Origin of the sequence: Sphingomonas sp. IBVSS2 (genome assembly GCF_002127225.1) — a bacterium.
Lineage (GTDB): Bacteria > Pseudomonadota > Alphaproteobacteria > Sphingomonadales > Sphingomonadaceae > Sphingomonas.
Genome location: NZ_NFUR01000009.1, coordinates 57,672 through 112,822, shown reverse-complemented (window position 1 = coordinate 112,822; position 55,151 = coordinate 57,672). Strand labels below are relative to the sequence as shown.

Here is a 55,151-nt window from a genome sequence, read left to right as displayed (position 1 = left end):
GCCAAAAACCGGAAGACCTTGGAACGGCTTGTCTTTCTCTGAGTATCCAACGCCTAGAAGCCGTCAGAACCCAGGGCCGCCGCCCACATGTCCCTTCATCTAAATCACTATGTCAAAGAGCACGTTCCTGCCCGAAGCGTCGCCACGAGCACCCCTTGGAGGGGAAACAGTCAGCGCCGCCGAAGCCGCGCAACCGATTGAAGAACGTCCCAACCGGAGGCCGGTCAGAGCAGAGAAGCGAGCGCCTCGCTGCCGGGAGGGCGCCATCTATGTGCCGGACCGATTCCCGTCAACCCGAAAAATGCACTTTTTTCCGATCCTCGCATTTTTTCCGTTCGACCGGCGGTCTCCGCCCCGGATCGCCGTCGCGGACGGAGCGAGGGCGCCGCGCAGGGAGGGAAAGCCCCTCGCCCTTCCCCTTTCCCTTTCCCTTTCCCTTTCCCTTCCCCTTCCCCTTCCTCAAATGGAACACAGTCCCAGGCACAAGCCGGGAGCGGCGGCCGCGGCGACCCCAATTGCGCGGGCCATTCTGGAAACAAATCGGACATATCCGTTCGCCGCTCCCTGGTGAAACCGGCTGATCACGGCCGACTTCCCATGCTCCGACTGCACGGATACGGGACAGATGCCGCTACGGAAACCATGTGCGAACAAAGGTAATTACTTGTTCAGCATGATATGATCCAAGTTCGACTCAGGTATTTCGGGGGAATTACGATGGTTCGGCGAACGGATGCTGTGCGGCTCGCGCGGCTCGCGGCGCTGGTGGATGCGACGGGCGATGCGGTCGATGCCGATCGGTTGAGCCGCATCCAGCGATCGGATTTCATTTCGGAGATCGGCGCCGTCCTCTCGCTGCTCGCCGATCGGTCGGCGGCGTTGTCGCATGCGCTCGAGCGGCTGCGCGATCGCATCGCCGGTGCCGGCGTCCCCCGCCGCCCGCGCCAGGCCGACCGCAAGCTGTTCGGCACGCTCGCCCGCCACCTGAAGCGCATCGGCCTGCTGCTCGCCATGGGCACCGCCGCCTGGGCGACCACCGCCGCGGCCAATACCAGCGTATCGCGCATGGCGCTCGCCAAGGCGATGATGGCACCGATGCCCACGCCGCCGGCGATACCGCCGGTCCATGTCGGCGACATGGTTCTGAATCCGGTCACCAATGCCAATGAGCGCGTGGTCGAAGTGATCAACGACGCGCTGGTCCGCACCGACCAGAACAACACGATCCTGCTCGCCAACACCATCGGCCAGACCTTCACCGATACCAATACCAACATCACCTACACGGTGAGCGCGGTCCAGCTGACCTCGGGCAGGGTCACCGGCGTCACGCTCGACAAGACCGGCGGCGGCACGGTCACCACGCCGATCGTCACCGATGTGAGCGCGGGCATCGGCTCGGCCCCGCCGCCGCAGGGCAACGGATCGACCGGATCGACGAGTTCGGGCTTCACCTTCCCGGCCGCGGCGGGCGACCTGCATCAATATTCGAACGTCCAGCGCGGTGCGAACGGCGGCAATGGCAGCTTCGGCGCCGGCGTCGAGATCTGCATCTTCGGCGGCTGCTTCACGATCGGCGCCAATGCCTCGGCCGGCGGCGGCGGCGCCAACGGGCCGAACATCGCCGCGACGGTGACTCCCGCCAACAACGGCAACATCACCACCATCTCGGACAATCTCCCGGGCATCGCGGCGATCAGCGCGGGCGGCAATGGCGGCAAGGGCGGCGACGGCGCCGGCAATGTCCGCGGCGGCGCGGGCGGCGGCGCGGGTCGCGGCGGCAATGTCGACCTGAGCTCGAGCGTGACCATCGCCACCTCGGGCGTGCGCAGCTATGGCATCCTGGCGCAGAGCGTCGCCGGGCGCGGGGGCGCGGGCGGCACCGGGTATCTCTTCTCGGGCGGCGGCGCCTCGGGCCCGGCCGCGCAGGGCGGCACGGTCAATGTCAGCAATTCGGGCCAGATCAAGACCACCAACACCGGTGCGATCGGCATCCTGGCGCAGAGCCTTGGCGGCAATGCCGGCACCAGCGGCGGGAGCTACGGCATCGTCGGCAACCCGGGCGCCGGCAGCGTGGGCGGCGACGGCGGCAACGTCACCGTCGAGCACAGCGGAATCGTTCGCACCGAGGGCGTGGACGCCGTGGGCATCCAGGCCCAGTCGATCGGCGGTTCGGGCGGCAATGTCGGCGGGACCGGCGGGATCGTCGCGTTCGGCGGAACCGCCGGCAATGGCGGCAATGGCGGCAGCGCGACGATCAACGTGCGCGCCGGGGCCGAAGTCACCACCACCAACAGCGGCGCCTATGGTGTCTTCGCCCAGTCGATCGGCGGCGGCGGCGGCTCGGCGGGCGGATCGGGCGGCCTGGTCGCCTTCGGATCGGACGGCAGCACCGCCGGCAATGGCGGCAGCGCCTCGGCGCTGGTCGAGGCCGGCGCGACCATCACCACCGGCGGCGCCAACGCGCATGGCGTGTTCGTCGAATCGGTGGGCGGCGGCGGCGGCGCGGGCGGCGCCTCGGGCGGCGCGGTCGCGGTCGGCGGCAAGGGCGGGTCCGGCGGCACCGGCGGCGCGGCGAGCGCCACCATCGGCGGCGCGGTCCGCACCGGCGGCGTCGACGCGCGCGGCGTGTTCGTCCAGTCCGTCGGCGGCGGCGGCGGCTCGGCCGAGGGCACGGGCGGCCTCGTCTCGATCGGCGGCAGCGGCACCGGCGGCGGCCTAGCGGGCAGCGCCTCGGCCAGCATCACCGCGACCGGCAGCGTCGTCACCACCGGCAAGGGCGCCGACGCGGTGTTCGTGCAATCGGTGGGCGGCGGCGGCGGCGCGGGCTCGGGCTCGGGCGGCGTGGTCGCGCTCGGGGGAACCGGCGGCACCGGCGGCAATGGCGGCACGGTCACGGTCGGCAATGCCGGCACCGTCCGCACCGAAGGCGACGGCGCCCGCGGCATCTTCGCCCAGTCGGTGGGCGGCGGCGGCGGCAAGGGCGGCGACAGCGGCGGCCTGGTCACCATCGGCGGCAACGGCTCGGCGGCAAGCACCGGCGGCACGGTGACCATCACCAACACCGGCAGCGTCACCACGTTGCGCAACAACGCCACGGCGATCTTCGCCCAGTCGGTCGGCGGCGGTGGCGGCGACGGCGGCACCACCGGCGGCGTGCTCCTCACCATCGGCGGCAAGGGCGCGAGCGGCGGCAATGCCGGCATCGTGACCGTCAACCACAGCGGCAATATCGGCACCGGCGGCAATGATTCGAACGGCATCTTCGCCCAGTCGATCGGCGGCGGCGGCGGCAATGGCGGCGCGAGCGCGTCGCTGAGCGCGTTCGTCGGCGTCGCGATCGGCGGAGCCGGGTCGGCCGGCGGCAATGGCGGCACCGTCGACGTCAACCTCACGCCCCGCTCGGTGATGGTCGGCGGCGTGCCGACCCAGCTCGATCCGTTCATCGCGACCAGCGGCGACCGCTCGCGCGGCATCCAGCTCCAGTCGATCGGCGGCGGCGGCGGCAATGGCGGCTTCGCGGTCCAGGCGACCGGCGGCTTCTTCGGTGGCGCGAGCGTGGCGATCGGCGGCAGCGGCGGGACCGGCGGCACGGGCGGGCACGTCACGCTCGACGGCGATGCGGTGATCCTCACCACCGGCGACAATGCGCAGGGCATCCTCGCCCAGTCGGTGGGCGGCGGCGGCGGCGCGGGCGGCTTCACCGTCTCGGTCGCGGCGGCGGCGGGCCCGGCGCTGGGCGCAGCGGTCTCGCTCGGCATCGGCGGATCGGGCGGCACCGGCGGCAATGGCGGCCTGGTCGAGATCAGGTCGGGCGGCGCGATCCAGACCGATGGCGACTTCTCGACCGGACTGCTCACCCAGTCGGTCGGCGGCGGCGGCGGCAATGGCGGGTTCAACGTCTCGGCGGCCGTCGCGGCGGGCGGCGGCGGCGCGGTCTCCTTCGCCGTCGGCATTGGCGGCAAGGGCGCCAATGCCGGCAATGGCGGCGTGGTCGACACCGATTTCGACGGCACGATCTCGACCGGCGGCGACGATGCCGGCGGTGCCGTAATCCAGTCGGTCGGCGGCGCCGGCGGCTCGGGCGGCTTCAACGTCTCGGGCGCGGTGAGCTTCGCGGGCACCACCAGCGTGGGCGTCGCGGTGGGCATCGGCGGCGCGGGCGGCGGCGGTGGCGACGGCGGCAAGGTGACCGGCCGCGTCGGCGGCAACGTCCAGACCACGGGCGACCGCGCGACCGGCGTGCTCATCCAGTCGGCCGGCGGCGGCGGCGGCAATGGCGGGTTCAACATCGCGGGCTCGATCTCGGGCAGCGGCTCCTATGCTGGCGGCATCTCCGTCGGCCTGGGCGGCGCGGGCGCGGGCGGCGGCGGCGGCGGCGACGTCACCGGCACCGCGGCGGGCACGATCTACACTTCGGGCGACCAGTCCGACGGCCTGCTCGTCCAGAGCCTGGGCGGCGGCGGCGGATCGGGCGGGTTCAACATCTCCGGCTCGATCGCGGGCAGCGCGACCTTTGGCGGCGGCCTGTCCGTCGGCCTGGGCGGCGCGGGCGGCACCGGCGGCAATGCATTGCATGCGACGGGCAGCGCGCTCGCCGCGGTCCACACGCTCGGCGACCAGTCGCGCGGCGTGGTGGTCCAGTCGAACGGCGGCGGCGGTGGCGCGGGCGCATTCAACGTCTCCGGCAGCATCGGCGGCTCGGGCAGCTATGGCGCGTCCGTCAATATCGGCCTGGGCGGCTCCGGCGGCGGGGCCGGCAATGGCGGCGAAGTCGATGCGAGCGCGGTCTCGATCCTGACCGAGGGCAACCAGTCGGGCGGTTTCCTCGCGCAGAGCGCAGGCGGCGGCGGCGGCGCAGGCGGGTTCAACGTCGCGGGCGGCGTGAGCTTCGGCGGCACCGCTGCGGGCGCGCTCTCGGTCGGCCTGGGCGGCTCGGGCGGCGGCGGCGGCGACGCCATGCGCGTCGGCGCGACGGTGACCGGCAATGTCGTCACGCTCGGCGACCAGTCGACCGCGATCACCGCGCAGAGCCTGGGCGGCGGCGGCGGCACCGGCGGGTTCAACGTCTCCGGCGGCATCGGCATTTCGGGCACCATTGCCGGCGCGATCAATGTCGGCATCGGCGGATCGGGCGGTTCCGGCGGCGACGCCGGCAAGGTCACGCTCACCGTCACCGGCACCACCGCGACCGCGGGCGACAAGAGCGACGGCATCCTGGCGCAGAGCGTGGGCGGCGGCGGCGGCGCGGGCGCGTTCAACGTCTCGGGCGGGATCGCAGTGGCCAAGGACGGCGCCGGCACGCTCGGCATCGGCCTGGGCGGCGCGGGCGGCAGCGGCGGCGACGGCAAGGCGGTCACGCTCAACGTCAACCAGGGCGTTGCCGACACCGCCGATACCCTGGTCGCGGTCTCGACCGAAGGCGACGACGCGCGCGGCATCGTCGCGCAGAGCCTGGGCGGCGGCGGCGGCAACGGCGCGTTCAACGTCACCGGCGGCATCGCCGGCTCGAAGAGCGGCGCCGGCAATATCGGCGTGGGCATCGGCGGCGCCGGCGCCACCGCGGGCTATGCCGAAGCCGTGATCGCCAACATCAACGGCGACGTCGCCACGCGCGGCGCGCGCTCGGGCGGCGCGCTGATCCAGTCAGTCGGCGGCGGCGGCGGCAATGGCGGGTTCAACATCTCGGGCGGCATCGCGGTCTCGAAGGAACTCACCGGCAACGTGCTGGTCGGCGTCGGCGGGTTCGGCGGCGCGGGCGGCGATGCGGGCACGGTCAACGCGACCCTGACCAGCGACATCGGCACCAGGGGCGACGATTCGCTTGGCCTGACCGTGCAGAGCCTGGGCGGCAGCGGCGGCAACGGCGCGTTCAACGTCACCGGCGGCCTCAGCCTCAGCGCCGGCGATGGCAGCTCCGGCACGCTGGGCGTGGGCGTCGGCGGCTTTGGCGACAGCGGGGGCAATGCCAAGGCAGTGACGGCGGCGCTCACCGGCGACGTCGCTACGCTCGGCGCGCGCAGCGGCGCGATCCTGATCCAGTCGGCCGGCGGCGGCGGCGGCAATGGCGGATTCAACGTCACCGGCAGCATCGCCCTTTCCAGCGGCGGCACCGGCACGCTCGGCGTTGGTATCGGCGGCTTTGGCGGCGATGGCGGCGACGCGGCCACGGTCGACGCCACGCTTTCGGGCAATGTCGCCACCAGCGGCGCGGAATCGGCCGGCGCGCTGATCCAGAGCCTGGGCGGCGGCGGCGGCAATGGCGGGTTCAACGTCACCGGCTCGCTCTCGATCTCGGCGGGCAACAACACCTCCATCGGTGCCGCGATCGGCATTGGCGGCTTTGGCGGCGACGGCGGCATCAGCCAGAAGGTCACCGCCAGCGTCGCCGGCGACTATCGGACCCGGGGCAGCGATTCGGCCGGCGTGGTGGCGCAGAGCATCGCGGGCGGCGGCGGCGCGGGCGGTATCAACATCTCCGGCGCGATCGCCCTCTCCACCGGCACCGCGGGCACTGCCTCGATCGGCATCGGCGGCTTTGGCGGCGATGGCGGCAAGGCCGGCGACGTCGAGCTGACCCGCACCGGAAACACCGTGACCAGCGGCGCCGATTCCGACGGCGTCGTCGCGCAGAGCATCGGCGGCGGCGGCGGCCGCGGCGGGATGAACGTGGCAGGCGGCATCTCGGGCAGCACCGGCGGCAGCACCGGCTCGTTCGGCTTCGGCCTTGGCGGCTTCGGCGGCGGCGGCGGCGAGGCAGGCAACGTCACCGCGCGCGTGACCGGCAATGTGCTCGCCACCGGCAATGGCGGCGTGGTCGCGCATGCGGCGCAGACGATCAACTTCCTCGGCTTCGACTTCACCTTCCCCGCCTATCGCACCATCGCGCACGGCTCGAACGGCGTGATCGCCCAGAGCGTGGGCGGCGGCGGCGGCCAGGGCGGGCTCAACGTCACCGGCCAGATCGCCCTCACCTCACCCGGCTCGAGCAGCGCGAGCCGCGTCGCCTCGCTGGGCATCGGCGGCTTCGGCGGCGATGGCGGCAATGCCGGCACGGTCGAGCTGAGCGTGAAGGCGCCGGGCACCGATCGCGTGCAGGTCGTCGCTTCGGGCGACGAGCGCTCGGCGGTTATCGCCCAGTCGCTCGGCGGCAGCGGCGGCATCGGCGGGATCAACGTATCGGGCGGCATCTCGCTCGACGGCCAGCTCACCGTCGGGATCGGCGGCTTCGGCGGCGATGGCGGCCTGGGCCGCAAGGTGACCGCCAATGTCGATGCCGACCTGTTTGCGCAGGGCACCAAGGCGCGCGGCCTGCTCGTCCAGTCGGTGGGCGGCGGCGGCGGCACCGGCGGCATCAACATCTCGGGCGGGATCACCGCCGACACCACCGCGACCGAGCCGACGCTCGTCTTCGGCATCGGCGGCTTCGGCGGCGCGGGCAATGCCAGCGGCGACGTGATCGCCACCCAGAACGGCCAGGTGATGGTCGACGGCTATGAGGCCACCGGCATCATCGTCCAGTCGGTCGCGGGCGGCGGCGGCGATGGCGGGCTCAACGTCTCGGCGGCGCTGAACAATGCCGGCGCCGGCAAGTCGAAGCTCACCGGCGTCGCGCTCGCCGCGGGCCTGGGCGGCACCGGCGGCACCGGCGCGGATGCGGGCGACGTCACCTTCACCAGCAACGGCAACGTGCTGGTCAACACCAAGGTGACCACCGGCGCGGGCGGCGCGGTCACGCTTTCGGCGACCGACTATGTCGGCAAGGCGACGGGCATCCTCGTCCAGTCGGTGGGCGGCGGCGGCGGCCAGGGCGGCATCGACGTGGCCGGCGCGGTCTCGCGCCAGGGCGCGCCGATCGCACTCGGCATCGGCGGCACCGGCGGCGCGGGCGGCAATGCCGGCGACGTGACGGTGACGCGCGGCTACACCATGGTCGGCGGCGTCGAGACCGAAACGCCCGGCCTGATCCGCACCTTCGGCGACGAATCGAACGGCATGACCGTGCAGTCGATCGGCGGCGGCGGCGGCAATGCCGGCTTCAACCTGGTGCTCGACGTCACGCTGGCGCCGGCCGGCAACAGCCCGTTCGCGGCGGTGGTCAATGTCGGCGGCGCGGGCGGCGACGCGGGCGCGGGCGGCGACGTCACGCTGCGGCACCGCGGCGACATCGGCACCAGCGGCGCGCTGAGCGACGGCATCCTCGCCCAGTCGATCAGCAAGGGCGGCGGCAACGGCACCTTCAACCTGGCCGGCGGCTATACCCGCGACGCCAACCAGCTCAACCTCAGCATCGGCGGGCGCGGCGGCATCGGCGGCGAGGCCGGCGATGTCGAGGTCGACCATGACGGCGCCATCGTCACCACCGGCGAGCGTTCGATCGGCATCCATGCCCAGTCGATCGGCGGCGGCGGCGGCAACGCCTCGTTCGATTTCGGCCTGGTGCCGGGCGCCAAGAACCAGTTCGCGCTGAGCCTCGGCCAGTCGGGCGGCACCGGCGGCACCGGCGGCGAAGTGACGGTGAACGCCGCGGGCGCGATCGACACCAGCGGCGGCTATTCCTCGGCGATCTTCGCCCAGTCCGTCGGCGGCGGCGGCGGCAACAGCGGCTCGTTCAAGATCGGCGGCACGGTGGGCACCGGCAGCGGCAGTTCGGCGCAGAGCTTCGCCGGCAGCGTCGGCGTCGGCCTGGACGGCGGCGTGGGGGCGACCGGCGGCGCGGTCTCGGTCGTCAACGCGGCGAACCTCACCACGCGCGGCGTCGAATCGCGCGGCATCTGGGCGCAGAGCATCGGCGGATCGGGCGGCGCGGGCGGCAGCGGCACCGGCGTGATGGTCAACACCACGGCGGCGCTCACGGTCGCGGTGGGCGGCACCGGCGGCGTCGGCTCGAAGAGCTCGACGGTCGATGTCGGCAACAGCGCGCGGATCGTCACCGGCGGCGACGATGCGGACGGCATCCTCGCCCAGTCGATCGGCGGCGGCGGCGGCACCGGCGGCTTCGCGGCGAGCGTCGCGCTCCAGTACAAGGGCAGCGGCAACACCTCGAACACCATGGGCATCGCCGTGGGCGGCTCGGGCGGCACCGCGGGCATCGGCGACACGGTGACGGTGACCAACACCGGCGTGATCGCCACCAGCGGCGCGCGCGCCTTCGGCATCCGCGCCCAGTCGATCGGCGGCGGCGGCGGCATCGGCGGCGCAGTCATCGACTTCCGCGCCCAGGGCAAGAGCGCCAACAACTCGATCAACGTCAATGTCGGCGGCGCCGGCGGCACGGGGGAGAAGGCGGGCGACGTCTCGGTCACCAACGAGGGCCTGATCTGGACCAAGGGCGAGGATGCCGCGGGCATCAGCGCCAATTCGATCGGCGGCGGCGGCGGCGATGCGGGGCTTGTGCTCCAGCTCGCGGTGGGCGCCACGGGCGCGGACAAGCAGACGCACAGCGCACGCGTCACCATCGGCGGCAATGGCGGCAGCGGCGGCGCGGGCGGCAAGGTCACCGTGGTCAACCGCGACACCGGCGGCACCAATTCGGGCGACATCCTCACCGAGGGCAAGGGCGCCTACGGCATCTTCGCCCAGTCGCTGGGCGGCGGCGGCGGCAACAGCTCGACCATTCTCGCGCTGACCGGCGTCGCCTCCGGCAAGGACAGCGCCACCTTCGGGTTCAATTTCGGCGCGGTCGGCGGCAGCGGCAATGTCGGCGGCGTGGTCGACGTGACCAATGCCGGCACGATCGAGACCAAGGGCGAAGGCGCGCACGGCATCCTCGCCCAGTCAATCGGCGGCGGCGGCGGCAATGGCGGGATGGCGCTCACCGGCAGCCTCCTGATCGGCGCGCCGACCTCGGCGCCGCTGATCGCGATCGGCGGCGTGGGCGGCAATGGCGGCAATGGCGGCGCGGTCACCGTGACCAACAGCGGCTCGATCCTCACCCGCGGCGCCAAGGCGAACGGCATCGTGGCGCAGAGCATCGGCGGCGGCGGCGGCAATGCCGGGCTGGGCGCGGCGCTCACGCCCGAGCCGGCCAGCCTCACCCTGTCCAACGAGATCGCGCTGATCGTCGGCCTCACCGGCGGCGGCACGGGCGGCACCGGCGGCGCGGTCACCGTCAACCAGACCGGCGACATCACCGTGCTCGGTGCCGGCTCGCAGGCGATCGTCGCCGATAGCATCAATGGCGGCGGCGGCACGCTGGGCTTCGACTTCAGCGGCATCACCGGCCTGCCGGGCCTGCCCGTGGTCGGCCCCGGCGGCAATACTCAGCGGCCCAATCCGCTGCTCGTCGCCCGCGCGGGCGCCGACGGCGCTTCCGGCATGAACGCCGGCAAGGTGACGGTGAATTCGAACGGCACGATCGGCGCGGGCGGGCGCAACGGCGTCGGCATCAGCAACCAGGCGATCGGCGGCGGCGGCGGCACGATCGACATCGACCTCGACATCGTCGCGCTCCACGACCCCACGGTCACCGACCCGCAGGCGCCCATCGGCGTCCGGCTGGCGCTGGGCGGCCTGGGCGGCGCCGACAATGACGGCGGCGACATCACCGGCAGCCATGCGGGCAGCGTCACCACCAATGGCGACGGCGCCGCGGGCGCGCTCACCCAGTCGATCGGCGGCGGCGGCGGCCGCGGCATCATCGACGTGACCGCGCAGCTCGCCTCCTTCTTCGCCGGCGCCTCGGTCACGCTCGGCGCCGACGGCACCACCGGCGCCTCGGGCGGCGCGATCCAGCGCGGCATGACCGGTGCGATCAGCACCACCGGCAAGTTCGCCCCCGGCGCGATCGTCCAGTCGATCGGCGGTGGCGGCGGCTCGGCGATCGTCGAGATCGCCCTGGGCACCGGCGCCACGGCGGCCGCGCCCAGCGTGCTCAACGTCGACGCCACCGCGCCCGGCACCGGCCCCAGCGCGGGCCTCGCCCCCGAAAGCCAGCGCGCGCTGGCCTATTGGCTGGCGGGCGCCGGCGCGGATCCGCTGGCGGTTGCGCCGCCCGCGGTTCCGCCGACCGTGATCGCGCTCGGCGCCAATGGCGGCGCCGGGCTCGACGGCGGCACGGTCACCCTCGCCTATGCCGGCGGCTTCACCACGCTGGGCGACTATTCGCCGGCGCTGGTCGTCCAGTCGATCGGCGCGGGCGGCGGCGAGGTTCGCCTCACCGGCGGCAGCGCCAGCGTCACCCTGGGCGGCAGCGGCGGCGCGAGCGGCAATGGCGGCAGCGTCACCGTGTCGAACAACGGCGCCATCCAGACCGCCGGCAACCATGCGCATGGCGTGTTCCTCCAGTCGATCGGCGGCGGCGGCGGCGCGGTGCTGGGCGCAATCGATTCCGCCAGCATCGCCTTCAACGCGGCCAACACCGGCAATGGCGGCGCGATCCGCTTCGACCAGACCGGCAACATCGCGGTGCTCGGCGCCAATTCGATCGGCGTGGTCGCGCAGTCGCTCGGCGGCGGCGGCGGCTGGGTCGAGGGGATCTTCGCCGGCAACGGCACCGGCTCCGGTGCCGGCGGCGCGATCGACTTGCGCCTTTCGGGCTCGGTCTTCGCGGCCGGCCTGAATTCGACCGGCATCTTCGCCCAGAGCCAGGGCAGCACCGGCGCGGGCAATATCCGCGTCACCGCCAACAACCTGGTGCGCGGCGGCGGCGGCACCGGCGCGGGCATCCGCCTGGCCGGCGGCGCGGCCAACCTGATCCAGCTCACCTCCGGCTCGATCAGCGCGGTCTCCGGCCTCGCGATCGACACGGGCGCGGGCAACGACCGGGTGGAGAATAGCGGCACGATCATCGGCAATGTCGACCTGGGCAGCGGGGCCAACGCGCTGGTCAACAACGCGAACGGCATCTTCATCGCCTTCAGCCGGATCGACCTGCGCGACGGCGCGGGCTCGAGCGGCAGCTTCGCCAATGCGGGCGACTTCCAGATGGGCCTCGCCGCCAGCCGCACCCCGATCGACCTGCTGAACGGCGCCACCTTCGCCAATCTGGACGGCGTCGGAACGCCCGCGACCAACCTGCTGTACGGCGCTCGCGTCATCAACACGGTCGACCTCGACGGCGACTTCACCCAGAGCGCGACCGGCCACATGGCCTTCGACGTCGCCTTCGGCCCCTATGCGTCGGACCGCGTCAATGTGAGCGGCAACACCAGCGTGGCCGGCACCGGCGACGTGATCCTCACCTGGATGCAGGACAAGAACCCGGTCACCCTGTTCGCCACGGCGGGCACGGCGACCAACAACGGGCTCACCATCCGCGACACGCTGGCGGTCGACTATCGCGTGCTGGCGAACAGCGCCGGCATCCAGCTCGCCTTCGACACCAATTTCGGCCAGCCCTTCCTCAATCGCAACGAGCGCGCGCTCGGCGCCTATATGGACCGCGCGGTGACGGCGGGCAGCTCGGCCGGGATCGGCCGCCTGCTCGCCCTGCTCGGCAACATCCAGGCCGGCAGCGAGGCCCAGTATCGCGCGATCTTCGACCAGCTGAACCCCGAGCCCTATCTGATCGCCTCGCTCACCCAGTTCGGCGCGGCGCGCGACTTCTCGTCCAACCTGTTCGGCTGCGGCACGCTCGCCGGTCCGGCGGGTGCCGGTTGCGTGTGGAGCCAGGCCGGCGGCCATGTCTTCCGGCGCAGCGGCGATAGCGAGCATGCCAGCGTCCGCGGCGACACCGACGGCCGCTTCCGCGCCGGCTTCGAGAAGCCGCTGGGCGGCGACTGGATGGTCGGCGGCGCGATCGGCTATGACAGCCTCGGCAATGCCAGGATCGACGGGCTGCGCGCCAATTCGGACGGCGACGGCGTCCATGCCGGCATCGGCGCGCGCTATGCGGGGGCGAGCGGCGCCCAGTTCGCCGCCTCAGTGAGCGGCGGCTGGCAATGGACCGAGTTGCGCCGCGGCGTGAACATCTTCGATCCGCGCCAGGGCGTGGGCAACCAGGGCACCGGCTATCTCCAGGGCAGTGCAGAGGCGGCCTGGGTGCTCGGCCAGGGCACGGTGTTCGCGCGGCCGGCGGTGCGCGGCTTCGTCACCGCGCTGCGCCAGGGCGGCTTCACGGAGCGCGGACTCGCGGGCCTGGGCGTCGAGAGCCTCTCCCATACGCAGTGGATCGGCACCGTCGCGCCCGAACTGAGCCTGGGCGTGCGGCTTGCCGGCAACGGCCCGACCAGCGCGACCTTCGCGATCACCGGCGGTGGCGTGTTCAACACCACCGACCGGATCGCGGCGCCGTTCCGCCTGCTCGGCGGCAACGCTTCGGCCGCGCCGGCGACGATCACGACGCTGATGGATCGCCAGGCCGCGCATGTCGGTGCGGAGCTGCGGGTGGTGGGCAACGAGAACCTGTCGTTGCGGCTCGGCTATGACGGCGAGTTCGGCAAGCGCACCACGGACCACCGCGCCAGCCTGAGCGCCCGCATCCGCTTCTGATCGCATGGGGGCTGCCCAGGGCTTGGGATCGGTCCTGGGCAGCTCCGTCGATATCGGGTCGAGACCCTATCGGCAAACACCGTCGCCCCGCCCCTTCCCGTCATCCCCGCGAAGGCGGGGATGACGAAGGAAGTCCGGCGCGCATCCCCCACCCCCGCCCCATGCCTCATCGCATGGTGCGGATCTCGTCGTCCCGGCCCGTCATTTCCCAGCGAATCAGCGAGATCGGGATCGAGCCTGCCGCGCGGAAGCGGTCATGGAACGTCTTGATGTCGAACCCGTCGCCTTCGCGCATCGCCACATCGGCGAGCAGCTTCTCCAGCTCCACCTTGCCCATGTAATAGCCGATGCCATAGCCCGGCTGGCGCAGGTACAGTTCGATGTCGAACTGCGCGACGGCGTCGCCCGGCTGCATCCATTTCGGCGTGCGCGAGATCAGCGAGGCATTGGCCTGTTTCCAGGTCCATTCGTTCGCCTGCATCTTCAGCTCGGGCAGGATGCGCGCGGCGCGCTTGGCGCCCAGGATATAGTCGATCTCGCGCGCCTTGGGCCGGCCCTCCAGCATGCCCGACTGGATCAGGAACTCCTCGAGGTAAAAGGCCCAGCCTTCGTTGCGCAGGCCGTTGACGAAGAACAGCCGCTGCTGACCGCGCACCGGGCGCGTGTCGCGCGCCGCCTGGAGCTCGTCAAAGGCATGGCCGGGCAGATTGTGCGCGCGCAGCGGCCGGCCGTCGCGGAATTCGGCCTGGAAGAAGAAATGGAGATGCTGCGGCGCATCGAACAGGCCCGGCCTGGACGGGTCCTTCTCGAAGGGGAACTGGTACGGCCCCTCCTCCGGATCATGCTTCACGTAGTCCGGGATCGTCACCCATTGGCCGTCGCGCAGGAACCTGAGCAGGTCTTCGTCCTCCGCCTTGCGCTTGGCGTCGAACGCGGCGCGGGTCTTGACCGGCTCGGGCATCGGGATGGCGCGGTTGCGATGCTCCTCGATCTTCAGGAAGGCGAGCTGGCGCTGATATTCGCGCTCGCCGATCACCCGGATCTCCTCGGGCGTATAGGGCAGCAGCAGCACGTGCCTGAGATACCAGGCGTAATTCTCCGCCCCCACGCCGCCATGGGCAGGGAGCCCGGCCTCGATGCCCTCGAGCCACGCCTTGAACGCGGCCGCGGCGGCCTGGGCCCGCTTCGCCGGGGCGACGAGCGAGGGCTGGCGCTTCGCCGCCTCGGCGGCCAGCGCGCCATAGACGTTCACTTCCACCTGCTTCTGCACGATCGCCAGCCGGGCGAGGTCGCCCCGCGCGTCGGTGAGGTTCGCTCGCGCCCGGCGCAGCGCCTCGGGCACCGCGTTCAGCCGGGCGGCCAGTTCCGCCGCCTTGTCCTTGGCGATCGGCAGCGCCGGGATGGCGATGGCACCGTGCATCTTCGGCCCGAAGCCGAGATTGGTGGTGCTGTAGAAGGCCGGATCGCGCTTCCAGGGCTGCATCACCCGGTGCTGGAATTCCAGCCCGCGCATCTCGGCCAGCACCACCATGTAATCGACGCGCTGCGGGATCGGCCAGGCGCTGTCGTCGATCGCGGCCAGCCGCGCCTCGAAGCGCTGAAGCCCGGCATAGTGGCGCGCCATCGCCTCCGGCGAATAATCGGGTACGCCCTTCACCATTGGCGGCGGCACGAAGGCGCGGAATTCCTGGTAGAGCGCAAGCAGCGCGTCATAGCCCTGCGGCGCGGCGGCCTCGCCCTGGGCGCGCGCGGGCTGTGCGAGGAACGGCACGGCTGCCGCGGCGAACAGCGCCGCGGCCAGGATAAGACGATGCTTCATGACCATTCCCCACAACTCCCCTGTCCCTGCGCCTCTCAGAGCGCGTTGAAGAACCGCCCCAGCCGCTCCATCGCCTCGGCCACCCGCGCCTCGGATTCCGATCCGAAGCAGACGCGCAGATGCCCCTCCCCGCCCGGGCCGTAGAAGCTGCCGGATTCGACCACGACATGCGCCTCCTTCAGGATCGCCATGGCGAGATCCTGCGAGGAGCGGCCGGTGCCGCTGATGTCCGGAAAGGCATAGATGGTCCCTTCCGGCTCGGCGCAGGTGACGCCCGGCATCTGGTTCAGCGCCTGGACGACGATGTCGCGCTTGCGGCGATCGGCCTCGACCATCGCCCGCATCGCGTCCTGCGGCCCCTCCACGGCGGCGCGGGCACCTTCCTGGATGAAGACGTTGACGTGCGTCACGTCGGTCATGGTGATGCGCAGGATCGCGGGCATCAGCTTCGCATCGGCGGTCAGATAGCCGATCCGCCAGCCGTCCATCGAATAGGCCTTGGTGAAGGCGAAGCAGGTGATCGTCCGGTCGCGCATGCCCGGCAGGCTGGCGATGCTGACATGCTCGGCCTTGCCATAGGTGATATATTCATAGACCTCGTCGGAGAGCACCAGCAGGTCGTGCGCGATCGCCAGGTCGGCGACATGTTGCAGCTCCGCGCGGCTATAGACGCGGCCCGTCGGATTGGCCGGGTTGACCAGCACGATCATCCGCGTGCGATCGGTGATCTTCGCGGCGATCTTCTCCTTCGAGATCGCGAAATTGTCCGCCTTGTCGAGCGCGGCGATCACCACCTTGCCGCCGGCCAGCTCGGTCTTGCCGATATGCTGGGGATAATAGGGATCGAGCAGGATCACTTCGTCGCCCGGATCGATCGCGGCCATGAAGGCGGCGAAGGAGGCATGGGTGAGCCCGTTGCACACCAGCACCTCGTCGACGCCATAGTCCAGGCCGTTGAACGCGGCGAGCTTCTCCACCAGCGCCTGGCGGAAGGAGAGCGTGCCGCGGAAATCGCCGTAGTGGACGATGCCCGCGTCGAGCGCTGCCTTGGCAGCCGTCTTGATGTGCGCAGGCGTATCCGCGTGCGGCCGGCCGAACTCGAGATGGATCAGGTCCACCCCCGCCGCGTCCAGCTTCGCCGCCTCGTCATACATGCCGAAGCTCTTCTTCGATCCGCCCGTCAGGCGCTGTGCCGGCCACTTCATCCTTCGATCTCCCGCGATTCCATTACCTGTGAATAATTGCGTGATATATGATATTTCAAGCTTGAAATTTTAGGCTTGAAATATCTAGGGCCCGGCCGTTAGGTGACACGGACGGAGTCGCCGCGAAGGAGTTCTGGCCGATGAAGATCGCATGCGTGGGCGGCGGGCCGGCGGGCCTCTATTTCGCCATCTCGATGAAGGTGCGCGATGCCGGCCACGACATCCATGTGTTCGAGCGCAACCGCCCCGACGACACGTTCGGCTGGGGCGTCGTATTCTCGGACCAGACGGTCGAGAACCTGATGGCGAACGACCCCGTCAGCGGCGAGACGATCCGCGGCGAGTTCGCGCATTGGGACGATATCGACGTGCACATCCATGGCGAGTGCATCCGCTCCTCGGGGCACGGCTTCATCGGCATCGGCCGCAAGCGGCTGCTGGCGATCCTGCAGGCGCGCGCCCGCGAACTGGGCGTGGTGCTGCATTTCCAGCACGAGGCGGGACCGGACCTGGCCGATTGGGCGGACTATGATCTCGTCATCGCCGCCGACGGCGCCAACAGCCGTATCCGCAACGCGCACGCCGAGCATTTCGACGTCGATATCCAGGTGCGCAGGAACAAGTTCTTCTGGTTCGGCACCCGCAAGATGTTCGACGCCTTCACCTTCGCCTTCGAGGAGACCGAGGCGGGCTGGGTATGGGCGCATGCCTATCGCTTCGACGACAATCTCTCGACCTTCATCGTCGAGATGGACCCCGAGACCTGGCACGGCCTGGGCCTCGATGCGATGGACCAGCCCGAGGCGATCGCGCTGTGCGAGCGGATCTTCGCCCGGCATCTGGACGGCCATGGCCTGATGTCGAACGCGACTCACCTGCCCGGCCCCCAGGCCTGGCTCAACTTCCGCCGGATCGTCACTGGCCGCTGGTCGCACGACAAGTTCGTCCTGCTCGGCGATGCGGCGCACACCGCGCATTTCTCGATCGGATCGGGCACCAAGCTGGCGCTGGAGGATGCGATCAAGCTGGCCGAGGTGCTCAACCGCCCCGGGCTAGGCCGCGCCCAGGCGCTGGAGGAATATCAGGCCGAGCGCAATGTCGAGGTGCTCAAGCTGCAGAACAGCGCGCGCAACTCGACGGAGTGGTTCGAGACACTCGACCGTTATCTGCCCTTCGCGCCGATCCAGTTCGCCTATTCGCTGCTCACGCGTTCGCAGCGGGTCAGCCACGAGAATCTCCGCCTGCGCGATCCGGAATGGCTCGAAGGCGTGGAGCGCTGGTTCCAGACCCAGGCACCGGGTGGCCGGGGTGGCAAGCCGGTCCCGCCGATGTTCGCGCCGTACAAGCTGCGCGACATGGCGCTGGACAATCGCGTCGTGGTCTCGCCCATGGCCATGTATTCGGCCGTGGACGGCACCCCGACCGACTTCCATCTCGTCCATTACGGCACCCGCGCCCAGGGCGGCGCGGGGCTGGTCTATACCGAAATGACCTGCGTCTCGCCCGAAGGACGCATCACCCCGGGCTGCCCCGGCATGTACGCGCCCGAACATGTGGCGGCGTGGCGGCGGGTCACCGATTTCGTCCATGCGAACAGCAGCGCGAAGATCTGCCTCCAGCTCGGCCATTCTGGCGCCAAGGGCTCCACCAAGATCGGCTGGGAGGGCATGGATCAGCCCCTGCCCGAGGGCAATTGGCCGCTGATCGCCGCCTCCGACGTGCCGTGGAGCGCGGGCAACGCGGCGCCCCGCCCCATGACCCGCGCCGATATGGACGCGGTGCGCGACCAGTTCGTCGCCGCCGCGCGCATGGCGGTGGAAGCCGGCTTCGACATGATCGAGCTGCACGCCGCCCACGGCTATCTGCTCTCCAGCTTCATCACGCCGCTCCAAAATAACCGTAGCGACGACTATGGCGGCAGCCTGGAGAACCGCCTGCGCTACCCGCTCGAAGTGTTCGCGGCGATGCGCGCCGCCTGGCCCGCCGAGCGACCGATGTCCGTCCGCATCTCGGCGACCGACTGGATGGGCGACCAGGGCGTCACGCCCGACGAAGCGGTGGCGATCGCCCGCGCCTTCGACGAAGCGGGCGCGGATCTGATCGACGTCTCGGCCGGCCAGACCTGGGCCGAGTGCAAGCCGGTCTATGGCCGCATGTTCCAGACGCCCTTTGCCGACCAGATCCGCAACGAGGCGCGCGTCTCGACCATGGCGGTGGGCAACATCTTCGAGACCGACCATGCCAATTCGATCCTCGCCGCCGGCCGGGCCGACCTGGTCGCGATCGGGCGGCCGCACATGGTCGATCCGATGTGGACGCTGCGCGCCGCCGCCCAGCATGGCTATCGCGGCGTGCGCGTGCCGCCGCAATATCTGGGCGGGATGAGCCAGCTCGCCCGCAACCTGCAGCGCGCCGCCGAGGCCGGCGCGGCGCTCCGGAGCTGAGCCCTATGCGCCTGAAGGACATCCATGCGGTCGTCACCGGCGGGGGATCGGGGATCGGCGCGGCGATCGCCCGGGCACTCGCCGGAGAAGGCGCGCGCCTGACGCTGATCGGGCGCCGGCCCGATCCGCTCGAGGCCGTCGCCGCGACGATCCCCGGCGCGATCGCCCTGCCCGCCGATGTGACCGATCGCGCCTCGATCGATGCGGCCTTCGATGCCGCCCGCGCGGCGCATGGGCCGATCGGCATCCTGGTCAACAATGCCGGCATCGCTCCCAGCGCGCCCTTCGCCAGGGTGACGGCGGATGCCTGGCGCGCGACGATGGCGACCAATCTCGATGCGCTGTTCCATTGCTGCCAGGCCGCGCTGCCGGACCTGCTCGCGGCCCCGGCGGGGCGGATCGTCACCATCGCCTCCACCGCCGGGCTCAAGGGCTATGGCTATACCGCGCCTTATGTCGCCTCGAAGCACGGCGCGATCGGGCTGATGCGCGCGCTCGCCGCCGAGTTCGCCGCCACGCCGCTCACCGCCAATGCGCTCTGCCCCGGCTTCACCGACACCGATATCGTCGCCACGGCGATCGAGACCATCGCCAGCCGCACCGGCCGCAGCGAGGCCGAGGCCCTGGCCGAACTCACGCGCCACAATCCCCAGAAGCGGCTGATCGCGCCCGAGGAAGTCGCGGCGGCGGCGGTGTGGCTCTGCCTGCCCGCCAGCGCCTCGATCACCGGCCAGGCCATCCCCATCGCCGGCGGAGAAGTGACGTGACCCGCGCTGTTTCCTTGCGCGAAAAGCATGACGGCGCGCTCGACGATCGCGGCAGCGTGCGGCTGTGGCTGCGGCTGCTCACCTGCACCACGGTGATCGAGAAGCGGCTGAAGCGCGGCTTCGCCGACAAACACGATATCACCCTGCCCCGCTTCGACGTGATGGCCGCGCTCGATCGCCATCCCGAGGGGATGACGATGGGCCAGCTCTCCCAGGCGCTGCTCGTCTCGAACGGCAACGTCACCGGCGTCGTCCAGGCGCTGGTGCGCGACCGCTATGTGAGCCTCGCGCCCTCGCCCACCGATGGCCGCTCCTCGGTCGCGCGGCTGACCCAGTTGGGGCGCGAATGCTTCGCCGGGCTGGCCGAAGCGCATCATGCATGGATCGAAGCGATGCTGGCCGGGCTGGGCCGCGAGGAGCGCGGCCAGCTTCACCAGCTCCTGGGCGTGCTCAAGGACTCGCTCGCTGCAGATGGGGAGAAGGAATGACCATGGATCCGACCAGCTTCGTGGCCCAGCATTTCGGCTGGCATTTCGCCGAGGGCGTGGCGACGATCACGCTCGACCGGCCGGAACGAAAGAACCCGCTCACCTTCGAGAGCTATGCCGAGCTGCGCGATACCTTTCGCGACCTCGTCTACACGCTGCAGGTCAAGGCAGTGGTGGTCACCGGCGCGGGCGGCAATTTCTCCTCGGGCGGGGACGTCCATGAGATCATCGGGCCGCTGACCGAAATGGCGATGCCCGAGCTGCTCGCCTTTACCCGGATGACCGGCGACCTGGTCAAGGCGATGCGCGCCTGCCCGCAGCCGATCGTCGCGGCGATCGACGGCATCTGCGTGGGCGCCGGCGCGATCATGGCGATGGCATCGGACCTGCGCCTCGCCACGCCGGCGGCCAGGACGGCCTTCCTGTTCACCCGTGTGGGCCTGGCCGGCTGCGACATGGGCGCCTGCGCGATCCTGCCGCGGATCATCGGCCAGGGCCGCGCCGCCGACCTGCTCTATACCGGCCGGATGATGTCCGCCGAGGAAGGCGAGCGCTGGGGCTTCCACAACCGGCTGGTGCCCGCCGACGCGCTGCTCGGCGAAGCCCGGACGCTGGCCCGCAGCATCGCCACCGGCCCCAGTTTCGCGCACGGCATCACCAAGACCCAGCTCAACACCGAATGGGCAGTGAGCATCGAGACCGCGATCGAGATGGAGGCCCAGGCCCAGGCGATCTGCATGGCGACCCGGGACTTCCGCCGCGCCTTCGAGGCCTTTGCGGAGAAGCGCACTCCCGAGTTCGAGGGCAATTGATGGCCGACCGCAGCTTCCTCGACTGGCCCTTCCTCGACGACGGCCACCGCAAGCTGGCCGACGCGCTGGAGGCCTGGTGCATCGCCAACCTCAGCGACCATCACGGCGCCGATGTGGACGCCGAATGCCGGAGGCTCGTCCGCGCGCTCGGCGACGGCGGCTGGCTGCGCTACTGCGTGCCTGCGGCCTGGGGCGGCATGCACGAGACGCTCGACATCCGCTCGCTCGCGCTGATCCGCGAGACGCTGGCGCGCCATTCGGGGCTGGCCGACTTCGCCTTCGCCATGCAGGGTCTGGGATCGGGCACGATCTCGCTGTTCGGCACCGAGGCGCAGAAACAGGCCTATCTCCCCGCCGTGGCGCGCGGCGAGAAGATCGCCGCCTTCGCGCTCACCGAGCCCGGCTCGGGCTCCGACGTCGCCGCGATGGAGACGCTGGCCGAGCGCAACGGCAGGGGCTGGCGCGTGAACGGCGCCAAGACCTATATCTCGAACGGCGGCATCGCCGACTATTACGTCCTGTTCGCCCGGACCGGCGAGGCGCCGGGCGCCAAGGGCATTTCCGCCTTCCTCGTCGATGCCGGCACGGCGGGCCTGCGCGTCACCGAACGCATCGAAGTGATCGCCCCCCACCCGCTCGCCACGCTCGAATTCGCCGACATGGCGCTGCCCGCCGACGCGCTGCTCGGCGAACCCGGGCGCGGCTTCGCGGCGGCGATGGCGACGCTGGACATCTTCCGCACCACCGTCGGCGCCGCCGCGCTCGGCTTCGCCCGCCGCGCGCTCGACGAAGCGACCATGCGTGCCCGCAGCCGCAAGCTCGGCGACGGCACGCTCGCCGACAATCCGGTGACCCAGTCGAAGCTCGCCGAGATGGTGCTCGACATCGATACCTCCGCGCTGCTCATCTACCGCGCCGGCTGGCTGCGCGACGTGCGGGGCCAGCGCAATACCCGTGAGGCCGCACTCGCCAAGCTGCACGCCACCGACAGCGCCCAGCAGGTGATCGACAAGGCGGTGCAGATCTTCGGCGGCCTGGGAGTCACCGTCGGCGCCCCGGTCGAGGCGCTGTACCGCGAAGTGCGGGCGCTGCGCATCTACGAAGGCGCCTCCGAAGTGCAGAAGATCGTCATCGCCCGCCAGCATCTGGCGCAGAGCGCGGGCTGATGTTCCGCGTCGCCTACCCGCTGCGCTTCGCGCATTGCGACCCGGCAGGGATCGCCTTCTATCCGCGCTGCCTCGAGCTATGCGACGCCGCTGTCGAGGACTGGACCCCGGCGGTGCTGGGCGACGACCGGCGGGCGATGCACATGGGCCGCGGCCTCGGCCTGCCCACCGTCAGCCTTGCCTCCACCTTCACCGCGCCGAGCAGGCTGGGCGACCTGCTCGATTTCACCGTCAAGCTCACGCGAGTGGGCCGCAGCTCGATCGACCTTGAAGTCGATGTGACCTGCAACGGCACGCCGCGCTTCTCGGTCCACCTCACCCAGGTACTGATCGAGCTTGCCGGCGGCACGTCGCTGCCCTGGCCCGCCGAATATCGCCAACGCCTTGAAATGGAATGCCAATGACCGTACATCGGAGCCTGTTGCCCCCCGGCTGGAAGCGCCCGCGCGGCTATGCCAACGGGATCGCCGCGAGCGGCCGGATGGTGTTCACCGCCGGCGTGGTCGGCTGGGACGCCGAGGAGCGTTTCGTCGCCTCCGATCTCGCCGGCCAGTTCCGCCAGGTGCTGGTCAACACGCTGGCGATCCTCGCCGAGGGCGGCGCGGGCCCCGAGCATATCGCGCGCATGACCTGGTACGTCACCAGCCGCGACGAATATCTCGCCCAGATCGCCGAGATCGGCGCAGCGTATCGCGAGCTGATCGGCCGCAACTATCCGGCGATGGCCGTGGTCGAAGTCGCCGCGCTGGTCGAGGCCGAAGCCAAGGTCGAGATCGAGACGATCGCGATCGTCCCCACCGCCTGAGGAACTCCGACATGCAGAAATTCGACTGGGCCGATCCCCTGCTGCTCGACGCGCAGCTGGAGGACGAGGAGCGGATGATCCGCGATACCGCGCGTGACTATGCCCAGGCCCGGCTCGCGCCTCGGGCGATCGAGGCCTTCGACAAGGAAACGACCGACCCCGAGATCTTCCGCGAAATGGGTGCGCTGGGCCTGCTGGGCCCCACCGTGCCCGAGGCCTATGGCGGCGTCGGCGCTTCCTATGTCGCCTATGGCCTGATCGCCCGCGAGGTGGAGCGGGTGGATTCGGGCTATCGCTCGATGATGAGCGTCCAGTCGAGCCTGGTCATGTACCCGATCCACGCCTTCGGATCGGAGGCGCAGAAGCGGAGATACCTGCCCAGGTTGGCGACCGGCGAATGGATCGGCTGCTTCGGCCTGACCGAGCCCGATGCCGGCTCCGATCCCGGCGGCATGCGCACCCGCGCGACCAGGATCGACGGCGGCTATCGGCTGAACGGCGCCAAGACCTGGATCTCCAACGCGCCGATCGCGGACGTGTTCGTGGTCTGGGCCAAGTCGGACGCGCATGGCGGCGCGATCCGCGGCTTCGTGCTCGAAAAGGGCATGAAGGGCCTCTCGGCGCCGAAGATCGAGGGCAAGCTGAGCCTGCGCGCCTCGATCACCGGCATGATCCAGCTCGACGATGTCGAGGTGGGCGAAGACGCGCTGCTGCCCGAGATAGAGGGCCTCAAGGGCCCCTTCTCCTGCCTCAATCGCGCGCGCTACGGGATCAGCTGGGGTGCGCTCGGCGCCGCCGAGTTCTGCTTCCACGCGGCCCGCCAATATGGGCTCGACCGGCACCAGTTCGGCAAGCCGCTTGCCGCCACCCAGCTCTTCCAGAAGAAGCTGGCGGACATGGAGACCGAGATCGCGCTCGGCCTCCAGGCCTCGTTGCGCGTCGGGCGGCTGATCGACGCCGGCCGGTTCGCGCCCGAGATGATCTCGATCGTCAAGCGCAACAATGTCGGCAAGGCGCTCGACATCGCCCGGGCTGCGCGCGACATGCACGGCGGCAACGGCATCTCCGGCGAGTTCCAGGTGATGCGCCACCTGATGAACCTGGAAACGGTCAACACCTATGAGGGCACGCACGACGTCCATGCCCTGATCCTGGGCCGCGCGATCACCGGGATCGCCGCCTTCTGAAACGAGAAGGGCGGCCGGATCTCCCGGCCGCCCCGCCCTCACTTCACCAGCAGGATCCGGCTGTTGGGCGGATAGGCCCATTCGAAGCCGCGCTCGGTGACGACGCCATTGTCCTCCAGCGGGATCTTGATCTTGCGCCCGCCCCATTCGGGCACCGGCGTGTAGAGGAACAGCTCGATCGACAGGAAATTGCTCGGCCGCAACGTGTAGGTCATGCGCAGCGGGTTGAAGTCGGCGATCGACGGGCCCGAGCCATGCCCCCAATCGCCCACCGAATGGCTGCCGATCACCACGTCGGAGACCTTCATGTCCTTGCTCGGATCGTCATAACGGCCGAGCACCAGCCCCGGCGTCGCCGCGACACGCCTGTTGACCGCGGCGAGCGCATCCCCGGCGGTCACGCCCGGGCGGATCACGTCGAGGATCATCCTGCGGATGCCCTGCGCCTTGTCATAGGCGCGTTGCACGCCGGGCGGCGGCACGTTCTCGCCGGGCCTGAGCACATAGGCCATGCGTTTCATATCGGTGTAATAGAAGAGATAGTTCACGCCCCAGTCGACCGTGATCAGGTCCCCCGGCTGGATCACATGGTCGCCCGAGACCGGGCCACGCTCGCCCGGACCCAGTATGTAGATGCTCGGCAGGCCGAAACTGCTGCCCAGCCCCTCCTTGTGGAGCTGCTCCATCATCCACCAGGCGACGTCGCCGGTGGTGGTGTGGCCGGGCACGATCACTTCGCTGGAGAGCGCACGCTCCAGGATGGTGCGCGAATATTCCCCCGCCTTGGCGAAGGCCGCGATTTCGTTGATCGAATGGCGCGCACGAAAGTCGGAGACCAGCTTCTCGGCCGGGACCAGCCGCGCCGCCAGCACCGGGCCGAGCGTCTCCACCAGCTTCGCGTGCAGCGAATGGCTGAGCCCGTCGGCGGTGCCGATCTCGCTGGCGACGTCGATGCCGATCCGCCTGGGATCGCGCGCCTCGACGAACCTGCGCAGTTCGGCGGGCGAGAGCTTCAGGTCGTAGAGCGGGCATTGGTCGAACGCCGCGCCGCCGATTCCCATCGCCGCGCGCTCGATCCGGCCACTGCCGGTGCGGTCGGTGAAGACATGATAGCCGACATCGCCCACATAGCCGCCGCCGAGCAGTGCGGCATTGGGGTCGTCATGCCCCTCGCGCGAGGCGACGATCCACATGTCGATGCGGTTCTCGCGCATCGCTTCGGGCAGGATCAGGTCGAGCTTGTCCTTGCGGATCTGGCACATCTGGTCCCAGCGCCGCTTCGCCTCCTGGCCCTGCACGGGCGCCGCCGCGAGCAAGGGCAGGATGGCGAACGGCAGGGCCAGACGACGGAAGCGCTTCGACGACACGCTTGTTCTCCCATGATTTCACTCCGGAAGCGTGACAGGCCCGCAACGGAAATGGAACAATAATCACGCAATTTTCGTTGATATTTCACTGCGTGTTCGGCATGGGCCCGCCTTCCCGCATGGCAGGAGCCGTCCATGGCGCTTCCGCCACGCAACCGATCCGGCACAAATGACGATTGATAGGTGTAGAAACATATGTTTTCGGCTAATTCGCCTGCCGGATGCCGTCCGGCCCGGCGCAACGTCTTGATCCTGCGGAAAGATTGAGGGAAACATGGCCACCAGCGCGGTGAAGAAAACGGCGAGAACGGCAGAGGATCTGATGGACAATCGCAGCGTCTACGACCCGAGCAGCCCCAATTTCCGCCTCGAGAACTCGCCTTTCTACCTGATGGCGCATGCCGATTTCAAATATCACGAGGACATGGACATCGTGCTGCACAAGCATGGCGTGTCCAAGCCGATCTATCGCGTGATGACGGTGCTCCGCGAGCGCCAGCCGGCCAGCATCGGCGCGATCGCCGAGGCGGCGCTGACCAAGCGCTCGACGATCAGCCGGATCATCGACCGGATGGTCGAGCAGGGCCTCGTCACCACCGAGCCCAATCCGGAAGACAATCGCATCACCGAAGTGACGCTGACTCCAGCCGGCCAGCAGACCCTGCGGAAACTGACCCCGATCGTCGGCCGCCAGTTCAGCCGCGCGATGGACGGGGTGAGCGACCGCGACATCGCCCATTTGCTGCGCACGCTGCAGAAGATCAGCGCGAACCTGAGCAAGCTGCCGATCGAGTGACGAGGGGACGCGGAGCGATCGAGCCGCAACGCTTCGAGCCAAATTCCATCGTCACCCTGAACTCGTTTCAGGGTCCAACGTGCCACGGGCGATATCGCGGGTGGAGAATTGGATGCTGAAACAAGTTCAGCATGACGGAAGGGAGAGGCTTCGACATTGCGTTTCCCTCCCCGCCAACCGGAAGCGGCGGGGTGAAAGCCGAATATCGGCACGCCCTACCGGCCCCCGCCGTCCACCACGACCTTGCCATCGGCGATGACATAGCGGACGTCGCGTAGATTCTTCAGCGAATCCAGCGGATTGGCGCCGATAACCAGGATATCGGCGATCTTGCCCGGCTCGATCGTGCCCAGCTTGTCGCCCATGCGCATGATCCTTGCGCCGGTGCTGGTGGCCGCGGCGAGCACATCGGCATTGGTCATGCCTGCCTGGCGGAGATAATCGAGCTCGCGGAAATAGGCGTCCGGATAGCGCCATTCATTCTCGAACGGGATATCGGTGCCCACGCCGATCGGCACGCCGGCGCGCCAGGCTTCGTTCACGCGCTTCAGATGATCCTGCTGGTTGATCACGAAGCGGCGCGAATGGGTGTAATAGAAGCCGCCGCCGGGGATGCCCGCGGTCGGGTAGCCGCCCTCCAACAGGTTGTCGAAGGCGCCGATCGTCGGCACGAAGGCGGTGCCGTGCTTCTTCATCAGCGCTACCGCCTGGTCGCTGAGCAACAGCGGATGCTCGAGCGTGTCGACACCCGCCTCGATCGCCCAATCGGTATATTTGCCATAGCTGTCGATCGCCACCGGCACGCCGAGCGAATGCGCCTCGTCGATCGCCGCGGCCAGTTCCTCCCTGGCGGCGGGTGCGCTGATCTTGATCCAGTCGGACAGGCGCCGGACCTGCTCGCGCACCGCCTTGCGCCATTCCCACGGCCCGTCGACCCCGTGCGGATCGCCGCCGAGATTGGGCTTTTCGCGGCCGGTGGCGGTGGAGGTCACTTCGTCGCCATGGCCACCCGTGCTGGCGATCAGCTTGCCGCTCCACAGCACGCGCGGGCCCCGGATCATGCCGCGATCGACCGCTTCCTTGATGCGCAACGCCACGTCATCCATCGTGCCGACGTCGCGCGCGGCGGTGATGCCCGCGGTGACCATCTGCTCGGCCAGCACCGTGCCGCGGATCGCCGCGGCGGCCGGGCTGTCCGAATAGCGGCCCATGTCGGTGCCGCGCTGCTGGGTGAAATGGATGTGGAGGTCGATCAGGCCCGGCAGGATCCACAACCCTCGCGCATCGATCGTCCGCGCCGCATTGGCGGGCACGGGCGTGCCGGCCGGCCCGGCGGCGAGGATGCGGTCGCCCTGGAGCACGATCACTGCGTTCGGGATCGGCGCACCGCCCCGGCCGTCGAGCAGGGTTCCGCCGGTGAGCGCGATCACCGGCTCGTGGCTGCGATCGATCGGCGGGATCGGCAGGCGGCGGACATCGTCCGTCGTCTCGGGAATCGCGCGCTGCGCATGCGCGAGATGCGGCGTCAGCACCCCGATCAGCAGCGCCGCCGAGATCGCCGCCCCGCGCAGAAGCTGCTTCCGAACCGCACCGTGCTTCCCCGATCCCCTCATGGCGACACCCTTATCATTCCCAATTACACATGATTTAAAGCGTGATTCCCTTGACGAAACAAGGGGCATTTGCAACCTTTCCCCTTCGGCGGGCTCCCGGAAGGACATCCGCCATGGGAATCGCGCTCGATGGAACAGGCACCGCGACAGCAAGGCCCGGCACTTCCGCCAGCGGAGCCGAGCGGCCTCGGCGCGCAGGCGCTTGGCGAAGCCCTGCAGCATGCCATGGGGCTGGCGCGCGACGGCCAGGCAGGAGCGGCCGAAACCATCCTGCTGCATGTGCTGGATCTCGCTCCCGAGAATCCCGACGCGCTCCAGTTGCTCGGCATGATCGCGCGAGGGGCAGGCCGGCACGAGGCAGCGGTGGTGCTCTTCCGCCGCTCGCTCGCGGCCGCCCCGAACCAGCCCCATGTGCACAACAATCTCGGCAACAGCCTTGGCGACCTGGGCGATCCCACCGGCGCGGCACACGCCTATCGCGAGGCGCTGTCGCTCGCGCCCGCCTATGACGAGGCTCGGGTGAACTTGTCGATCGCGCTGCTCGCCGCCGGGGAACCGCGATCCGCCTGCGAGACGCTCGCCCCGCTGCTGCGCCGCGATCCGCGCAACGCACGCGCCTGGGCCATACTCGGCCAGGCGCGGCGGGAAAATGGCGAGCTCGATCACGCCATCGCCGCCTTCCGCACCGCGCTCACGCTGCGGCCCGGCCATGTCGCCACGCTGCTCAATCTGGGTGTTGCGCTGCGCCTTGCCGGCTGGCCGGAGGAAGCCCTGCCCCTGCTCGCCCGCGCGGCCGAGATCGATCCGGCCAATCCGGAGATCGCCTATGTCCTGGGCCATTGCCTGCAGGACCTTGGCCGGGTGGACGCCGCCATCGTCTCCTATGAACGCGCGATCACCTTGCGCCCCACCGATCGCGCCGCGCATGAATCGCTCAACGATCTGCTGTGGCGGCAGGGCCGCAGCGCGGCCTGGCTGGCCAGCTATCGCACCGCGCTGGCCCGCTTTCCGGGCAATGAAGGGTTGCTATGCGACCTGACCGACCGGCTGCTGCTCGCCGGGGACGCCGCAGGCGCCGCCGCGCTGCTCGCGCCGCACGCCGATCGCGCGGGGCCGGAGCTGCGTTACCAGCTCGGCCGGGCTCGCTGGTCGCTGGGCGAAGTAGAAGCGGCGCTCCTGGCGTTCGACGCCGCGCTCGCCCGCGATCCCGGTTTCGCCCCCGCCGCACGCGAGGCGGCCCGATCGCATATCGTCCTCGATCGTCCCGTCGAGGCACTGGCCCGGCTGGAGCCACTGCTCGCCGCCGATCCGTTCGACCAGCAGGCGCTCGCGCTCCAGGGCCTAGCCTGGCGCTTCACGGGCGATCCGCGCGAAGCCTGGCTGAACGATGTCGAGCGCCTCGTCTCGGCGCGCCTGCTGGCACCGCCCGACGGCGACACCGCCGGCTTCAACGCGCGGCTGGATGCTGCGCTCACCGCGCGTCACCGCGACCAGCGGCATCCGCTCGGGCAGACGCTACGCGGCGGCACCCAGACCAGCGACGACCTGTTCACCCTGCCCGATCCGATGATCGCCGCGGTGCGCGCGATGATCGAGGCGCAGGTCCGTCGCTGGCTGGCCGCACTGCCGGCAGACACGGACCACCCCTTCCTTCGCCGCAATACGGGCCGGTTCGCCTTTTCCGGCTCCTGGTCGGTGCGGCTGCGCAGCGCCGGCTTCCACGAGAACCACATCCACCCCCAGGGCTGGATCAGCGCCTGCTATTATGTCGCCCTGCCCCAGGCGGTCGACTACCACCGCCAGGGCTGGCTCAAGTTCGGCGAGACCGGCCTTCGCCTGGGGGAGCGCGAACGGATCACCCGCATGATCCGGCCCGAGCCGGGCCTGCTCGTGCTGTTCCCTTCCTATTTCTACCACGGGACGGTGCCGTTCGAGGATTCCGGCCACCGCACCACCATCGCCTTCGACATCGTGCCGGCATGACCAGGCGCGAGCACAACCAGCCCCAGGGAGGACAGACATGACCAGCCAGACGCTCGAGAGTTTCGCCGCCGGCATCGCATCGGGTGCGATCCGCACCATCGACCTCACCCAGACGCTGTCGCCCGACACGCCCACGCTCGTCCTCCCGCCCGAGTTCGGCCAGTGCGCCGGGTTCAGCCAGGAGGAGATCTCCCGCTATGACGAACGCGGCGTCGCCTGGTACTGGAACAACTTCACCGTCAGCGAGCATACCGGCACCCATTTCGACGCGCCGATCCACTGGATCACCGGCAAGGACCTGCCCAACAACGCCGTCGACACGGTGCCGCCCGCCGACTTCATCGCGCCGGCCGTGGTGATCGACATATCGGCCAGATCGGCGGTGAATCCCGACTATCTCCTTACCGTGGCGGATATCCAGGCCTGGGAAGCCGAGCATGGCCGCATCCCGCCGCGCAGCTGGATCCTGCTGCGCACCGACTGGTCGAAGCGCGACGTCGATGCCTATGTCAATCGCCGCGAGGACGGGGCGCATACCCCCGGGCCCTCGGCGGAAGCGGTCCGGTTCCTGATCGACGCGCGCGACGCGCATGGGCTCGGCGTCGAGACGATCGGCACCGATGCCGGCCAGGCGCATCTCCTAGACCCGGCCTATCCGGCGCATACGCTGTTCCATGCGGCGGGGCGCTACGGGCTCCAGTGCCTGGAGAATCTCGACCTGCTGCCACCGACCGGCACGGTGATCCTCGCCACGCCGCTCAAGATCCGGGGCGGCTCGGGCAGCCCATTGCGCGTCCTGGCGCTGGTGGCGGGCTGAGCGGATGGCCGAGCGTTCGTTCAAGGCGGAAGTCGAGCAATTGCGGCTGGGAGACGGCGAGACCTTCCATGGCGAGGGCATCCTTGCCGTCACCAAGGCGCTGCTCCAGGCCGGGGTGGCCTATGTCGGCGGCTATCAGGGCTCGCCGATCAGCCATCTGATGGACGTATTCGCCGACGCGAACGAACTGATGGGCGAGCTCGGCGTCCATTTCGAGAGTTCGGCGAGCGAAGCGACGGCGGCGGCGATGCTGGCGGCCTCGGTCAACTATCCGCTGCGCGGCGCGGTCGCGTGGAAATCGGTGGTCGGCACGAACGTCGCCTCGGACGCGCTGTCCAACGTCGCTTCGGGCGGCGTGACCGGCGGGGCGCTGATCATCCTGGGCGAGGACTATGGCGAGGGCTCCTCGATCATGCAGGAGCGCACCCATGCCTTTGCGATGAAGTCGCAGATGTGGCTGCTCGATCCCCGGCCCAGCCTGCCGGTGATCGTCGACATGGTGGAAAAGGGGTTCGCGCTCTCCGAAGCCTCGAACACGCCGGTGATGCTCGAGCTGCGCGTGCGGGCCTGCCACGTCACCGGCAGCTTCGTCGCGCGCGACAATCGGCGCCCCGGGCTCACCGTGGCGGAAGCGGCCGAGGCGCCGGTGCGCGATCCCGACCGGATCGTGCTGCCCCCCGCCAATTTCCTCCACGAGGTGGAGAAGATCGAGCAGCGCTGGCCCGCCGCCATCCGCTTCGTGCAGGAGCACAAGCTGAACGAGCATTTCGGGCCCGAGGTCGACGAGATCGGCATCATCGTCCAGGGCGGGCTGTTCAACTCCCTCAACCGCGCGCTGGAGCTGCTCGACCTGTCCGACGCCTATGGGAATGCAGCGATCCCCATCCATGTCCTCAACGTCGCCTATCCGCTGATCCCCGACGAGATCCGCGACTTCTGCGCCGGCAAGCGCGCGGTGCTGGTGGTCGAGGAAGGGCAGCCCGAATTCATCGAGCACGAGCTGAACACCCTGGTCCGGCGTGCCGGGCTCGCCACGCGGATCGTCGGCAAGGAAATCCTGCCCCGCGCCGGGGAATATGGCGGCGCGGTGATCCGCGACGGGGTGGCGCGGTTCCTCCGCACCCATGCCCCCGAACGGGCGCCAGCCGAGGAGCCCGTGGCCGCCGCCCCTGCCCTGCCGCCCGGCGCGGTGCCGCAGCGTCCGGCCGGCTTCTGCACCGGCTGCCCTGAGCGCCCGATCTTCTCGGCCATGAAGCTGGTGCAGAAGGAGCTCGGCGCCTTCCACGTCTCGGCCGATATCGGCTGCCACCTGTTCTCGATCCTGCCGCCCTTCCATATCGGCAACACGACGATGGGCTATGGCCTGGGCACCGCCGGCGCCTCCGCGTTCAAGCCCCGCGACAAGCGGGCGATCGCGATCATGGGCGATGGCGGCTTCTGGCACAACGGACTGACCTCGGGCATCGGCAACGCGGTCTTCAACCAGGACGACAATCTGACGATCATCGTCGACAATGGCTATTCGGCCGCCACGGGAGGCCAGGACATCCTCTCTTCCCGCGCCAGGCCGCCGGGCCGCAAGACCAACAATCCGATCGAGAAGGCCGTGCGCGGCATCGGCATCGGCTGGGCGCGGACGATGACGCGCACCTATGACGTGGCCGGCATGCGCGACGCGATCCGCGAGGCGCTGACCAGCCCGGAGAAAGGCCCCAAGGTCCTGGTCGCCCAGTCCGAATGCCAGCTCAACCGCCAGCGCCGGGTGAAGCCGCAAATGGCGAAGGCGATGAAGGCCGGGCAGCGGGTGGTGCGCGAACGCTTCGGCGTCGATCCCGACACCTGCACCGGGGACCATAGCTGCATCCGCCTTTCCGGTTGCCCTTCGCTCACGATACGGCCCAATCCCGATCCCTTGCGCCAGGATCCGATAGCCCATGTCGAGAACAGCTGTGTGGGCTGCGGCGTGTGCGGCGAAGTGAGCCATGCCGCGGTGCTTTGCCCCTCCTTCTACAAGGCCCGGATCATCGCCAATCCCGATCGCCGCGACCGCTTCGGCCAGCGCCTGCGCGGCTGGGCGATCGGTGCGCTCCAGCGCCGCGCGGCGCGCGCGATCGCCGCGAGGAGCTTCTGATGGCGGATCGCAAGCGCATCACCCTCGCGGTGCTCGGCCTGGGCGGCCAGGGTGGCGGCGTGCTTGCCGACTGGATCGTCCAGCTCGGCGCGCGGGGCGGCTATGTGACCCAGGGCACTTCGGTTCCCGGCGTCGCCCAGCGGACGGGCGCCACCACCTACTATATCGAGATGATCCCGGCCGGCGGCACGGCTCTGCCGGTGCTGGCGCTCACGCCGGTCCCCGGGGATGTCGACATCGTCGTCGCCTCGGAGCTGATGGAAGCAGGCCGCGCGATCCTTCGCGGGTTCGTCACGAAGCGCACCGAACTGATCGGCTCCATTCACCGAGTCTATGCCATCGCCGAGAAGTCGGCGATGGGCGATGGCCGTGCCAGTGCGGAGCGCATCGTGGCGGCCGCCGGGGAGCGCTCGAAGCGCTTCATCGGCTTCGACATGGACGCGGTCGCCGAACGCACCGGCAGCGTGATCAGCTCGGTGCTGTTCGGCGCGCTGGCCGGCAGCGATGCGCTCCCCTTCCCCCGCATCGCCTTCGAGGACGCGATCCGCGCCGGCGGCAAGGCCGTGGAGGCCAATCTGCGCGGTTTCGCCGCGGGGTTCGACGCGGCCCGGGGGAAGGCAGAGCCAAGGGCGGAAACAGCCCGGCCGATCCTCCCCACCACCGACGCCGGCCGCGCCCTGGCCGCAAGGATCGAAGCCGATCTCCCGCGCGAGGCGCAGTTCTTCGCGCTGGAGGGAGTACGCCGGCTGATGGACTATCAGGACGCCGCCTATGCCCGGCTCTATCTGGACCGGCTCGACAGCCTGGGCAGCAATGCCGAGCTCATCACCGAGACCGCCCGCCATCTCGCGCTGTGGATGTCGTACGAGGACACGATCCGCGTCGCCGATCTCAAGGTCCGCGCCAGCCGCTTCGCCCGCGTCCGCGGCGAGGTCCGCGCGAAGGACGACCAGATCGTCCTGCTGACCGAATATATGCACCCGCGGCTGGAGGAAGTCTGCGAGACGCTGCCCGCCGGCATCGGCCGCCGCCTCCTCGCCAGCAAGCGCTGGTCGCACCGGCTGGAGCCGTTGTTCGCCAAGGGCCGCCATGTCGAGACGACCAGCCTGCGCTGGTTCCTGGTGCTGTCGCTGCTCGCCGGCTGGCGGCGCTGGCGGCGGGGCACGCTGCGCTACCAGGTCGAGCAGGCGCGGATCGAGGTCTGGCTCGCGCTGATCCGCGCCAGCGACACCGATGCCGCGATCGAACTCGCCCGCTGCCAGAGGCTGATCAAGGGCTATGGCGAGACGTTCGCGCGGGGGCTGGGCAACTATACGCGCATCGTCGAGCGCTACCGGGCCGGGGGGCTGGACGCGGCCGGGCTGCGGCGCCTGCGCGAGGCGGCGCTGGCGGACGAGGAGGGCGCGGCGCTCGGGGAGGCGCTGGCTTCGTAACCAGCAGCGGACACGCTGCACCCAATCGTCATCCCGGCGAAAGCCGGGATGACGATATAGCCGGAGTAACGCTATTTCCGCGCGGCGATCCAGTCGTCCACCACGGTCTCCAGCATCGTCATCGGCAACTGGCCCTGGGCCAGGATCAGGTCGTGAAAGGCGCGGATGTCGAAACGGTCGCCCAGCGCCGTCTCCGCGCGGCGGCGCAGCGCGACGATCTTCAGTTCGCCGACCTTGTACGCCACCGCCCCGCCGGGCGCGCCGATATAGCGGGCCAGTTCCGTATCGATGTTGATGTCGGCCAGCGCAGTGTTCTCCGTGAAGCAGGCCCGCGCCCGTTCATAGCTCCAGCCCATCACATGGATGCCGGTGTCCACCACCATCCGGCAGGCGCGCCACATCTCGGTCGACAGGCTGCCGAACGCTTCATAGGGATCGCGATATACGCCCATCTCGTGCCCCAGCCGCTCGGCATAGAGCGCCCAGCCCTCGCGAAAGGCGAGCAGGTCGCGCTGGCGGCGGAAGCTCGGCCATTCGGGATGCTCCTGCGCGATCGCGGCATGGGTGTGATGGCCGGGCGCCGCCTCGTGCAGCGTCAGCGCCGGCACCTCGTAGAGCGGGCGCTGGTCGAGATGCGAGGTGTTGACGATGAAGCGGCCGGGAAAGCCCTTGGAGAAGTCGCCGCCGCCCGAGCGCGCGGTGGTATAGCCTTCCTCCAGGTCCAGCGGCACCGGCTCGACCGTGAAGGGCTGGCGCGGCAGCGTGGCGAACCAGCGGGGAAGCAGGCCGTCGATGCGCTTGGCCGCGGCGCTGTATTTCTCGATCAGTTCCTCGCGGCTGCGCGCATAGAAGCGCGGGTCGCTGCGAAGATGGCGCAGCCACTCGGAGAAGCTCCCCTTGAAACCGCTTTCCGCGATAGCTCGGTCCATTTCGCCGCGAATGCGCTTCACCTCGGAGAGGCCGAGGGCATGGACCTGTTCGGCGGTGAGATCGGTGGTCGTGTAATAGCGCAGGAGGAAGTCGTAATAGTCCCTTCCGCCGCGGATGGTTGCGATGCCGAGCCCGGTGCGGGCATGCGCGCGGTAGCGGCCGTCGACATAGGCCAGGATCTCGCGCTGCGCGGGGCGGACTTCGCGTTCGATCACCCCGCGCGCTTCCGCGAGCAGCGCGTCCCTCCCCTTGAGGGGCGCGAGCAGCGGGTCCTCCGCCACCGGCCGTGCGACCTGGGCGCGCAGCACCGCCACCGCGACGTCGACCACTTGCGCCGGCTGGGTCCAGCCCGTGGCGATGCCGCGCTCGAGATTGCCGCGCTGCTCGGCGAAATAGCCGGGCACTCCGCGCAGCCGCGCGATCCAGGCCTTGCCATCCGCGTCGCTCCGCACTTCCACGCCGCGCGCGGCATAATAGGGCGTGTTGTAGAAGCCCTCATGCGCGACAAAGGCGAAACGGCGTTCGTCGAAATCGATCCCCTCCACGCGCCAGCCGATGATATGACGGAGGAAATCGCGGTTGCTCCTGTCCTCGGATGCCAGCGCCGCATCGGGCAGCGCGGCGAGCGCCTTGTCGATCGCCAGCAACTCGGCCTTGCGCGCGGCCATGCCGGTGGGCGTCTCGACCGGCCAGCCTTGCGGGGAATGGGAAGGATCGGAGCGCCCCGCCTCCATCGGGAAGCGCTCCGAAAAGCGCTCGTAGCGCGCGATCAGCGCATCGAGATCGGGCGACCCCGCCCCGAGCAGCAGCACGGCGCCGATCGGCAGCAGGAACAATCGCAGGGCACGGATCACGCGCGGTCTCCTCCAGGATCGGCCAGGCGCCCGCTCAGTTGGACAGCCAGGCCATCGTCATCAGCAGCTTGGGCAGCAGTGCCGCGCCGGCATGGAGCCGGATCGGATGCGGCGTGCGCGGCACGACCGAAAGCCGATCGCGGCTGTTCGACGCGATCGCCGCGGCCACTTCGATGCCCAGTTGCGTGTTGATGCCGATGCCGCGGCCATTGTCCGCCTGGATCGCCAGCGCGCCGTCGCCCAGGTCGTAGAGCTCGGGCAGGAACGACGCGTTCACCCAGGCCAGCCCTTCCCAGATATGGTCGATCCGGGGATCGGACAGCGCAGCGAAATGCTGCCGGAGCCGGCGCCGCGCCTCGCGCAGATGCGCCTTGTGGCCCCGCAGCAGGAACGACATCGGGAAGGCCGAGATCAGATGCCCCTGCGGATCGAGCCGCGCGGTGAAGAGATAGGAGACCTTGTCGGTGAAGGCGCCGCCCTCGGGCAGGATGGTGGCGCGCTGCACATCGTCCAGCGGCGCGGTCGCGAACTGGACGACGTGGAGCGGCAGGGCGGTGCGTCGCAGCGCCGGGTGCAGCCGGGCATTGCCGCCATTCGCCGCCAGCACCACGCGCCGCGCCGATACCGCGCCGCCGGGCGCCCGCGCGACCCATCGGCCGCCTTCGCGCCGCAGCGTCTGCACCGGGCTCTCACCGAACAGCCTTGCCCCCTGCTTCAGCGCCGCCTGGGCGAGCCCGCGGACATAGCCGAGCGGGTTTAGGCTGCCGCCGTCGCCGAAGCGCAGCGCGCCGCAATAACGCTCCACCCCGAACGCATGCCGCGCCTCGCGCGCCTCGACGAAGCGGACGTCATAGCCGCGCGATTGCCATTGCTCGGCATAGCCGCGCTGGCTCTCCGCCAGCCCTTCGCTGTGCGCGGGCGTGTAGAAGCCGTCCTGCCGGGCGTCGCAGTCGATCGCGTGCCGCTCGACCAGGTCGAACACCGCGCGCGCCGATCCGCCGATCATCCGGGTCAGCATTTCGCCATGATGGCGGCCGAGCATCGTGCCGATCGTCTCGGGCGTGTGGCGGATATAGTCGGGCGCGACGAGCCCGCCGCTCCAGCCGGTCGCCTGGTCGCCGGGCTGCCCAGCCTCGAGCAGCACCGTGTCGACGCCGGCCTCGGCCAGATGGAGCGCAGTGGCCATGCCGGCGATACCGCCTCCGATCACGAGAACCTCCGCTTCGATCTCGGCTCCGAGCGGGGCGAGTCGCGGGCCCGGCGCCGCGGTGGCGACCCACAGCGGCGCGGCCGACGGCGCTTCTCCCTTGCGGGGGGAAATGAGCTGATGCTGCATCACCACGCCTTCACGAGCGTGAGGCTGGAGGCCGGCGCGAGGGACAAAAGCGCCCCCGCGACGTCCGTGACACGGGACGTTTGCATGTACTATCGAACTCTCTGTTCGCCCCGCGAGGGAGCGGTGTTTGCGTGCCCCTGAAAGAGGCGTTGTTCTCAAAAGGACCTCAGGCGCCGGGCGTGGCTCTCCCCGCGCGCTCGGTGCGGCGCGCGATGGTGACGAAGGCCAGCACGAAGCAGAGCGCCACCGGCGTGTTCATGATCATCGGCAGCGACATCTCGTTGTTGCCGACGATGCTCACCGCGATGAAGATGGCGGTGCCCTCCTGCCGCATCAGATGCTCGATCCCGATCGCGATGTTCTCGCGCCGGGTGAAGCCGGCGAAGCGCACGATCGTCATCACCACGCAGACCATGATCAGGTTGAGCGCCACGGTGATCCAGAACAGCGCGCCCAGATTCTCGCGCAGCACCGGCACCTGGTCGAACAGGATGAAGCCGAAGGCGGTGAACAGCACGATCGTGGCGATGTTCTTGAGGTATTTCTTGAATGCGATCGCGAAGCCGGGGCGCAGCGCGCGCAGCGTGAAGCCGGCGGCGGCGGGCAGTACCGTGATCGAGAAGATGTCCCAGAAGAACGAGGCCAGCGGCACCTTCACATCCGCCTCCAGCCCCATGAAATGGGCCAGCGCGAAATGCGCGTAGAAGGGCACGGCGAAGATGTAGATCATGCTGAGCAGCAAGGTCATCGACATCGACAGGGCGAGATCGCCCTTGGCCATGTCGGTGAACAGGTTGGAGAGCATGCCGCCCGGGGTGGTGGCGAGCAGCACGAAGCCGACCGCCAGCGCCGGCGTAGGCGCCACGGTGAGCGCGAGCGTGAGCCCGATCAGCGGCGGCACGATCAGCATCGAGCAGACACCGAAGATCAATGCGCGCTTGTTGCGGAAAACCTGGCGGAAATCCTCGGCGGTGAGCGACAGGCCCATCGAGGCCATGATCGCGATCAGCGAGCCGGGAAGCACCCAGTGCCCGAGAAAGGACATCAGATCGGCATAGGTCATGTCCCGCCCCCCTCAGGCCGGCTCGACAGTGATGGTGCAGGCGCCGCTGCGACGGATCGCGCGGCAATCCGCCACGGCCTTTTCCAGATCCTCGTCGAGGATGCGGGCGCAGACATTGGCCTGGATCCAGCCGAACGGCATCAGCAGCCGCCCGCCGGCGCCGTAGAAGATGCCGATGTCGTAAAAGGGCCCGGGCGGCAGGCCCTGGGTGCTGCCCGGCGCGAGATAAGCGAGCACGATGTCGCCGGCGCCAGGATGGGAGGTGGCGTTCTCGGCCGGGATCGGCGGCTGGGCCATGCCCTCCGGCAGGCTGGCGGACGGCAGCGGGATCGAGATCTCCGGCCCGGTCCAGATCGCGTGCATCGCCTCGAACGATGCGTGCCGCGCGGCGAGGTCGCGCAGGAATGCGCAGGATTGCGGCGCCGCTTGCGGGAGCAGGCGGCAACGGGCCGACAGCCCCGATCTCGGCTCCGTGAAACGTACCAGATCCATCGAAAGCATACCCCCCTATTCGCCCGTCGCCATCGACAGATATTCTTCCCGCTGCAGCGCGATCGGCACATTGCCGTTGGTCCAGAGATAGTCGTGGAAGCGCTTGAGATCGAAGGACTTGCCTTCGCGCACCCGGGCTTCCGCGAGGAACTCGGTCGTCTGCATCTTGCCGATCTGATAGCTGATCGCCTGGCCGGGCGCGGCGGCGAAGAAGGTGGCTTCCTCGCGCGCCGTCGCCCGGTCCATCGGGACCATCCTCTCCAGATAGTCCGCAGCCTGGGCGATGGTGAATTCACCTAGCGCCAGCTTCACGTCCACTTCGACCCGAAGGGCACGCAACCGTGCGAAATTATAGATGATCTCGCGCGTCTTGGGCGCATCGGCCCAGAAGCCCGCCTGGAGCATCATCTCCTCGGCATAGAAGCCGGTGCCTTCGTTCGCGCCGCTATCGTAATAGCGGCGGCGCAGCGGATCGGGGTTCCGCCAGCTGAGGCTGAGCTGGAAGAAATGGCCCGGCACGCCCTCATGCACGATGATGGGTCGCGGATCGCGCGCGATCGAAAGGTTGAAATAGCCGAGCTTGGGCGAGGGATCGGGGAGATAGACCGTCGCGTCCTGCCCCGTGCGATCGATGCTGGTGAAGTCGAAGGTGCGCCCCAGCCAGCCGATCGGCGCCAGATAGGCGGGGAAAGGCTGGGCCTTGTAGTGGCCGACCCAGTCCGGAACCGTGAGGAGGTTCTTGTCGGTGAGGAACTTGCGGACCTTCAGCTCATCCGCATCGAGCTGCGTCGTGACCGCGCCGATCGAAGGGCCGATCGGCAGCTCGGGGAGCCCGGCATTGCGATTGCGCTCGAGCGTTTCGAACAGCACCGAGCGTGCCCATTCCTGGCGGCCCATCGCGACGAGCTGCTCGGGCGAATAGGGATAGATGCCGACATTGCCGAGGAAATAGAGATAGGACTCCCGGCCGACAGCGGTCTGCTCGGACAGGCCGGCGCGCTTCGACTTGAGGAACGCGGTGTACCCCGCGAACGCCGCAATCGCCTTCTCGACCACGACACCGAGCCGCTTCCTCTGCGCGGCATCGGCATAGGGGGCGAGCCCGGTCGCCATGCCGCGCAGGCTCTCCGGCACGTCGGCGAGCTGGCCGAGCGCGACGTCCACGAACGGTCCGCGCATGTCGTTCAGGTTTGCACGGCCGGCCGCGAGGATCGCCGGGGCGTTGCCGAGCAGGTGGATCACTTCGTCCAGCCGCGCATGCGAGACCGGCGGCTTGGGCAGCAAGACCTCGAACACCGGGTTCAGCGCCTGGGCGGTGTAGAAATGCGGCTGTCGGCGCCAGGCGGCGATGTGATCCATTTCCCAATGGACACGGGCGAGCGCCGAACCGACCAGCCGGTAATCGACCTTCTCGCCGATGCTTTGCGGAGCGCGCTCCAGCGCCTTCCAGCGCGCCTCGAACGTGGCGAGCTGCCGGCGCTGGGCGGCGACGGCGGCGGGCGACCAGTCGGGCAGCCAGCCGGCGGGCCGCGCGATGCGTGGGATGTCGTCGCTGCTCGCGGGCTGGGTGATGCCGCGCCAGGCCCAGAAATCCGCGCCCAGCTGCTGGACGGCCGGCTGGGCAGTCGCCGGCCGGGCAGCCACCTGGGCCACCAGCAAAGTGGCGCCTCCCATCAATGCCGCGATGCCCCGACCCAGCATGCTACTTCCGGTTCTTCACGTTACGATCGAAGAATTCGACCATCTTCTTGAACGAGAAGCGCGTCTGCGGGATGTTCTCGGCGTCCCAGGGGTGGTTGGCGCCGGGCAGCGTCACCAGCTCGAACATCTGCTCGCGCTGGATCATCTGCTCGGCCAGCGCCATCGTGTCCGAATAGAGCACCACGGAATCGCGAGTGCCATGGATGATCATCAGCGGGTCCCTGATCCCCTTGGCCTGATAGAGCGCCGACTGCGCCTCGTAGCGCCCGGGCATGTCCGGCCCCTCGGGCGGCCCCATGATCCACATCTGCGCCGGGAAGGCGTGCCAGACATTGGTGGCGGGCGCGCCGGCAATGCCCGCGGCATAGAGTCCGGGTTTCTTCGACAGCGACATGATCGTCATCAGCCCGCCATAGCTGGAGCCCCAGATGCCGATGCGCTTCGGATCGGCATAGCCCTGGGCGATCAGATAGCGGACGCCGCTCTCCAGATCGTTGATGTCGGTCTCGCCATAGCTCTGATATTGCGTCTGGTTGTGCTCCCGTCCCTGCCCCCAGGAGCCGCGGATGTTGACCGTCAGGACGATATAGCCCTGCGCAACCAGATACTGGTCGAGCCCCCAGGTCGGGTGGGCGCGGCGGCCGCCCCATTGGTTGTGGACCGCGTCCGAATAGACCGAGCCGACGATCACCGGATATTTCTTCGCCGGATCGAAATCGGCGGGGACGCTGACGCGGCCGAGCAGGTTGATCCCGTCGACATGGCTAGGGAACTGGACATAGCTGGTCTTCGCCCAGGTCTGGCCGTAGAAATCGGGCTGGGGCGACTTGGTGACCTGTGCCGCCTTGCCCGGCTTCGCCGTATCGATGACGAACAGCTCGGGCGGCAGGTCGTCATTGCTGTACCAGTCGGCGATCTTGCTGAAATCGGGGGAATAGACCGGCTCGTGCGTGCCGCCGGCCGGACCGCTCATCTGCTCGATCTCTCCGCCCGCGACCGGCACCCGGTAGAGTTGGCGGTCCTGCAACGCCGACTTGTTGGCGGTGAAATAGAGCTGCCTGTTCTTCGCATCGACCGCGAACGAGGCGATTTCCCACTTGCCGCTGGTGATCTGGCGCGGCGTCTCGCCGGCCTTGCGCTGGTGGTAGAGCTGGAGCCAGCCGTCGCGATCGGTGAGGAGGATCAGGCCGTCGTCGCCCGGCGCCCAGGCGACTTGCCAGTCGGGCCGGAGGTGCCTGGGCTCGCGCAGCTGGTAGAAGGTCTCGCGCGCGCCGGTGGCGGCGTCATAGAGATATATGCTGTGTTCCTTGGCCTCCATGTCGGCGCTGCTGACGAACAGCCGCTTGCCGTCATGCGACAGGCCATAGCCCCAGACATCGTGCTTGGCATCCGGGCGCTCGAACAGGCGGGACCGGCCCGTCGCCAGATCGACCACGCCGATCGCCGTCTTGCTGGTCTCCTCGCCCGGAAAGGCGCGGATCACGCGATTGTTCTGCAGCTTGCCCTTGGCGTCGTAGTAGATGTCGCGCTCGGGCATGGCGCGGTCGTCGGCCTGCTGGAAGGCGATCGCCGTGCCGCTATCGGCCCATTTATAGTCTTCGATATAGAGTTTGGGATCGTCGCTGCCGATCAGGCGGGTGGCGCTGCCCCCCTCCCCCGCCGCCGCGCTCCGCACCCAGAGCTGGCCGCCGGCGGCCACCGGGGTTGCGGCAGGCGCAGCCGCGACAAAGGCGAGCTTGCCGCCGTCGGGCGAGACGGCGAGCTTGCGGATGCCGCGCTTGTCGGCCTCCACTTTCGCGATCCTACCATCCGCCTCACGGATATGGAGCTGCCCGCCCAGGGTGAAGGCGACGCGTCCCTTGTCGAGGAACACCGCCTGGGCGATGCCCCGCTGCTCCGCCTCGGGCTTGCTGTCCTTGCCGAGGAAGGTCAGCCGGGTCTTCTGCCCGGTCCTGGGCGACCAGGACCAGATGTCGCGGAACGAATAGCCTTCGTCGTTCCACAGGAAGAGCACGGCGCTGCCGTCCGCCGCCCAGCTATAGCCCTGGGGGTCGAGCCCCACGAGGCTCTTGTAGCGATAGAGTTCGTCGATCGAGAAGCTGGTACCGGGCACGCCGGCGGCACCCCGGACCGGCCCCTGGGCCGGTTGCTGGGCGAGTGCGGGGGCCGCCGCGCCCGGCGAGGCGATCATGAGAGCCACCGACATCGCCCGGACGGAAACGCTGAACTTGATCATCTTCCCAACACCTTCACCACTTGTCGACGCTGCCGGAGCCGGTTGCCGGCGGCGGCGGGGGATCGCCGCCGCCGCCGGACTTGGGGCATCAGAACTTCTTGCGGAAGCCGATCGTGAACCGGCGACCGATCGCATCATAGGTATCGCGCTCGTACAATTGGAACGGCGGGTTGTGATCGCCGAGATTGTCGATCATGCCGTAGATGCTCAGGCTCTTGTCGATGTCGTAGGACGCGCTCAGGTCGAAATAGCTGATCTGCCCGGTCTCCGGCACCGCGAGCAGCGGCATCGCCCCGCCCGAGGCCTTGGCGGCGGCGATCCGCCCGTCCTTCGCCGAGCCGAGGAACCGGTGCCGCAGCGAAACCTGGAAGGCATCGGAGACGTCCCAGGTCAGGCGCTGGGTGAAGCGCCACTTGGGATTGGCGTTGCCGCAGGTGCCGCCGCCGATATAGCCCGCGCAATCGACCGCCGCGACGATCGGGCTGCTCTGCACGATGCTGTTGATCAGATAGCTGCCGGCCAGATAATAGCTCAGCCGGCCCAGCGAACCGATGTCGTGGCGATAGTCGAGGCGGAAATCGACGCCCGCGGTCTTCATCGAGGCGATGTTCGCGTTGAGCAGCGGCACGTCATAGAGCTGCCCGTCCGACGAGCGGTGGTTGAGCGGCTGGCAGAAGATGTTGCTCATCGACAGATTGGCGCGACAGGCGGTGATCACCGACTGGAGGCCGCCGCCGAACGCCGCGATCGCGCCGTCGATCTTGATGTTGTAATAGTCGACGGTGAGCTGGAGGTTCGGCACGAACTCCGGACGGAACACCGCGCCGAGCGACCAGGTGTCCGAAGTCTCTTCCTTCAGGTTGGGATTGCCGCCGGTGATCGCGCGGATCTGGACATTCTCCTGCTGGAACACATCGATCACGCTCGCCGGCACGCCCAGCGAGTTGATGCAGAAGCTGCGCTCGGCCGCGGTGCGGTTGGCGCCGGTGGCGTTGCAGAAGTCGGTCGCCTGCGGCGCGGTGTTGGTCGCGCCCGAATAGAGCTCGATCACGTTCGGCGCGCGCACCGCCCGCTGATAGAGGCCGCGGATCTTCAGGCTCTTCACCGGCGAGAACTCGCCGCCCGCCTTCCACGACGTCACGCCACCCGCGGTGGAATAATCCGAGTAGCGGATGCCGCCCTCGAAGGCGAGGAGGTGGACGAAGGGCAGATCGGCCAGGATCGGCACGACGAGCTCGCCATAGACTTCCTTGACGTCGAAGCTGCCGCCGGTCGCCTGGATGCCCGCCGAGCGCGAGAGCGCCTTGCCCTGGATGTAGAGCTGGTCGGGGGTGAAGGTGGAGCTTTCCTTGCGATATTCCGCACCCACCGAGATGCCGACATTGCCGGCGGGCAGCTTGAACAGCGTGCCGGTGATGCTGGCGCCGGCCTGTTTCTGGTCGACGACGGTGATGTTGGTGAGGTTGGTGTAGATATAGTCGATCATCGGCTTGGTCATCGACATCAGCCCGAACGGGTTGATCGTGACGCAGCGCGGATCGGCCACCTTGCAGGCATAGGGATTGCTGGGGTTAGTCAGGAACGCATTGGCGAAATTGTCGATCAGCACGCCGCCGCCCTGGACCTCGGTGATCCGGACATGGCCCTGATTGTAGAAGGCTTCCCAGTTCAGCTTGTCGGTCAACGCGCCCTTCAGCCCGACGACGAAGCGCGAGAATTCGCGGGTCTGGTCGTCGGTGCGCGAACCGAAGTCGAGCAGGCGGCGATTGATGTTGAGCGAGACCAGATTGTCGCCATCGCCGTCGAGATTGGTGCGCAGGAACTCGCGCAGCGACGACGACAGATAGGGATTGCGCAAATCGAACTGGAAGTTGGGCAGGAAGCCCGAGCTGCTCATCGGCACCGCGCCCAGCGTCGAGTTGATCTCGCTGCGGACGTAATTGCCTTCCCAGAAGGCCGTGACGTTGTCGGTCACGTCGTAATGGCCGGTGATCGCCCCCGACCAGCGCTTCATCGGCATCTGGAGGTTGGTATAGGGACGGTCGTTGAAGCCGTCGCTGGTCTTGTAGGCACGCCACCCCTCGGGCGCGAAGAAGATGCCGGCGGTGCCGATCGTGTTGCCGAACTGATCCAGCTTGCCGACCAGCGCCGGGGTGAAGATGGTGCCCTGCGGCGTGACGCCGTTGCCGCCGGGGACGAGCACGCCCTTGCCGTTCTGCACGGCATCGACCAGATAGAGCGAGGCGTGGTCGCGCGCGGCGCCCTTCACCATCGAACGGTCGTAATAGCTGCCGTTGAACACGATGTTGCCGCGGCCGTCGCCGAAATTGCCGCCGACGGTGAAGTCGATATTGTAGCGCTCGGCATCGCCCCGCTCGCTGATGCCATATTGGCCGCTGACTTCGAGGCCCTGGAAATTGGTCTTGGTGACGAAGTTCACCACGCCGGCCATCGCGTCCGAGCCATAGACCGCCGAAGCGCCGCCGGTGACGACTTCGACACGCTCGATCAGCGAGGGCGGGATCATGTTGATGTCGACGACGCCGTCCTGGCTGGCGCCGACGATGCGGCGGCCGTTCTGGAGCACCAGGGTGCGCGCCGCACCGAGGTTGCGCAGGTTGACCGTGGCCGAGCCGTTGCCCGCATTGGACTGGGCGCCCGAGCCGGCGACCGCCTGGGGCAGCGCGTTGAGCAGCTGCTCGGTCTCGGCCGTGCCGGTCTGGCGGATTTCCTCGCTGCCGATCACGTTGACCGGGCTGTTCGAATCGACGTCCGGACGCGGGATGCGCGAGCCGGTGACGACGATCGCCTCGGCTTCCTGCGCCTCCGGCTCGGCGGTCTGCGCCATCGCCGTGCCCATCATCATCATCGTGGCGAACAGCGCGGAGCCGCCCCGCAATCCCGCCCGCATCACCGCAACCCGCTTACTGCCCATGTCCGTGTCTCCCCGAATGGATACGCCCACCTGCCTCGCTCCGCTCCGGCGTCGTTGGTCGCGCCATTTCCGTGAACAAGTGCGTGATTTTGAGCATATCAAGGACGAAGGGTCAATTCGGGGTAACGAAAAAATGTGAAAAGTGTCGCTTCTTGGTAACAAAGCTGCCGGGAAACCCGCGATTGCGCACGGTTTTTTCCGGGCCGGAGGATCGCTCCGGCGGGGCAGACGAGCCGCAGCATGCCCTCTCCAAACCCCGGAACAAAGGCCGGAAACTCTTGGTTTCCTGCCGATTCGCACCGTTTCGGACTGGTCTGGGGCACTCCGCATGCCGCCGAGATAACACCGATTCGGTGCCTCTTGACCAGTGCCGGCCATGGGATCATCACATTACAAATCACATGTTTTTAGTTTTATTCCGAACGATGCGGCGCCCGAACACCGGGCGCCCGGAGACCGAAGGGGAGATCGACATGCGCGCAAGGGGACTGGTGATCGCGATGCTCCTGGCCGGGAGCGCCGCGCCGGCGGCGTTCGGCATCGTGCCGGCTAGCGCGAAACGGGCTGCCGCCCAGCCCGACGGGCCGCCCGAGGGCACGCGCAGTCACGCCGATCTGGTCAAGCTGTTCACGGCCTTCGATGCCTGGCGCACGCCGCCGACGGCGGACGGCGTGGTCGACTATGGAGCTGCGGCGGTCGAGAAGCGCCGCATCGAGCTGCGCGGCTTCCAGGCCCAGCTCCCGGATTTCGCCGTGGCGCGCTGGGATCGCCACCAGCAGGTCGATTATCTCGCCGTCCGCGCACAGATGGACCTTGAGGATTTCAATCTGAACATCCTCAAGCCCTGGGCGCGCGATCCGGGCATGTACGTCGATGCCCTGCAACGCCTGGCCTATGCCGACCTGCCGCTGAAGGGCGAAGCGCTCGCCGGCTTCCGCATCCGGCTGAAGGCGATCCCCGCCTATCTGGCCCAGGCGCGAGTCAATCTCGATTCGGTGGCGGCGGACTATGCCGATCTCGCGCTCCACAGCCTCTCACACGGTGACGGCGTGGGCCATGGCATGCCGTACCGCGCAGTGGAACCGGAGGGGCTGATCGGCTGGTTCGCCGACCTGCGCGGCCGCGCGCAGAAGCAGCAGCCCGCGCTGCTCGCGGACATCGGGGCAGCCGAAGGCGCGATCCGCGGCTTTCGCGACTGGCTCGCCGCTGCCCGCCCCGCGATGACCGCCCGTGCCGGGGTCGGCAAGCCGGCCTATGACTGGTTCCTCACCAATGTGCGGCTGATGCCCTATACCTCGGACGAAGTGGTGACGCTGGCCGAGCGCGAGCTCACGCGCTTCTGGGCGGACTATGCCACCGAGCGGCACCGCAACCGCAAGCTCCCCGAGCTGCAGCTGCCCAAGTCGGCCGAGGAATATGAAGCACAGCTCGCCGGCACCGATGCCAAGATCCGCAAATGGCTGAAGGACGAGGAGATCATCACCATCCCGGACTATATCCCGGGCACGTATCAGGAAGTGGGCTTCAACGCGCCCTGGATCGTGCGCCCCACCGGACCGATGTTCTGGGAGCAGATCCAGTTCCGCGACGCCTCGCCGGACCATCTCCACGCCACCTTCCCCGGCCACCGCTTCGACGGGATGACCGGCAAGCGCGTTACCGATCCGATCCGCGGCCGGGTGAACGACAGCGGGCGCACCGAAGGCTGGGGCTTCTATCTCGAGGAGACGGCGCTCCAGCTCGGCCTGTTCGACGACCGGCCCCGCACGCGCGAGCTGATCTATATCTTCGGCCTGTTCCGCGCGGCGCGCACGATCGGCGACGTGAAGATGCAGCGCAACGAGATGACCGTGGGCGAGACCATGCGGTTCTGGAAGCAATGGACGCCGTGGCTGGACGACAATGTCGCGCGCGCCGATGCGGGGATCTATATCCGCCGTCCGCCGGGCTATGGCATGACCTATACGATCGGCGCGATGCAGCTCCAGAAGCTGCTGGTCGATCGCCGCCGCCAGCTTGGCGACGCCTTCTCGATCCGGGACTATCACGACTATCTGATGAACACCGGCCGCCTGCCGGTTTCGCTGCTGCGCTACGACCTTACCGGCAATGACGACGAGATCCGCGGATTCTGGCGGCATGTCCCATTATCGGATGTGCCGCGCTGATCCCCTTGGCGCGAGACGCGAAGACGATTGCGATGACAATGTGAGGATGGGGCGTGCCGGGTGCGCGCCCCAAGCCATTTCGCCCGGCCTTCCGCCTCTGGGCGACCGCGCACTCCGGCCATGGCGCCGATGGCGGGGCTTGTCGTGCGCGCCGGTTTGCCACGTCGCCCCCACCTTGCCGATTGAGAATGAGCAGGATACCCGCCGGTTTCCGACACCCAGACCCCTCTGCGGCAATCTAATTTGATCATTGACATGATCGAAAAAGATCGAGATTGAATGATTGTGGAAAATCGCTCGGACGGGTGATTCCATCCCGCGCAAGGCGATGACCCCGCGGGAAACGAGAGTCCGAAGGACCAATTGGGGAGGGAATATGAACACCGAGATCATGGAGCCGCGCGTCCGCGGATTCGCGAAGCAGGCGGGGCTTTCGATGCTGGCCCTCGCCACCATGCTGGCTTGTGCCGGCACAGCGCATGCGCAGACCGCCCCGGCGGGTCCCGACGCCGCGCAGGCCGAGGCCCAGCCGGCCGATGAGGGCAGCGATGAAGCCCAGGGCAACATCGTCGTCACCGGCACCCTGCTGCGCGGCGTCGCGCCCACCGGCACCAACGTGATCGGCGTCACCCGCGACACGATCACCGCGCGCGGCGTCGCTTCCTCCAACGATCTGCTCGCGAAGATCCCGCAGGTCGGCAATTTCGGCACGATCCCGGTCGGCTCGGCATCGTTCGGCCTGCCGGTTCTGCGTCCCAATATCCGCAACCTCGGCGCTTCGGGCGGCAGCACCACGCTGGTGCTGATCAACGGCCATCGCGGCGTCGGCGCGGGCATTCTGCAGACCACCGTCGATCCCTCGATCCTGCCGCCCGACGTGCTCGAGCGCGTCGAAGTGGTGCCGGACGGCGGCTCGGCCATCTACGGCTCGGACGCGATCGGCGGCGTGGTGAACTTCATCACCCGCAAGCGCTTCGACGGCGTCTCCGCCAATCTGCGCTACGGCTTCGCCGACAAGTACAAGACGGTCGACGGCAACCTGACCGTCGGCAAGGACTGGGGCAGCGGCTCGCTGTTCCTCTCCTACGCCCATGTCTGGCACGACAATGTCCTCGGCATCGATCGCGACTATGCCTCGGCCGATCGCCGCTCGAAGGGCGGCGGCGATTTCCGCGTCAGCACCTGCGCGCCCGGCAACATCCAGATCGGCACGACGACCTATGCCGTGCCCGGCCTCACTCCCGGCACGGTCAACAAGTGCGACCAGAACGCCTATGCCGACCTGTTCCCGCGCGAGGAGCGCAACTCGGTCTTCGGCTCGCTGACCCAGCAGCTCGACGACAATGTCGCCTTCGGCTTGACTGCCTATTGGTCGCGGCGCGACACGGTGGTGAACCAGGCCCAGGGCATGCTCTCGAGCACGATCACCGCGCTTAATCCCTTCTTCCGTCCGATCGCGGGCCTGACCTCGCAGACCGCCAGCTTCTCGTTCGCCAGCGTCTATGGGAACAGCCTGACCAGCCGCCAGCGCTTCGAATCCTATGGCGTCACCCCCAGCTTCTCCTTCGCGATCGGCGACAAGTGGCAGTTGCGGGCGGAGAGCAATTTCGGGCGCAGCACCAACCTCGTGCGCGAAGCCGCGCTCGACACCACCACCGCGTCGCTCGCGCTCGCCGGCCTGATCCCCGGCATGGCGCTCAATCCCTATGACCTCGCGGCCAGCAGCCCCGCTGCCCTCGCCGCCATCCGGAACTACGAGAATTACGGCGATGCCACCCAGGAACTGGCGGAGGGCCGGCTGATCCTCGACGGTTCGCTGGCGCATCTTGCGGGCGGCGACGTCCGCCTCGCGGTGGGCGCGGAATATCATTACGAGAACATCTCCTCGCGCATCGCCCAGGGCGCGGTCGGCTCCTATGCCAATGCCAAGACCTCGCGCGCTTCGCGCGACGTGCGCTCGGCCTTTGGCGAGCTGATGATCCCGATCGTCGGCGCCGGCAACGGCAGCCCCGGCCTGCGTGGGCTGCAGCTCTCGGCATCGGTCCGCTACGACGACTATAGCGACCAGGGCGGCACCACCAATCCGAAGATCGGCGTGAGCTACAAGCCGTTCATCGACCTGACGATCCGGGGCAATTGGGGCACTTCGTTCCACGCGCCGAGCCTTGCCGATACGACGAACACCTCGGACTCGCGCGCGACCGTGCTGCCCTACAGCCCGTTCCTCGCACCGGGCGCCACCCCCATCGACCCGGCGCGTGCGACGATAGTGCTGGCGGGCGGCAACCCGAATCTGAAGCCCGAGCGCGCCGATACCTGGTCCGCCGGCTTCGACTGGACGCCGAAGGCGGTCCCGGGCCTGGTGGCGAACCTCACTTACTACAATGTGAAGTTCAAGGACGCGATCGGCCTGGCGCCGTTCCTCTCGCCGACGCTGTTCACCAACACCAACTATGCCAATTTCTACATCCTGCGGCCGACGCTGGCCCAGGCCCAGGCAGCGGTGGGCAACCTCGCCGTGGTCGGCGCGCCGAGCATCGCCAGCCTCTATGCCGGCCCGCTCAGCCCCTATGTGCTGATCGATGCGCGCCGCAACAATCTGGGCGCGGTCAACACCGACGGGCTCGACTTCAACCTGGCCTATACCCGGCTGACCGGCTTCGGCGCGTTCAACGCCAGCATCGCGGGCACCTACACGCTCAGCCGCAAGTCGCAGGCGGTTTCCGGCGGGCCGTTCACGGACGATCTGAAGAACGGCGTCGGCCGCACTGCCTTCGTTGCCACGCTGGGCGGCAAGTCGGGCGGCTTCATCGCCTCGGCCTCGTACAACTACAAGGGCGGTTTCCCGATCCTCGGCGTTTCGCCGCAGACCCGGGTGGGCGCCTTCCAGACGGTGGACGCCTTCCTCGCCTATGACCTTGGCGCGCACGGCTTCATCAAGAACGCGATGCTCACGCTGAACGTCGACAACATCTTCGACCGGGATCCGCCCTGGCTGAACAGCGCCGCCGCCTATACCAATGGCAGCACCTTGGGACGGCTCGTCACGTTCGGCATCCGGACCAAGTTCTGAGGGAAAGGGATCGGGTGTCGCTTCCGTCGTCTGTCCTGACAATGCGTAGCTTGTTGGTCTCGGGTACGGCGGCCATGGCGCTTCTCGCCGCCATGGCCGCATCCGCCCAGGAGGACGGTCCGGCACCCACCCGGCTGACGGTCGAATATTCCGATGCCGCACTGGGCATCGACGAACCCGCCCCGCGCCTCGCCTGGCATTCCCCGGCGAAGCGCCAGGCGGCCTATCAGATCCGCGTCACGGCCGGGGGCAAGCCCATCTGGGACAGCGGCAAGGTGGCTTCGGCCGACAATGCGCAGATCCCCTATGCGGGGCCCGCCCTGGCCGCGCGCACCCGCTATTCCTGGCAGGTCAGGACCTGGGATGCCGATGGCCGCGAGAGCGGCTGGAGCCGGCCCGGCTGGTGGGAGATGGGCCTGCTCGCCCCGGCCGACTGGACGGCGGGCTGGATCGCCGGCCCCGCCCGCCGCGACCATGACTGGAGCGACCTCCGCTTCGAGAGCGACCTGACGCTCACCGGCAGCTCGGTCGACCTGCTCTTCCGCGCCCGCGCCGCCGGCAAGACCTATGGCGAAGCCTATGTCTGGACCCTGGCCGAGGAAAAGGCCGGCCCGGTGCTGATCGCCCGCGTCCGCCATTATCCGGGCGGCAGCAGCTCGGGCGTCAAGCTCACCGAGCTCAAGCGCGTGCCGCTGACCGGCATCACGCTGAAGGGCGTGCGCCACAAGGTCACGATCACCGCGCGGGGCAGCAGCATCGCCACCGCGATCGACGGCAGGCAGGTCGACCTGCTCACCGATGCCAGCCAGCCGCACGGCACGATCGGCTTCTCGTCCCGGGAAGCCGCCGCCGCGACGATCCACGCGGTCAGCGTCACCGGCACCGGCAGCCCGGCCTTCGCCACCCGCTTCCCGGCCAACGACAACCCCTTTGTCGGCGGCACCGTCGAGGCGGACGGCCTCACCGTCGCGGCCGGCGTCCCGAACATCGACATCGTCCTGCCGATCGAGGCCCCCGCCCCACTGGCCCGCAAGGCCTTTACCCTGCCCGCGAAGAAGATCGCGGCGGCGCGGCTCTATGTCGCCGGCGCGGGCTGGTCGCGCATGCATCTCAACGGCGGCACGGTCGGCGCCAGCGCGATGGCCAGCGGCTTCACCGCCTATGACAAGCGCGTCCTCTACCAGACCTATGACGTGACCGACCGCGTTCGCGCCGGGCAGAACGTGCTCGGCGCCGAGCTGGGGCGCGGCTGGTACGGGTTGACCGATCCCAACGAATGGTATTTCGACCAGGCGCCCTGGCACGGCGAGCCGGCGCTCAAGGCCCAGCTCGAAATCACCTTTGCCGACGGATCGCGCCAGTCGGTCCCCACCGACGCCAGCTGGCGGACCATCTCCGGCCCCACCCGCAACGATTCCGTCCATCGCGGCGAGCGCTACGACGCGCGCCTGCGCCCCACCGGCTGGGACAGGCCGGGCTTCGCGGGCAAGGACTGGACCGCCGCGCGGCAAGTGGACGGTCCGAACGGTTTCCTCCAGGCCGCCAATGTCGAGCCGATCGCGCCGGTCGAACAAGTCGCGCCCGCCTCGCTCACCCAGGTGAAGCCGGGCGTCTGGGTCTATGATTTCGGGCGTATCTTCTCGGGCTGGACCGCGCTCGACGTTCGCGGACCGCGCGGCACCACCGTATCGCTCGTCGCCAGCGAGCGGATCGGCGACGACGGCATGGTCGTCCCCGCTTCGGGCCTGATCGACGCGCAGCTGCAGACCGACCGCTACACGCTCGCCGGATCGGGAGCCGAGCATTGGGAGCCGAGCTTCGGCTATCGCGGCTTCCGCTATGTCGAGCTGCGCGGCTATCCCGGCACGCCGACGCTGGCGACGCTCACCGGCAAGATCGCCCATAGCGCCGTCGCCCGCACCGGCAGCTTCGCCAGCGCCGATCCGCTGCTGAACGAGATCGACCAGGCCGCGATCCGCACGATCCTGAACAACATGCACGGCTATCAGACCGATACGCCGACCTATGAGAAGAATGGCTGGACCGGCGACGCCCAGGCATCGGCCGGCGCTGCCGCGCGCAGCCTGGGCATCGCCCGCGTCTGGACCAAATGGCTGAACGACTATCCCGACGCGCAGGCGCCCAGCGGCGAGCTGCCCGAGATCGTGCCCGCCACGCCCTTCTACGGCTATGAGGGCACGCCCGGCTGGTCGTTCGTCTGGGGACCGTCGACGCCCTGGGACGTCGCGGCGATGATCCTGCCCTGGGAACTCTACCAGACCGAAGGCGACACCCGCATCCTGGCGCGCATGCACGCCATGCAGAAGCGGCTGGTCGACTATACCGCCACCGTCTTCAAGGCGCCCGACTATCGCCACGACCGGGGCCTGAGCGAATGGAGCGCCCCCGGCCCGCTCGACATCTTCGCCACCAACAATGGCGGGATCGACGCGATCACCACCGCCTATTTCTTCCACGAGGCCGACCTGCTGGCCAGATCCTCGGCGGTGATCGGCAACCGGGCGGATGCGGACCGCTATGCCGCGCTCGCCGCCGATATCCGCCGCGCCTATAACGCCCGCTATTGGGATGCGGCGAACGGCTGGTACCGCACCCTGGACGACAAGGGCGCGACCAAGGGCCCCACCCAGTCGCAGAACATCCTGCCGCTCGCCTTCGGCATGGCGCCCGCGGGAACGGCACAGAAGATCGCCGACACGATCGCGAAGGATGTCGAGGCCCGCGGCCTGCGCGCCGGGGTGTTCGGCACGCGCTACCTGCTCGAGATCCTCAGCGACTATGGCCATGCCGACCTCGCCTATCGCCTGGCGACGCGCACCGACGAGCCGAGCTGGGGCTTCTGGCTGAAGAGCGGCCACAAGACGATGTTCGAATCCTGGGGCCTCAATGCCCGCTCGCGCGACCATCATTATTTCGGCTCGATCGCGGACTGGATGCGCCAGCGCCTCGCCGGCCTGCGCCCCGGTGCGCCGGGCTATCGCACCGTGCTGGTCCGCCCGGAAATCCCCCAGGGCCTGGCTTCGGCCGCGGCGACCATGGCGACCCCCCAGGGTGAGGCACGGGCGGAATGGCAGGTCGAGAATGGCCGCCTGACCCTCAGCGCCACCGTGCCGATGAACGCAGTGGGCGAGATCTGGGTACCCCTTCGCTTCGGCGCACCCGCCACGCTGCCCGAAGGCGCAACACTGCTCCGCAAGACCGATGCCGCAACCGTCTACGCCACCGGTGCCGGCAGCTTCACCTTCGTCACCGAGGGCCGGAAATGAAGACTTCGCTGATCGCCCTGTCCCTGCTCGCCCTGTCGCTATCCCTTGCCGGCACCGCCCAGGCACAGGAGGTCCGCGCACCCGCCGGCACCCTGCACGGCACGACCGCCGAGGGCGTGGCCAGCTTCAAGGGCATTCCCTATGCCGCCGCCCCGGTCGGTCCGCTGCGCTGGCACGCGCCGATGCCGGCGCCGGCCTGGACCGGCACGCGCGCCGCGACCGGCTATGGCAATGACTGCGTCCAGGCGCGAATGCCCGGCGACGTCGCCAACACCACGCTGCCGATGAGCGAGGACTGCCTGTTCCTCAACGTCTGGACGCCCCGGCCCCGCGCCGGAGCGAAACTGCCGGTGATGGTCTATATCCATGGCGGCGGCTTCTCCACCGGATCGGGCAGCGCCGCGATCCTCGACGGCACCCGCCTGGCCGGGCGCGGCGTGGTGGTCGTCACCTTCAACTATCGCCTCGGCCGGTTCGGCTTCTTCGCCCATCCCGCGCTGACCAGGGAGGCCGGCGCCGGCCCCACCGGCAACTGGGCGCTGATGGACCAGCTCGCCGCGCTGCGCTGGGTGAAGCGCAACATCGCCGCGTTCGGCGGCGATCCGGCCAACATGACCATCTTCGGCGAGTCCGCGGGCGGGGAGTCGGTCGGCCGGCTGATGGTCTCGCCGGCCGCCAAGGGCCTGTTCGCCAAGGCGATCGCCGCGTCGGGCGGCGGCCGCGACAGCTGGCCGGACCTCGCCGCCGGAGAGGCGAAGGGCCTGGCCTTCGCGAAGCGCGCCGGTGCCGGGGATCTCGCCGCGCTCCGCGCG

29 protein-coding genes (1 of these 29 only partly in view) are annotated in these 55,151 nt (G+C 69.1%); 18 read left to right on the top strand and 11 right to left on the bottom strand.

Annotated features, from left to right (window positions below):
• The first annotated feature begins 717 nt into the window (after nucleotides 1-717).
• Nucleotides 718-13,431: an autotransporter outer membrane beta-barrel domain-containing protein gene (locus CAP40_RS20625; protein ID WP_179188404.1), complete on the top strand. Its 12,714-nt coding sequence runs from the start codon at nucleotides 718-720 to the stop codon at nucleotides 13,429-13,431.
• A 166-nt stretch (nucleotides 13,432-13,597) separates the two neighbouring features.
• Here CAP40_RS20625 and CAP40_RS20065 read toward each other — a convergent pair whose 3' ends face one another.
• Nucleotides 13,598-15,250 (bottom strand): DUF885 family protein, encoded by a 1,653-nt coding sequence (locus tag CAP40_RS20065; protein WP_179188403.1) that lies wholly within the window; start codon nucleotides 15,248-15,250, stop codon nucleotides 13,598-13,600.
• A gap of 35 nt (nucleotides 15,251-15,285) precedes the next feature.
• Complete coding sequence (locus tag CAP40_RS20060; RefSeq protein ID WP_086131340.1) at nucleotides 15,286-16,455, bottom strand: pyridoxal phosphate-dependent aminotransferase; 1,170 nt, start codon at nucleotides 16,453-16,455, stop codon at nucleotides 15,286-15,288.
• Nucleotides 16,456-16,595: 140 nt separating this feature from the next.
• On the opposite strand from CAP40_RS20060, the gene CAP40_RS20055 reads away from it, so the two are divergent.
• The 8 genes from CAP40_RS20055 to CAP40_RS20020 are packed head-to-tail and all read left to right on the top strand — an operon-like array spanning nucleotide 16,596 to nucleotide 24,124.
• Nucleotides 16,596-18,899, top strand: coding sequence for a bifunctional salicylyl-CoA 5-hydroxylase/oxidoreductase (locus CAP40_RS20055; RefSeq protein ID WP_086131339.1), 2,304 nt, complete (start codon nucleotides 16,596-16,598; stop codon nucleotides 18,897-18,899).
• Nucleotides 18,900-18,904: 5 nt separating this feature from the next.
• Nucleotides 18,905-19,666: an SDR family NAD(P)-dependent oxidoreductase gene (locus CAP40_RS20050; protein ID WP_086131338.1), complete on the top strand. Its 762-nt coding sequence runs from the start codon at nucleotides 18,905-18,907 to the stop codon at nucleotides 19,664-19,666.
• Nucleotides 19,663-20,154: a MarR family winged helix-turn-helix transcriptional regulator gene (locus CAP40_RS20045; protein WP_256924414.1), complete on the top strand. Its 492-nt coding sequence runs from the start codon at nucleotides 19,663-19,665 to the stop codon at nucleotides 20,152-20,154. The genes CAP40_RS20050 and CAP40_RS20045 overlap by 4 nt, the downstream gene beginning before the upstream one ends.
• Nucleotides 20,151-20,966 carry an enoyl-CoA hydratase family protein gene (locus CAP40_RS20040; RefSeq protein WP_086131336.1) on the top strand — a complete coding sequence of 272 codons (816 nt, stop codon included), beginning with the start codon at nucleotides 20,151-20,153 and terminating at the stop codon, nucleotides 20,964-20,966. Before CAP40_RS20045 ends, CAP40_RS20040 begins: the two co-directional genes overlap by 4 nt.
• Complete coding sequence (locus CAP40_RS20035; RefSeq protein ID WP_086131335.1) at nucleotides 20,966-22,132, top strand: acyl-CoA dehydrogenase family protein; 1,167 nt, start codon at nucleotides 20,966-20,968, stop codon at nucleotides 22,130-22,132. Before CAP40_RS20040 ends, CAP40_RS20035 begins: the two co-directional genes overlap by 1 nt.
• Nucleotides 22,132-22,536, top strand: coding sequence for a thioesterase family protein (locus CAP40_RS20030; RefSeq protein ID WP_086131334.1), 405 nt, complete (start codon nucleotides 22,132-22,134; stop codon nucleotides 22,534-22,536). The genes CAP40_RS20035 and CAP40_RS20030 overlap by 1 nt, the downstream gene beginning before the upstream one ends.
• A complete protein-coding gene (locus tag CAP40_RS20025; protein ID WP_218822193.1) occupies nucleotides 22,533-22,937 on the top strand; it encodes a RidA family protein in 405 nt (134 codons plus the stop codon). The genes CAP40_RS20030 and CAP40_RS20025 overlap by 4 nt, the downstream gene beginning before the upstream one ends.
• Nucleotides 22,938-22,948: 11 nt before the next feature.
• Complete coding sequence (locus tag CAP40_RS20020; protein WP_086131332.1) at nucleotides 22,949-24,124, top strand: acyl-CoA dehydrogenase; 1,176 nt, start codon at nucleotides 22,949-22,951, stop codon at nucleotides 24,122-24,124.
• Nucleotides 24,125-24,162: 38 nt separating this feature from the next.
• Here CAP40_RS20020 and CAP40_RS20015 read toward each other — a convergent pair whose 3' ends face one another.
• Entirely contained in the window at nucleotides 24,163-25,491 is a 1,329-nt protein-coding gene (locus tag CAP40_RS20015; RefSeq protein ID WP_218822192.1) for a Xaa-Pro peptidase family protein, read from the bottom strand.
• 322 nt (nucleotides 25,492-25,813) lie between these two features.
• Here CAP40_RS20015 and CAP40_RS20010 point away from each other — a divergent pair, with 322 nt between their 5' ends.
• Nucleotides 25,814-26,287, top strand: coding sequence for a MarR family winged helix-turn-helix transcriptional regulator (locus CAP40_RS20010; protein WP_179188402.1), 474 nt, complete (start codon nucleotides 25,814-25,816; stop codon nucleotides 26,285-26,287).
• 215 nt (nucleotides 26,288-26,502) lie between these two features.
• Here CAP40_RS20010 and CAP40_RS20005 read toward each other — a convergent pair whose 3' ends face one another.
• A complete protein-coding gene (locus CAP40_RS20005; protein WP_179188401.1) occupies nucleotides 26,503-27,900 on the bottom strand; it encodes an amidohydrolase family protein in 1,398 nt (465 codons plus the stop codon).
• A gap of 129 nt (nucleotides 27,901-28,029) precedes the next feature.
• Between CAP40_RS20005 and CAP40_RS20000 the strand changes: the two genes are divergently transcribed.
• The 4 genes from CAP40_RS20000 to CAP40_RS19985 are packed head-to-tail and all read left to right on the top strand — an operon-like array spanning nucleotide 28,030 to nucleotide 34,264.
• Nucleotides 28,030-29,883 (top strand): tetratricopeptide repeat protein, encoded by a 1,854-nt coding sequence (locus CAP40_RS20000; protein WP_086131329.1) that lies wholly within the window; start codon nucleotides 28,030-28,032, stop codon nucleotides 29,881-29,883.
• Nucleotides 29,884-29,920: 37 nt separating this feature from the next.
• Nucleotides 29,921-30,700: a cyclase family protein gene (locus CAP40_RS19995; protein ID WP_086131328.1), complete on the top strand. Its 780-nt coding sequence runs from the start codon at nucleotides 29,921-29,923 to the stop codon at nucleotides 30,698-30,700.
• A gap of 4 nt (nucleotides 30,701-30,704) precedes the next feature.
• Complete coding sequence (locus tag CAP40_RS19990) at nucleotides 30,705-32,831, top strand: indolepyruvate ferredoxin oxidoreductase subunit alpha (protein ID WP_086131327.1); 2,127 nt, start codon at nucleotides 30,705-30,707, stop codon at nucleotides 32,829-32,831.
• Nucleotides 32,831-34,264: an indolepyruvate oxidoreductase subunit beta family protein gene (locus CAP40_RS19985; protein ID WP_086131326.1), complete on the top strand. Its 1,434-nt coding sequence runs from the start codon at nucleotides 32,831-32,833 to the stop codon at nucleotides 34,262-34,264. The genes CAP40_RS19990 and CAP40_RS19985 overlap by 1 nt, the downstream gene beginning before the upstream one ends.
• A 71-nt stretch (nucleotides 34,265-34,335) precedes the next feature.
• Here the strand turns inward: CAP40_RS19985 and CAP40_RS19980 are convergent, their stop codons facing one another.
• The 7 genes from CAP40_RS19980 to CAP40_RS19950 form a co-directional block, all read right to left on the bottom strand.
• On the bottom strand, nucleotides 34,336-36,048 hold the full coding sequence (locus CAP40_RS19980) for a DUF885 family protein (RefSeq protein ID WP_144034467.1): 1,713 nt from the start codon (nucleotides 36,046-36,048) through the stop codon (nucleotides 34,336-34,338).
• A 34-nt stretch (nucleotides 36,049-36,082) separates the two neighbouring features.
• The gene (locus CAP40_RS19975; RefSeq protein WP_086131324.1) at nucleotides 36,083-37,384 is read right to left on the bottom strand and encodes an FAD-binding oxidoreductase; all 1,302 of its coding nucleotides are present in this window, start codon (nucleotides 37,382-37,384) and stop codon (nucleotides 36,083-36,085) included.
• A 166-nt stretch (nucleotides 37,385-37,550) separates the two neighbouring features.
• Nucleotides 37,551-38,447, bottom strand: a complete 897-nt coding sequence (locus CAP40_RS19970; RefSeq protein ID WP_086131323.1) for a bile acid:sodium symporter family protein — start codon at nucleotides 38,445-38,447, stop codon at nucleotides 37,551-37,553.
• A gap of 12 nt (nucleotides 38,448-38,459) precedes the next feature.
• Complete coding sequence (locus CAP40_RS19965) at nucleotides 38,460-38,939, bottom strand: DUF3830 family protein (RefSeq protein ID WP_179188400.1); 480 nt, start codon at nucleotides 38,937-38,939, stop codon at nucleotides 38,460-38,462.
• Between the two features lie 15 nt (nucleotides 38,940-38,954).
• Nucleotides 38,955-40,640, bottom strand: coding sequence for a DUF885 family protein (locus CAP40_RS19960; RefSeq protein ID WP_086131321.1), 1,686 nt, complete (start codon nucleotides 40,638-40,640; stop codon nucleotides 38,955-38,957).
• A 1-nt stretch (nucleotide 40,641) separates the two neighbouring features.
• Nucleotides 40,642-42,876, bottom strand: coding sequence for a prolyl oligopeptidase family serine peptidase (locus CAP40_RS19955; protein ID WP_179188399.1), 2,235 nt, complete (start codon nucleotides 42,874-42,876; stop codon nucleotides 40,642-40,644).
• 88 nt (nucleotides 42,877-42,964) lie between these two features.
• Entirely contained in the window at nucleotides 42,965-45,811 is a 2,847-nt protein-coding gene (locus CAP40_RS19950) for a TonB-dependent siderophore receptor (RefSeq protein WP_179188398.1), read from the bottom strand.
• Between the two features lie 473 nt (nucleotides 45,812-46,284).
• Here CAP40_RS19950 and CAP40_RS19945 point away from each other — a divergent pair, with 473 nt between their 5' ends.
• The 4 genes from CAP40_RS19945 to CAP40_RS19930 all read left to right on the top strand — a co-directional run.
• The gene (locus CAP40_RS19945; protein WP_179188397.1) at nucleotides 46,285-47,979 is read left to right on the top strand and encodes a DUF885 family protein; all 1,695 of its coding nucleotides are present in this window, start codon (nucleotides 46,285-46,287) and stop codon (nucleotides 47,977-47,979) included.
• Between the two features lie 376 nt (nucleotides 47,980-48,355).
• Nucleotides 48,356-51,052 (top strand): TonB-dependent receptor domain-containing protein, encoded by a 2,697-nt coding sequence (locus tag CAP40_RS19940; protein WP_179188396.1) that lies wholly within the window; start codon nucleotides 48,356-48,358, stop codon nucleotides 51,050-51,052.
• 41 nt (nucleotides 51,053-51,093) lie between these two features.
• Nucleotides 51,094-54,339 carry an alpha-L-rhamnosidase gene (locus tag CAP40_RS19935; protein ID WP_086131316.1) on the top strand — a complete coding sequence of 1,082 codons (3,246 nt, stop codon included), beginning with the start codon at nucleotides 51,094-51,096 and terminating at the stop codon, nucleotides 54,337-54,339.
• Nucleotides 54,336-55,151, top strand: the 5' portion of a protein-coding gene (locus CAP40_RS19930; RefSeq protein WP_179188395.1) for a carboxylesterase/lipase family protein. Its footprint extends 678 nt past the window's final position; the window shows 816 of its 1,494 coding nt (coding positions 1-816); it begins with the start codon at nucleotides 54,336-54,338; the stop codon falls past the right edge of the window. The genes CAP40_RS19935 and CAP40_RS19930 overlap by 4 nt, the downstream gene beginning before the upstream one ends.

What these genes read in the sequence shown, in the direction of transcription:
- CAP40_RS20625 (WP_179188404.1), top strand. Translation starts at nt 718, where the DNA reads ATGGTTCGGCGAACGGATGCTGTGCGGCTCGCGCGGCTCGCGGCGCTG.
- CAP40_RS20065 (WP_179188403.1), bottom strand. Translation starts at nt 15,250, where the DNA reads ATGAAGCATCGTCTTATCCTGGCCGCGGCGCTGTTCGCCGCGGCAGCC.
- CAP40_RS20060 (WP_086131340.1), bottom strand. Translation starts at nt 16,455, where the DNA reads ATGAAGTGGCCGGCACAGCGCCTGACGGGCGGATCGAAGAAGAGCTTC.
- CAP40_RS20055 (WP_086131339.1), top strand. Translation starts at nt 16,596, where the DNA reads ATGAAGATCGCATGCGTGGGCGGCGGGCCGGCGGGCCTCTATTTCGCC.
- CAP40_RS20050 (WP_086131338.1), top strand. Translation starts at nt 18,905, where the DNA reads ATGCGCCTGAAGGACATCCATGCGGTCGTCACCGGCGGGGGATCGGGG.
- CAP40_RS20040 (WP_086131336.1), top strand. Translation starts at nt 20,151, where the DNA reads ATGACCATGGATCCGACCAGCTTCGTGGCCCAGCATTTCGGCTGGCAT.
- CAP40_RS20035 (WP_086131335.1), top strand. Translation starts at nt 20,966, where the DNA reads ATGGCCGACCGCAGCTTCCTCGACTGGCCCTTCCTCGACGACGGCCAC.
- CAP40_RS20030 (WP_086131334.1), top strand. Translation starts at nt 22,132, where the DNA reads ATGTTCCGCGTCGCCTACCCGCTGCGCTTCGCGCATTGCGACCCGGCA.
- CAP40_RS20025 (WP_218822193.1), top strand. Translation starts at nt 22,533, where the DNA reads ATGACCGTACATCGGAGCCTGTTGCCCCCCGGCTGGAAGCGCCCGCGC.
- CAP40_RS20020 (WP_086131332.1), top strand. Translation starts at nt 22,949, where the DNA reads ATGCAGAAATTCGACTGGGCCGATCCCCTGCTGCTCGACGCGCAGCTG.
- CAP40_RS20010 (WP_179188402.1), top strand. Translation starts at nt 25,814, where the DNA reads ATGGACAATCGCAGCGTCTACGACCCGAGCAGCCCCAATTTCCGCCTC.
- CAP40_RS20005 (WP_179188401.1), bottom strand. Translation starts at nt 27,900, where the DNA reads ATGAGGGGATCGGGGAAGCACGGTGCGGTTCGGAAGCAGCTTCTGCGC.
- CAP40_RS20000 (WP_086131329.1), top strand. Translation starts at nt 28,030, where the DNA reads ATGGAACAGGCACCGCGACAGCAAGGCCCGGCACTTCCGCCAGCGGAG.
- CAP40_RS19995 (WP_086131328.1), top strand. Translation starts at nt 29,921, where the DNA reads ATGACCAGCCAGACGCTCGAGAGTTTCGCCGCCGGCATCGCATCGGGT.
- CAP40_RS19990 (WP_086131327.1), top strand. Translation starts at nt 30,705, where the DNA reads ATGGCCGAGCGTTCGTTCAAGGCGGAAGTCGAGCAATTGCGGCTGGGA.
- CAP40_RS19985 (WP_086131326.1), top strand. Translation starts at nt 32,831, where the DNA reads ATGGCGGATCGCAAGCGCATCACCCTCGCGGTGCTCGGCCTGGGCGGC.
- CAP40_RS19975 (WP_086131324.1), bottom strand. Translation starts at nt 37,384, where the DNA reads ATGCAGCATCAGCTCATTTCCCCCCGCAAGGGAGAAGCGCCGTCGGCC.
- CAP40_RS19970 (WP_086131323.1), bottom strand. Translation starts at nt 38,447, where the DNA reads ATGACCTATGCCGATCTGATGTCCTTTCTCGGGCACTGGGTGCTTCCC.
- CAP40_RS19965 (WP_179188400.1), bottom strand. Translation starts at nt 38,939, where the DNA reads ATGGATCTGGTACGTTTCACGGAGCCGAGATCGGGGCTGTCGGCCCGT.
- CAP40_RS19960 (WP_086131321.1), bottom strand. Translation starts at nt 40,640, where the DNA reads ATGCTGGGTCGGGGCATCGCGGCATTGATGGGAGGCGCCACTTTGCTG.
- CAP40_RS19955 (WP_179188399.1), bottom strand. Translation starts at nt 42,876, where the DNA reads ATGATCAAGTTCAGCGTTTCCGTCCGGGCGATGTCGGTGGCTCTCATG.
- CAP40_RS19950 (WP_179188398.1), bottom strand. Translation starts at nt 45,811, where the DNA reads ATGGGCAGTAAGCGGGTTGCGGTGATGCGGGCGGGATTGCGGGGCGGC.
- CAP40_RS19945 (WP_179188397.1), top strand. Translation starts at nt 46,285, where the DNA reads ATGCGCGCAAGGGGACTGGTGATCGCGATGCTCCTGGCCGGGAGCGCC.
- CAP40_RS19940 (WP_179188396.1), top strand. Translation starts at nt 48,356, where the DNA reads ATGAACACCGAGATCATGGAGCCGCGCGTCCGCGGATTCGCGAAGCAG.
- CAP40_RS19935 (WP_086131316.1), top strand. Translation starts at nt 51,094, where the DNA reads ATGCGTAGCTTGTTGGTCTCGGGTACGGCGGCCATGGCGCTTCTCGCC.